The organism is Acidobacteriota bacterium, assembly GCA_040754075.1.
GTDB lineage: Bacteria > Acidobacteriota > Blastocatellia > UBA7656 > UBA7656 > JBFMDH01.
Genome location: JBFMDH010000005.1, coordinates 115,343 through 173,013 on the forward strand (window position 1 = coordinate 115,343; position 57,671 = coordinate 173,013).

The 57,671-nt window shown below is 50.7% G+C and carries 41 protein-coding genes and 1 tRNA gene (2 of these 42 running past the window's edge); 25 read left to right on the forward strand and 17 right to left on the reverse strand.

The genetic code is table 11. The features are described 5' to 3' along the window. Together xrtK and AB1757_07440 are read left to right on the forward strand one after the other, a co-directional pair. Positions 1 to 486: the 3' portion of an exosortase K gene (xrtK, locus tag AB1757_07435; GenBank protein MEW6126856.1), read on the forward strand. Its footprint begins 276 nt before the window's first position; the window shows 486 of its 762 coding nt (coding positions 277–762); its start codon lies beyond the left edge, outside the window; it ends in the stop codon at positions 484 to 486. A 105-nt stretch (positions 487 to 591) separates the two neighbouring features. Beyond that, complete coding sequence (locus tag AB1757_07440; protein ID MEW6126857.1) at positions 592 to 1,617, forward strand: cytochrome c peroxidase; 1,026 nt, start codon at positions 592 to 594, stop codon at positions 1,615 to 1,617. A gap of 193 nt (positions 1,618 to 1,810) precedes the next feature. Here AB1757_07440 and AB1757_07445 read toward each other — a convergent pair whose 3' ends face one another. Together AB1757_07445 and AB1757_07450 are read right to left on the reverse strand one after the other, a co-directional pair. Further along, positions 1,811 to 4,174 (reverse strand): MtrB/PioB family decaheme-associated outer membrane protein, encoded by a 2,364-nt coding sequence (locus AB1757_07445; GenBank protein MEW6126858.1) that lies wholly within the window; start codon positions 4,172 to 4,174, stop codon positions 1,811 to 1,813. A gap of 27 nt (positions 4,175 to 4,201) precedes the next feature. Further along, on the reverse strand, positions 4,202 to 5,239 hold the full coding sequence (locus AB1757_07450) for a DmsE family decaheme c-type cytochrome (protein ID MEW6126859.1): 1,038 nt from the start codon (positions 5,237 to 5,239) through the stop codon (positions 4,202 to 4,204). A gap of 614 nt (positions 5,240 to 5,853) precedes the next feature. Between AB1757_07450 and AB1757_07455 the strand changes: the two genes are divergently transcribed. Next, a complete protein-coding gene (locus AB1757_07455) occupies positions 5,854 to 7,152 on the forward strand; it encodes a Gfo/Idh/MocA family oxidoreductase (protein ID MEW6126860.1) in 1,299 nt (432 codons plus the stop codon). A gap of 31 nt (positions 7,153 to 7,183) precedes the next feature. Here AB1757_07455 and AB1757_07460 read toward each other — a convergent pair whose 3' ends face one another. Further along, positions 7,184 to 8,968, reverse strand: coding sequence for an alpha/beta hydrolase-fold protein (locus AB1757_07460; GenBank protein MEW6126861.1), 1,785 nt, complete (start codon positions 8,966 to 8,968; stop codon positions 7,184 to 7,186). Between the two features lie 575 nt (positions 8,969 to 9,543). Next, the gene (locus AB1757_07465; GenBank protein MEW6126862.1) at positions 9,544 to 10,494 is read right to left on the reverse strand and encodes a DUF4350 domain-containing protein; all 951 of its coding nucleotides are present in this window, start codon (positions 10,492 to 10,494) and stop codon (positions 9,544 to 9,546) included. Between the two features lie 346 nt (positions 10,495 to 10,840). On the opposite strand from AB1757_07465, the gene AB1757_07470 reads away from it, so the two are divergent. Beyond that, positions 10,841 to 11,794: an MBL fold metallo-hydrolase gene (locus AB1757_07470; GenBank protein ID MEW6126863.1), complete on the forward strand. Its 954-nt coding sequence runs from the start codon at positions 10,841 to 10,843 to the stop codon at positions 11,792 to 11,794. A 536-nt stretch (positions 11,795 to 12,330) separates the two neighbouring features. Further along, positions 12,331 to 12,765, forward strand: coding sequence for a hypothetical protein (locus AB1757_07475; GenBank protein MEW6126864.1), 435 nt, complete (start codon positions 12,331 to 12,333; stop codon positions 12,763 to 12,765). 167 nt (positions 12,766 to 12,932) lie between these two features. On the opposite strand, the gene AB1757_07480 is transcribed toward AB1757_07475, so the two are convergent. Then, positions 12,933 to 19,742, reverse strand: coding sequence for a translocation/assembly module TamB domain-containing protein (locus AB1757_07480; GenBank protein MEW6126865.1), 6,810 nt, complete (start codon positions 19,740 to 19,742; stop codon positions 12,933 to 12,935). Positions 19,743 to 20,038: 296 nt separating this feature from the next. Continuing rightward, complete coding sequence (locus AB1757_07485; GenBank protein MEW6126866.1) at positions 20,039 to 21,547, reverse strand: Gfo/Idh/MocA family oxidoreductase; 1,509 nt, start codon at positions 21,545 to 21,547, stop codon at positions 20,039 to 20,041. Between the two features lie 228 nt (positions 21,548 to 21,775). Here AB1757_07485 and AB1757_07490 point away from each other — a divergent pair, with 228 nt between their 5' ends. The 8 genes from AB1757_07490 (at position 21,776) to AB1757_07525 (ending at position 29,688) form a co-directional block, all read left to right on the forward strand. Next, the gene (locus AB1757_07490; protein ID MEW6126867.1) at positions 21,776 to 23,230 is read left to right on the forward strand and encodes an AlkA N-terminal domain-containing protein; all 1,455 of its coding nucleotides are present in this window, start codon (positions 21,776 to 21,778) and stop codon (positions 23,228 to 23,230) included. A 12-nt stretch (positions 23,231 to 23,242) separates the two neighbouring features. Then, complete coding sequence (locus AB1757_07495; protein MEW6126868.1) at positions 23,243 to 23,764, forward strand: methylated-DNA--[protein]-cysteine S-methyltransferase; 522 nt, start codon at positions 23,243 to 23,245, stop codon at positions 23,762 to 23,764. Between the two features lie 411 nt (positions 23,765 to 24,175). Then, entirely contained in the window at positions 24,176 to 25,114 is a 939-nt protein-coding gene (locus tag AB1757_07500; protein ID MEW6126869.1) for a DUF1080 domain-containing protein, read from the forward strand. Between the two features lie 160 nt (positions 25,115 to 25,274). Continuing rightward, positions 25,275 to 26,243: a quinone oxidoreductase gene (locus tag AB1757_07505; GenBank protein ID MEW6126870.1), complete on the forward strand. Its 969-nt coding sequence runs from the start codon at positions 25,275 to 25,277 to the stop codon at positions 26,241 to 26,243. Positions 26,244 to 26,296: 53 nt separating this feature from the next. Next, positions 26,297 to 26,866 carry a Uma2 family endonuclease gene (locus AB1757_07510; protein ID MEW6126871.1) on the forward strand — a complete coding sequence of 190 codons (570 nt, stop codon included), beginning with the start codon at positions 26,297 to 26,299 and terminating at the stop codon, positions 26,864 to 26,866. A gap of 2 nt (positions 26,867 to 26,868) precedes the next feature. Beyond that, positions 26,869 to 27,222: an MmcQ/YjbR family DNA-binding protein gene (locus tag AB1757_07515; GenBank protein MEW6126872.1), complete on the forward strand. Its 354-nt coding sequence runs from the start codon at positions 26,869 to 26,871 to the stop codon at positions 27,220 to 27,222. A gap of 55 nt (positions 27,223 to 27,277) precedes the next feature. Further along, entirely contained in the window at positions 27,278 to 28,456 is a 1,179-nt protein-coding gene (locus tag AB1757_07520) for an alcohol dehydrogenase catalytic domain-containing protein (protein ID MEW6126873.1), read from the forward strand. Positions 28,457 to 28,959: 503 nt separating this feature from the next. Beyond that, positions 28,960 to 29,688: a 3D domain-containing protein gene (locus AB1757_07525; protein ID MEW6126874.1), complete on the forward strand. Its 729-nt coding sequence runs from the start codon at positions 28,960 to 28,962 to the stop codon at positions 29,686 to 29,688. A 150-nt stretch (positions 29,689 to 29,838) separates the two neighbouring features. Here the strand turns inward: AB1757_07525 and AB1757_07530 are convergent, their stop codons facing one another. The 4 genes from AB1757_07530 to AB1757_07545 all read right to left on the reverse strand — a co-directional run bounded on the left by AB1757_07530 (position 29,839) and on the right by AB1757_07545 (position 34,801). Continuing rightward, entirely contained in the window at positions 29,839 to 30,207 is a 369-nt protein-coding gene (locus AB1757_07530) for an RNA-binding protein (GenBank protein ID MEW6126875.1), read from the reverse strand. A 241-nt stretch (positions 30,208 to 30,448) separates the two neighbouring features. After that, positions 30,449 to 32,683 carry an NHL repeat-containing protein gene (locus AB1757_07535; GenBank protein ID MEW6126876.1) on the reverse strand — a complete coding sequence of 745 codons (2,235 nt, stop codon included), beginning with the start codon at positions 32,681 to 32,683 and terminating at the stop codon, positions 30,449 to 30,451. Positions 32,684 to 32,965: 282 nt separating this feature from the next. Beyond that, positions 32,966 to 33,475 carry a hypothetical protein gene (locus AB1757_07540; protein MEW6126877.1) on the reverse strand — a complete coding sequence of 170 codons (510 nt, stop codon included), beginning with the start codon at positions 33,473 to 33,475 and terminating at the stop codon, positions 32,966 to 32,968. Positions 33,476 to 33,508: 33 nt separating this feature from the next. Continuing rightward, positions 33,509 to 34,801 carry a hypothetical protein gene (locus AB1757_07545; GenBank protein MEW6126878.1) on the reverse strand — a complete coding sequence of 431 codons (1,293 nt, stop codon included), beginning with the start codon at positions 34,799 to 34,801 and terminating at the stop codon, positions 33,509 to 33,511. Between the two features lie 365 nt (positions 34,802 to 35,166). On the opposite strand from AB1757_07545, the gene AB1757_07550 reads away from it, so the two are divergent. Continuing rightward, positions 35,167 to 36,225 carry an IS630 family transposase gene (locus tag AB1757_07550; GenBank protein ID MEW6126879.1) on the forward strand — a complete coding sequence of 353 codons (1,059 nt, stop codon included), beginning with the start codon at positions 35,167 to 35,169 and terminating at the stop codon, positions 36,223 to 36,225. Positions 36,226 to 36,265: 40 nt separating this feature from the next. Here AB1757_07550 and AB1757_07555 read toward each other — a convergent pair whose 3' ends face one another. From AB1757_07555 to AB1757_07570, 4 genes are all read right to left on the reverse strand, one after another. Next, positions 36,266 to 36,478, reverse strand: a complete 213-nt coding sequence (locus tag AB1757_07555) for a twin-arginine translocation signal domain-containing protein (GenBank protein ID MEW6126880.1) — start codon at positions 36,476 to 36,478, stop codon at positions 36,266 to 36,268. A 469-nt stretch (positions 36,479 to 36,947) separates the two neighbouring features. After that, positions 36,948 to 37,229, reverse strand: a complete 282-nt coding sequence (locus AB1757_07560; GenBank protein ID MEW6126881.1) for a hypothetical protein — start codon at positions 37,227 to 37,229, stop codon at positions 36,948 to 36,950. A gap of 97 nt (positions 37,230 to 37,326) precedes the next feature. After that, on the reverse strand, positions 37,327 to 38,478 hold the full coding sequence (sat, locus tag AB1757_07565) for a sulfate adenylyltransferase (protein ID MEW6126882.1): 1,152 nt from the start codon (positions 38,476 to 38,478) through the stop codon (positions 37,327 to 37,329). Between the two features lie 157 nt (positions 38,479 to 38,635). Then, positions 38,636 to 38,721: transfer RNA gene (locus tag AB1757_07570), tRNA-Ser, on the reverse strand. Between the two features lie 375 nt (positions 38,722 to 39,096). On the opposite strand from AB1757_07570, the gene AB1757_07575 reads away from it, so the two are divergent. Beyond that, positions 39,097 to 39,438 (forward strand): zinc-ribbon domain containing protein, encoded by a 342-nt coding sequence (locus AB1757_07575; protein MEW6126883.1) that lies wholly within the window; start codon positions 39,097 to 39,099, stop codon positions 39,436 to 39,438. A gap of 89 nt (positions 39,439 to 39,527) precedes the next feature. Here the strand turns inward: AB1757_07575 and AB1757_07580 are convergent, their stop codons facing one another. Further along, positions 39,528 to 40,496 (reverse strand): uracil-DNA glycosylase, encoded by a 969-nt coding sequence (locus AB1757_07580; protein ID MEW6126884.1) that lies wholly within the window; start codon positions 40,494 to 40,496, stop codon positions 39,528 to 39,530. Between the two features lie 136 nt (positions 40,497 to 40,632). Here AB1757_07580 and AB1757_07585 point away from each other — a divergent pair, with 136 nt between their 5' ends. The 8 genes from AB1757_07585 to AB1757_07620 all read left to right on the forward strand — a co-directional run bounded on the left by AB1757_07585 (position 40,633) and on the right by AB1757_07620 (position 50,803). Then, positions 40,633 to 41,910, forward strand: a complete 1,278-nt coding sequence (locus AB1757_07585; protein MEW6126885.1) for an MFS transporter — start codon at positions 40,633 to 40,635, stop codon at positions 41,908 to 41,910. A 151-nt stretch (positions 41,911 to 42,061) separates the two neighbouring features. Beyond that, a complete protein-coding gene (locus AB1757_07590) occupies positions 42,062 to 43,270 on the forward strand; it encodes a tetratricopeptide repeat protein (protein ID MEW6126886.1) in 1,209 nt (402 codons plus the stop codon). A 246-nt stretch (positions 43,271 to 43,516) separates the two neighbouring features. Continuing rightward, positions 43,517 to 45,382: a 2-oxoacid:acceptor oxidoreductase subunit alpha gene (locus AB1757_07595; GenBank protein ID MEW6126887.1), complete on the forward strand. Its 1,866-nt coding sequence runs from the start codon at positions 43,517 to 43,519 to the stop codon at positions 45,380 to 45,382. A gap of 81 nt (positions 45,383 to 45,463) precedes the next feature. Continuing rightward, positions 45,464 to 46,516, forward strand: a complete 1,053-nt coding sequence (locus AB1757_07600; protein ID MEW6126888.1) for a 2-oxoacid:ferredoxin oxidoreductase subunit beta — start codon at positions 45,464 to 45,466, stop codon at positions 46,514 to 46,516. Positions 46,517 to 46,664: 148 nt separating this feature from the next. Next, positions 46,665 to 48,965, forward strand: coding sequence for a hypothetical protein (locus AB1757_07605; protein ID MEW6126889.1), 2,301 nt, complete (start codon positions 46,665 to 46,667; stop codon positions 48,963 to 48,965). 127 nt (positions 48,966 to 49,092) lie between these two features. Beyond that, complete coding sequence (gene sucC / locus AB1757_07610; protein ID MEW6126890.1) at positions 49,093 to 50,250, forward strand: ADP-forming succinate--CoA ligase subunit beta; 1,158 nt, start codon at positions 49,093 to 49,095, stop codon at positions 50,248 to 50,250. Positions 50,251 to 50,342: 92 nt separating this feature from the next. Further along, positions 50,343 to 50,537 carry a type II toxin-antitoxin system HicA family toxin gene (locus AB1757_07615; protein MEW6126891.1) on the forward strand — a complete coding sequence of 65 codons (195 nt, stop codon included), beginning with the start codon at positions 50,343 to 50,345 and terminating at the stop codon, positions 50,535 to 50,537. Next, complete coding sequence (locus AB1757_07620; protein MEW6126892.1) at positions 50,534 to 50,803, forward strand: hypothetical protein; 270 nt, start codon at positions 50,534 to 50,536, stop codon at positions 50,801 to 50,803. Before AB1757_07615 ends, AB1757_07620 begins: the two co-directional genes overlap by 4 nt. A 124-nt stretch (positions 50,804 to 50,927) precedes the next feature. On the opposite strand, the gene AB1757_07625 is transcribed toward AB1757_07620, so the two are convergent. Next, positions 50,928 to 52,523 carry an FG-GAP repeat protein gene (locus AB1757_07625; GenBank protein MEW6126893.1) on the reverse strand — a complete coding sequence of 532 codons (1,596 nt, stop codon included), beginning with the start codon at positions 52,521 to 52,523 and terminating at the stop codon, positions 50,928 to 50,930. Positions 52,524 to 52,658: 135 nt separating this feature from the next. Then, positions 52,659 to 54,293, reverse strand: a complete 1,635-nt coding sequence (locus tag AB1757_07630) for a hypothetical protein (GenBank protein ID MEW6126894.1) — start codon at positions 54,291 to 54,293, stop codon at positions 52,659 to 52,661. 105 nt (positions 54,294 to 54,398) lie between these two features. On the opposite strand from AB1757_07630, the gene AB1757_07635 reads away from it, so the two are divergent. Both AB1757_07635 and AB1757_07640 read left to right on the forward strand, forming a co-directional pair. Beyond that, on the forward strand, positions 54,399 to 55,016 hold the full coding sequence (locus tag AB1757_07635) for a sigma-70 family RNA polymerase sigma factor (GenBank protein ID MEW6126895.1): 618 nt from the start codon (positions 54,399 to 54,401) through the stop codon (positions 55,014 to 55,016). A 255-nt stretch (positions 55,017 to 55,271) separates the two neighbouring features. After that, positions 55,272 to 57,671: the 5' portion of a protein kinase gene (locus tag AB1757_07640; GenBank protein ID MEW6126896.1), read on the forward strand. The gene runs 465 nt beyond the window's last position; only the first 2,400 of its 2,865 coding nucleotides appear in the window; it begins with the start codon at positions 55,272 to 55,274; the stop codon falls past the right edge of the window.

The window sequence follows — 57,671 nt, forward strand, 5'->3', positions numbered from 1 at the left end:
TTATTAAAAGCGCGCCAGCCCGCCGCATTGCAAGCGCGCCAGCCCGCCGCTGCCTGGAAATTCCTTCCGGCAGCGGCGCTCATCGCTTATCTGGTCACGCTCATTGCCAATACGGCGCGCATTGCGATTGCTTTGCATCTGGAGCAACTGTCGGATGTGAGCGGTCTGAGCGCCAATCAACTGCACCGCATCGAAGGCATCACCGTCTACTTTGTTTTTTTATTTTTACTCTTTATCGTGAACGAAAAAATCAGTGCGGGAAAATTTTCAGGTGGCTGGCGTCGCTTCTGCTATCCGATTCTGGCGTACTATACAATCGTGTTCCTGATTCCGCTCATCAATGGCGGATACAACAGGGGCGCGGCTTTCTGGGAATATTCACTTCTGGTTTTAGTGATTCCCTTACTGGTGATTTTGCCGCTGATAATTTTCTATGGGCTTGGGAAGCGCGTCGAGGTCGATGCAAATTCTAATGTCCAGGTGTAACAGCTACTCGGTTTTCGTTCGGTTCAGAAATAGCCTGGGAATAGCGTTATTTGATAAAGTTTGAACGACGCTTTGAACGAACTACGATTACCTCAAATTGAGAAAATGAAAAATCAAAACCGTCAACTGATTTTGACTGCCGTCATCGGCGCAATCCTTTGGGCAATCGTCAACGGTCTGCCGGTCGCCGCGCTTCATCAACAAGAGAGCGCAACCTCAACGGCATTGCCGCCAAAGGCTCCCGCGCCTGCCGATAATCCGACCACTAAAGAACGGATTGAACTGGGCAAACAGCTTTTCTTTGACGCGAGACTCTCCGGCGATAACACCATGAGTTGCGCCAGTTGTCATCTTCCCGAAAAAGCCTTTACCGATGGCTTGACGAAAGCCAAAGGCGCAGGCGGCAAATCGCTCACACGTAACACGCCCGGACTTACGAATGTCGGATTTTATACGCGCTACCTGTGGGACGGGCGGGCTGGGAGTCTCGAAGAGCAAGCCTTGATGCCGATTCAATCCGCCGATGAAATGAACCAGAAGCTTGCCGAGTTGGAAAAAGAATTGAATGCCATTCCTCAATACGTCGCGCAATTTCGCGCGGCTTTTGGAACCGCTGCAACCAGTGATTCGATTGCCAAAGCCCTCGCCGCTTTTCAACGCGCCTTAATCAGTCGCAACGCCCCCTTTGACCGTTTTATTGCGGGCGACCAAAACGCGATTTCCGATGAAGCGAAATTGGGATGGGAACTGTTTCGTGGCGATGCCGGTTGCATTCGCTGTCACAGCGGACCAATGTTTACCGATAATAATTTCTATCGACTCGGCACGACGTTTATAGATAAAGGGCGCGGCGCAATTACCGGCGAGAAGGCGAAATTTTATGCCTTTCGCGCGCCGGGTTTGCGCGATGTGGCAAGAACCGCGCCTTACCTCCACGATGGTTCGCTGGAAACGCTGTCGCAGGTTGTCGAGTTTTATTATCGCGGCGTTCCCAGAGGTTCAACGGACGGACTGCCGCTTGATGTTGCCCCGCTGCTCGGACAGAGCTATTCGGAGATTTCCGCAATCGTCGCCTTTTTAGAATCGCTCAATGGCGAACTGCCGAATATCTCACGCCCGGTTTTACCGTGAGATAAAAGCAGGCGATGAATTGCATCTGGAGCGGCTTGCAAAACAACTTTCTCAAATTGAAAAAGCGGTCACTGATTGCGAGACCATGAACGTCGCAGTCAAACACCTTCCTCAACTACCTCATCACCAAATTGAAAAGGAGCCTGAAATTCAGGCTCCTTACTTCTCCCCGGTAAACAGGTGGCATCACGAATTACCAGGAGAACCGCACATAGGCTCCCCACACATGAGCGTCATAGCCGGTGTAGCGGGAATCGAGTAACAGGAACCGTCTGCCATCCTGAGTCGCAGGTAACTGACCGAACTGATAAGGCTGCTGATTATCCCAGGCATAATCTTCAAGATGATAGGGTTCATAAATGTAACGCGTGCCGATAGCGAAATTCGGCGTCAGTTGGTAACTAATGTCCGAATTGAACTCATTGAGGCGCGTCTTGACATCAGGGAACGGATAAGCCGCCGCATTCAGCACATTGATGGCTGATGGGGTGTTGGGATTGACTGTCGTCAATCGCGTTCTGCCAAATGAATAGCCATAATGCACATCGAGAAACAGTTTCTCTTTTGCCAGATACGTAGTGACGCCGAGTCCCAGAGTATCGAGCAGGTCGCGTTCATCCCGATTCCAACGATTCGCAAGATCAAACGGCACTGCGGTCTTGGCAATCTGATTCAATGAATAGCTGTAACGGTCACGACCATAGTTGAAATAAAAGGTCGTTGCGTCGTTCACATTGCAGAGCAAATCGATGCTTCCGAAAGCTTGAATATATTTCGTCAAGCCGAAGAAGTTTTGATCATAGTCATCGCTCAAATACCCGAAGGTTCCCGATAAACCGAGTTGCGGATTGATGTGATATTGCCACTGCAAACTGGCATTGTGGCGCAGGCGTTTCGACTGATCGAACATTCGTAAACGATTAAACTCCAAAATGCCGGGATTGTATTTGAGCGGGCTTCTATCGGAATAGGCGTAACTCAATCTTCCGGTAAAGCGGTTGGTCGGTTTGTAAGAAAACAAGGTGCTGATGGTGTGTTCATTGCTTCTTTCAACCTGGCGATTTTCCCTGTCCCAGACATCAAGCTTGTATTCAAATTTCCAATCCAACGGATCGGCAATGCGCCAGACCGATTCGGCGCTCGCCATTTGATGCGTGAACGAGACCGGTTCATTTTCAATTGGCTTGGTGTTGATATTGGTACGCCAGAAAGATTCCCCGAAAGCCACATAACCGGGAAATTTAATGTGATGCGTGACATTGTCATAGTCATACATTCGATAATGAAGATTGAACATCCAACTCTTCGTCACCCTGGTGGTAAACAAATGGTCTTGAGAGAAGGTATCAACTTCACCTTCGAGACTGCGACGCGGTAATGCCGCCACATCCGTCACACTCGTGCCCGCAGGCAAACCCGAAGCAACGATTGCCGAGTTCAAGGTATAGGGGAGAAAATCTTCATTCTGTTCCCACTGGCTCCAACCGAGCGCGCTTGCCCAACGCGAATCGTGCGGCAATTCGATGAAGCCTGAAATCATGAAAGTTTTCGCTTCATTGCTTGGCGCGAGAGCAAAGATGCCGCGCGCAAATGCCATGCGGTCAAATACCCCGCCGCTGCCGGTGGCTTGCTTATCGGTAATGCGGAAGGGATTGTCGAAGGTCAATGAAGGAATGCGATTCTCAAATTTCGAGAAGGTGTAATCGGCATTGATTGCCCATTTGGCTCTCGTATAGCTGGTTCCGAAAGTGAACTGGTTGGTCAGATAATCAACCGGCGCAGGCAATTCTATAGAGAGTGCCCGGAAGGTATCGCCGGTCGGGGTTCCGACACGTTCATAACTGCCGGTGCCGAGTGGACTGGTGCCGGTTTTTTTCTGATTCCACCAGTTGAATCGCAATTTCCAGTTTTCGGTAACATTTACCGTCTGGCGAAAATCAGTGGTGTGGCGCTGCACCCTGAGCGTAGAAAGTGGCAGGCTGCTGACATAATTCCGGACAAGCGCAGGCAGTTGGTCATTCGTAGCATTTTGAAAAGCCGTCTGCACATTGTCCGGTATCGTAAGCACGCCGCCCTCGCTTGAACTGAAGGGTGAACGCGCGCCGCGAGCATACAGATGCGGAATGCCTGTGTAATCAAAAGTGGTTCTGAAGGTTCCGTATCTGCCGAGGTCGAGGCGGTAACGCTGGTCGCGTTCGCTCGGTTCGCGACCCGTAAAGCGGAAAAACAGCGGTGAGGCGTCGGGATTTGCTGAAAGCGAAAACTTCCGCACATAAGCGCCCTCTCGCACTTTGCGATATTCTTCAAATTTCGATGGGCGGCTGCCATCAACGCTGGTGATCTGTCCGCCGAATTCAAAAATCAGTTTGAATGGACGCGGCGTGTCCGCTTGCGGAAGCGCCGTGGTTTTAGTTGCGGTCTTGTCATTTGCAATGAGTTTCTTGTTGGCTGATGCATCAGCATTTTGTTGTCCAAAGGTCATCAACGGACAAACCAGAAGGAACCAAAGCAAAGAACAAAGAACAGACTTGGGTTGGAAAACGATTCTTGTATTCATAACTTTCTTCTCCTTTCTGTTGTCCTTTTAGCGTTGCAGGTTAATGCCTGATGGATGATTCGAGCCATGCACTTGCGGATGGCACTGAACGCATCCTCTCCCGGAGGTAAATACCGAGTTGGACACCCCGGCAACCGTTTGATGCCGCCCTTGAATGTGGCATTGCTGACATAGCATTGGCGTTTTTGCAGCCAGCAAGGCAGCGTTATTCGACCCGTGGGCTTTGTGGCAACTGCCACAATTTTCCCGCACCGGCGAATGCTCGAATAGAAACGGGCCACGTTTTTCGGTATGACATTGATAACAGGTTTCGTTAGCGGTCGCGGTTCGCATCATCTTTTCGCCAATCGACCCGTGCGGCTCATGACAGGTGGAACAGGTGATTTTGTGTTCCAGATTTTCATTGCGGAAAAGATGTGTCGAACGTTGAAATTGCGCTTTGCGAAGTTCCGTGTGGCATTGAAAACAGGTCTCGGCTTGGGAATTTTTCTTGAGCAATTTGGTTTCGGCTTCCGCTGAAGCAAAGAGTTTGGATTCGCTGAATTTCGCAACCGGCGAATGGTGCGCGCTATGGCAGCTCAAACAGGAAAGCCCGGCGGCTTCGTGTTTGCTGCCGCGCCAGACCGCGTGTTCGTTGTTTTGTGAGTGACACTGCGAACAATTTTTACTGGCTTCGGCGGCATTCAGCTTTGCCGGATTTTTAATCTTCGTCGCATCTCCACCATTGGCTATGTGTTCGGTGCCGTCCCCGTGACAGGACTGGCAACTGACGGCAGCTTCTGATGAAGCGTTACCGGTTTTCACCAGGGCGGCATGTTTTTTAGCCTTGCCGTGAACCGTTTTAACAAAGCCTTGAGCAATCTGTTCATGACAACTTGCACAGGCGCTGTCTTCGGGTGAAACCGTGGGTGTATTGACCTCTGTATCAGTTGATGAGTTGATAGAACTAACTTCTGCAGAGGCGTTGTTGGCGGGTGTGAAAATGAAGAAAAGTACGGTCACTAAGGCTAAGAGGGTAATCACACGTTTTAAAATCTTAGCGGTTTTAGGTTCGGCATTTTCCATAGCAACGCTCTCCTTTGGCAGATTGTTTGCCTTGGGCAATGAGCACTGACTAATCCGGGACGTTATCCACTGATTAATTTGCCCCAAACAAAATGCGTGGTTTTTCGCAGGAAACGGAATTTTTCTGCGAGGTTAAAAGAACAAGTGGTTTTGGCGACCGACCGCGCCCAACTCCCTGATCATTGCTGGCAATACCCTATTAAAGTCTTTTTTTTGCACAGTAAACATCCTTGGCTCTCGACCAGATTTATTGAAGTAGTTGACCAGCATTTACCCCGTATCAGGGATTTGAACATGGTTAAAAATCCCCTTGGGAGCTTACGATGGCTCTCCTGGAGCAACTACTGTTCCGCTATCTATGGGAGGAATTTTCCGCTCTCAGCGAATCAAGACAAGCCCTATGGAGCTTTAGCTGATTTTTAAACGCTTGCTTATTCGACGAAAAGATTGCAGTCACTATAAAAATTCTTACCCAACTTCACAGATAGCGAGTTGCAAGACCTGTGCAAAAAAAATATAGTGTGTGCCCGACAAATCAGTTCAATGAACAGGCGAAATTTAAACTCCAAAAATCCAAAGAGTTTTCATTTATAAAAAACCTGAGAGGTAAAGCCATGATAGAACGACGCAATATTCTTAAAGGCGTAGGAGCGGCGCTCACCACATCGCTTTTCACGGGGCGTGTGCGCGGCGCGAATGACCGCATCAGTGTAGGCTTTATCGGGCTTGGCGCGATGGGTTCGAGCAACCTGGGTTATGCCTTGAAACTGCCGGATGTTGAACCGGTAGCGGTTTGTGATGTGTATCAACCGACACTCGAAAAAGCGGTCGCCGCCGCAGACAAAGGCGGCAAAAAGGTCAAAGCGATAAAAGATTTTCGCGAACTCATCGCCGATAAATCCATCGATGCCGTCTGCATCTCAACGCCCGACCACTGGCACGCTTATATGGCTGTTGAAGCCTGCAAAGCGGGCAAGGATGTTTTCGTTGAAAAACCTGCTTCGGTCTATGTTGAAGAAGGACTGAAGATGGTGCAGGCAGCGCGCAAATATAAACGCGTGGTGCAGGCTGGCACTATGCAACGTTCAGGCGGCTATTTCAAAAAAGCCGCTGAAATCATCCAAAGCGGCATGATTGGTGAAGTGACGTTTTGTCACACCTGGCAAACCGCAAAGCCAAACAAAAAAGGCTTCGGCAGACCCGCAGATGGCACGGTTCCCACAGGTCTCGATTGGGATATGTGGTTGGGTCCGGCTCCGAAAGTTCCTTTCAATCTCAACCGTTGGGGCGTCGGTGTGCAAACCTTTCCGACCTTTCGTTATTTCTGGGATTATGCGGGCGGCGCGATGACCGATTGGGGCGTGCATCTCATCGACCCTGTGCATCAGTGTTTCGGTGAAGTGATGCCGACCGCCATCTCAGCGATGGGCGGCAAGCTGTATGTTGATGATAATCGCGACACGCCCGATACTATGATGGCGACCTTTCACTATCCGAAATTTTTGCTCACTTACGAAAGCCGCACGGCTAATCCGTTGCCGATGTTTGGTCACGGCGCGGCAACGTCGATTCACGGAAGCGAAGGGACACTGATTGTCAGGCGCGGCGGTTGTTATGTGATTGCCAACGATGACGCGAAAATCACTTCGGTTACTTATGAAAAAGATGCGGCGATGAATGAGATGAATATGCCGCACTGGAAAAATTTCATCGAATGCATCAAGACGCGGGCGCGACCTGTAAGCGACATTGAAACCTGTGTGCGCTCTTCGACGGTCTGCCTTCTTGCCAATCTTTCGATGCGTCACAAGACGTGGCTGGATTGGGATGAAGCAAACTGGACGGTCAAGCAAAATCACATCAGAGCGTTTTTGAAGGCGAAATATCGCGCCCCGTGGAAGCTTGAGGTTTAGCCCTCAAGCTTCAAAACTCTCGCGCACAATCTCAATTGCCTTTTGCCGCCGACTTGGTTTCACTTGCCATCGCGCCGGGTAGCGTTTTATTGATTCGCGCCGCCATCATTCGCACCAGTTCAGCATTGGTGAATGGTTGCCAGCCGTGCGCCTTCATCGGTCGCCCGTATTCAAAGACCGCTTCGGCTTTCGGATTGTCTGCGACTTTCAAAAAATCTTCGAGCAGGTAGACCGCAAGATTCAGATAATAGTTATCCATATCGCCGCAATAGACATGAATTTTGCCAACCAGATCGTTGCCATTCTTTGACCAGTTCTTTTCCAGGTTGTAACGCAAATCATAGCCGTTGTCGCGCATGTATAACGCCACCTGGCGATCAATCTTGCCGGTCAACCGATCCCAGATGGGGCGCGGATAACCGTCCTTGCCGACAGTCCCGTATGCCGCATCCCACGCGGCAATCTGTTGCCCCGAACGCACGTTGCTGCCAAGCACGGCTTCAAGCCGGCTCATCTCGCGCATCGTCAGCGTCACCTGCCCTTCGGCATTTCGTGAAAGCGGGCGGATGAGTTTGCTCCAGTCGCCGTTTGGCACTTCAAAAGCATTGTCGTCTTCGTAAACATTCGACATTTGATAACGACGAAAATCAACAGGGTCTGGATACAGCGCCCAGGTGCCGTTGAAAAATTTCGGATGAAAAATTTGTAAAGCCAACGCTTCCCAACCACCGGTTGAACCGCCCGTGAGCACACGCGCTTGCGGCTTGGCGATGATTCTGAATTTTTCTTCGAGATAGGGAATCAACTCTGTCAGTAACGCATCACCGTAAGGGCCGTTGTTCGCCGAATTCACCGCATAAGAATCATCATAGTAAGGCGTCGGATGTTGAAAGGTGATGGCAATCATGCGCGGGAAATTTTCCGACATCCAGCTTTGCGCAAACTCATAACCGGTTTCACGGGCGCTGCGACTCAGTCGCGCCTTGCGTTGCTCTGCGCTTTCAGGTCTTGCGGGCGGTTCAGTGGTAAAGCCAAAGGGCGCGCCGAGTCCGAAATGACCTTGAATGTAGATTGCCGGATACCGTTGATTCGGATTTTCGGTGTAGCCTTTCGGCAACAACAAAGTCGCGCCGAGATACATCGGATGTCCCCAGAACTCTGTCAGCAACTTGCTTTGAATCTTTATGCGTTTGACCCAGACGGTATCGGGCGGCACTTCGACCGGCGGCAGTTTTTTCGTCAGGCTGAGTTTGATATTGAATCCTGCGGCGGGGTCAAGGTGGATGCGCTGCACTTCGCTTACGAGATTTCCCGGCGAACGATTCCACTGCTGGCCCTCCCATTGATCCATATGCACCCAGATAACGTGACCATCTTTGCGATGCGCCTGAGTGTAAACATTCAAGAGCGCCTGCACATAGTATTCGCCTGCCGGAAGCTGATTGAGATTTTCGACCGGATAGCCAAGTACCGCTGCATCAATCACTGCGTTCTCGTCAGGCTTGAGCGCCTGCACATCCAATCCGTAAAACGGCACCGAACTGTTATAGGAACCCGCCTGCAAGCGGGGTTCGACGCGATTATTTTTTGCAATCATCACAAACACACGCCCGGTGATTGGTCCCTTATCGATTGCTGTCGGATAGGAAATTTCAAATCGCGCATCGGCTGCCATCGCGCAAACCGAAGCGACTGCGATTATCAAGAGACAAAGCATGGCTTTCGTGACTGCCTGCCCGGTCCATTGCAATTGAGCTTTCATTGGAACATTGCGCGCCACTGAATTGAAACTCTCCGGTCGAATTCGCTGATTCATGTTTCCTCCACAATCGTCAAATTGATTCACTGACAACTCCTGCCAAAATTTTGGCACCCGAAACTCATTGTTTGATTGAACAATTTCCGTTGAGCCTGAAAAAGCCAGGTGACGGCGGAATCATACAACCGATTGAATAGAAAATTGAATGACGATTCTGGAAAATTTCTTATTTGATGCTTAGGGTACATCATTTGCCTGAGTGAATGCCGGGGTGATTTGTAAAAAATTTAACGCGCAGTTTTGTAGGGAAATTATGCACTCGCCGATTATGAAATTACAGCCGTTGGGCGAGCCTGGTTTGAGAAGGAGATGGATTATGGCGCTCAAGAAAAAAGGAGAGCCGAAAGGGCGTTCAGGCAATCAAGGTTATCAGGAAGGCAATGAAGGACGTGAACACGAAAAGCCTGCCACACCGCTTTGATGCTCGCCAATCAAGGCGGTCACGAAGACACGGCTTTTTCGCTCAGGCAAGCCGGAGCAGTTGAATAGCATCCATTGAAAAATTGATGCCCGCGAGACACTTAACTTGAGCGATGAAGCCGTGCAATTAACCGCAATCAGAAATGCCTAAATCATTTTGGGTTTTTCATATCTTCCAACTTACCCGAAAGCCAGTGCATGATGTTTAAAAGAAATTGCGGATTCTTTGCGGCAATTGGCGCATTCATTCCCACCGGCGTGCGATTGGCTCCCGCGAGTTGCGCCGAAAACATCGCGGCTTCTCCGAAAATCGCAATACGCCCTTTGCCGAATTTCATCGTCGCCCCCTGCAACCAACCCTTTACCGGAAGGCGCGGCGTGTCGTCATTTACCTGACCGGCTACCGTGGTCAGCACAGACACCACCGATGAACCGAGAATGAGCAGCGGTTGGGCTTCGCCTTCGATTTGAAACGCTGAGCCGGTGAAGGTCGCAACCGAATCCACCTTTTCATTCTCATTTCGCCCACGGGTAATCGCGTGTTCTTTCAGTAAGCCATCCGCCAGTTTAAAAACTATTGGACCCTGCGCTTTTTCATCTACCGCATAACCGTTGCTGAAACGAATGCCGAAAGCTTTTGCCAGGTTTTCCGCAGCCCCCGGAAATGGCATATGGTCAACGATGAGCAGTAGCGCGCCGCCATCTTTCACCCAATCGCGCACGCTGGCAATCTCCTCATCGGTAAAGGCTGTGGGCGTCGGCAACTTCCAACTCGATTGATTCTGCTCAGCCAGAGCGTTGGCAATTATCAGTATCTGTCCCTTTTGCAGAGCGGCTTTGCTGAATTTTTCGCGCGACCCCTGTACCACATAACCGTCGCGTCGTATGAATTCGGCAAATGGCTGGTAGCGTCCATCCACCGTATGAAAATTGAAGTGGGCTTCATCAAGTAAGATGACCGGACCCCGACCCGTAGCGTACAGCGGATTCGCTATGGGCGGTTTAAACGCGGGGTCGGCAATTTGTTGCCCATAGCTATTGACGCTTAAAAGCATCGAAATCAATATCGTAAACTGCAGCATCATGCGTAGTTTTATTATCATGGAGATTCCTTTGTTCGACGTGTCTGGCTGGATACGTCGCGAGATTTTAGCTTACTTAAACAACCGGAATCAAAATTAAAACCGGCGCGGCGAAATGCGCCAGGGCAGGCAAAAATCGTCAATCATACTTTGGCAAAGGTAGAGTTTATTACAGTGGAACCTAAGTAAGTTGATATTTTTCAGCGTTCAGAGTCACGTCTTCAGGCGTGAGAAAAAAGCGATTCACGCATAAATGCGTAACTCTGAACCTCAAGAAATTTAGTTTCCAATGTACTTATCCTCGGATAAAACGGATAAGGCAAATTCACTATGCCGCATATTGCCCAACCTGTGGCATCATAAAAAGGTGAATATTAAGAATCTCAAAATTTATACGAAGTATGCCCGCCAGCACGGGCGTCGTTATTTTAATCAGCAGGCGCAAGACCGGCGCTTGCCGATTGCGCCCGCGCCTCATACTCCGCAACTTGAAAACTGGCGCGATGATGAACTGACGGTCGCCTGGATTGGACACGCGACCGTGCTCATTAATTTTTTCGGCACCTGGATTTTGACAGACCCGGTGATGCGTTCGCATGTCGGCGTCAATCTCGCAGGCTTAACTATCGGGCCGCGTCGTCTGGTGCATCCGGCGCTCTCAGCAAATGAACTCCCGCCGCTTGATGCGGTGTTGATTTCGCACGCGCATATGGATCATTGCGATCTCGGCACACTGAAAAAATTGCCGCGCAAAACTCACGTCATCGTTCAACAAGGCAATCGCGATTTAGTGAGCAGGTTCGCCAAAGTAAGCGAAATCGGTTGGGGCGAACAGGTGACATTTAAAGATACCGGTGTGGAAGCCATCGAAGTCAATCACTGGGGGGCGCGGCGACTCACCGACCGGCATCGCGGCTACGGCGGCTTTTTAATTACCAAAGGCGAGCGCGCTATTGTCTTTGGCGGTGACACCGCTTATACGCGGGCGTTTTCGCGTCTGCGTTACCGAGGGATAAAAATTGAACTTGCCATCTTGCCGATTGGCGCATACAACCCCTATATCTACGCGCATGCGAATCCTGAACAAGCCTGGCAGATGCGCCATGAAATGAATGCGAACTATATTTTACCGATGCACCATTCGACCTTTCGCCTGGGACGTGAACCGGTCGGCGAACCGATTCACCGTCTGCTTAAAGCGGCGGGCGATGAAGGCTGGCGCGTCTGTTTGACCAAACCCGGCGAGACCTGGAAATTACCGGCTCGCGAGATTCACCTTCCGCTTCGCGCAAAGACAACCGCTGAACTGGTTGCCGATTGAGCGGAATAAATTTTCCGCAATATAAAAACTCGGATGCTGTATGGATAGCAAACTGAGTGTCTGCAAATTTTTACACTTTAAAATACAGGATGGTTTATAGATTGAAGCAGTGAATGATTTTCGCCGCCAGGTTCTGCTTGCCTGCCATACAACTCAACGTCTGAAAAAAACCTCATTGAGGATGTAACACGCTTCCCGGTTTTTTCCGGAGAATTTTAATTCTTTATAGACCTTCACTTACTTCAACTCTGCGAGTTCGAGTTCGGCTTTGCCGGTTCACAAAAAGTTCAACGGCATATCGGTTGCTAAATACCAATCGCGTAGGACAAAGGTTATTGCAGAAAAACTTGCAATAACTCGACCGGTTTTTTAATCGGTCACCACTATAAGGGCTGTTTGAAGATTACTGGTTTTAACGTGTTTCATAAAACTGCTGATGTTGAAGAACGGGATTTCTTCACCATATTAAGCGTTTTGGATTATGCGTTAAGTTCAAAAAAGAATCTTCAAACAGCTTGAAAAATAAGGAGAGACCTATGAAAAAGGCACTGTTATCTATAGCCGTTCTATTTTTATTAGCAGGCGTTCCATCAACCACTTCAGCTCAAATCGCTTATACCATTGAAGCGACCATTCCCTTCGATTTTACCGTCAAGGATATGAGATTTTCTGCGGGCGAATATTCGCTCCGACGAGTCAATACTTATAACCCGCACATCTTAGCTTTGCGTGATGAAAGAGGACACAATTTGATGTTATTCCACACCATCAATGCTCAGCTCCCGGAATATTCCGAAGACACCAAATTGGTTTTCCAACGTGTGGGGAATCGTTACTTCTTATCGCAGATTTTTGAAGAAGGTGAACGCTTGGGATTAGAGTTAATCAAATCGGATATGCAGAAGAGATTGGAGAGAGAAATTTCTTATGCTTATTCCCGACCGGTCGTCGTAAATGGTTATATTCGATAAATACCGGTTTAATAAATTCGACAAATTTACTTTCCTTGTGAAAGCAACTCTGAAATTAAATCCAGGGAATCAAGTTTAAAACTTCGATTCCCTTTTTTGTTTATTGAAACCTGTAGCGCTTCGCTTTTTTTCCGTGCTCAACGAAAAACCACAAATCCTCTGTGAATTTAGAAGGTCTGTCCGAAGCGAATATGAATCACGCCTTGCGGTTGACGAATCACCATGCCTCCGGCGCTTAGGAAGGTCGAGGGATTCAACAAATAGCCATAATCGATTCCCACGGGACCAATCGGGGTATTCAACCTTAACCCCAAGCCAATCGTATGTGACATGCCGTTCCATTCAATGTCACTGACGCGGCGGAAAACATTGCCTAAATCGTAAAACGGCACCAGCCTGAGTTGCGTGGTGAGCGGATAACGCAATTCAAAATTCATCACCACCAAAGCGTTTCCGCCAAGCGGCACCAGCGTCGGCAATTCCTCTTCATTGCGCGGTTCGAGTATCGCTTGCGGTCCCGCCTGCTCAAATTGAAAGCCGCGCAAAGTGGTTGCGCCGCCGGAAAAGAAGCGCGCGCTGATGGGCAGTTGTCTGTCGGCATCGGTAATCGCGCCGTTTGCCCCGGTGCCGCGAATGCTGTACGGCGCAGCCAATCCCACGCGCGCCGCAAAAGCCAGCACCGAATCTTTGAGCAGCGGCGTGCTCACAGGCAGTTGTCTGTAGCGTTGATAGTTGGTGAAAAATTTATTGAACGCTTCGTTGCCGCCCAGGGGTCTTGCCGCCAGCGAATGCTCGAAACTGATGAGTTGCCCCGAGGTCGGATTAAGCGCCGAGTTGCGCGTGTCGCGCGTTAAGCCTGCCGATAGCTGTCCGAGGCGAACCGCTTGCGCATTGCGGGCAATTTCATCGACCGGAATATTTTGCACGTTGAATAATTTGGTGCTTTCAAAACTGTAGCGGAAGCGCATTGATGTGAGGTCAGAAAGTTTGCGCTCAGCCTGAGCGAAAGTCACAAAGCGATTGATGCCAAAACCGGGTCCATTATTGGTGGTCGTGCCGCCGGTCACCAGACGCCTTTGCAAGAAGGTTTGCAAATTGCTATTGCGATTAAAAAACGCCGAAACCGTGCCGCCCCATTTGCTGCCTAAAACGCGGGGGTCGATATATTGCACCTGCGCCAGTTGTTCGCGGAAACTGGCGCGCAATCGAATCGACGCCGAATTGATGCGCCCGAACAAATTCGTATTGGTAAATTGCAACAAGCCGCGCGGTCCCTCATCTGTCGAATATCCCAAACCATAAACCATCAACAAGGGTTTGGCTTCCGTTACCCGCACATTCACGATTCGCGCGTCGGGGTTTTTGCCGGACATCCCGAGCGGACGAATACTCACTTCGCTGAATGCGCCGGTGGCAAATAAATCGCGTTGTGTGCGGCGAATCTTGTCGGGCGTCAACACCTCACCGGGTTTGAAATCAAAGAACCGCCGAATCGAATTTTCATGAGTTTTGCTATGCCCGGTGACTTCGATTTCGGCAATCACCGACCGTGTGCCTTCCACGATATTGTATTGGAGCATCACGCGGTCGGCTTCGACATCCAGAATGGCGTATTGCACGGTGGTTTCCAGAAAGCCTTTCTCGGCATACATCGCCTTGATGCGTTGATTGCTTTGCCGCGCCTCGGTTGGCGAAAAGGCATCTTCGGCTTTGATGGGCAGATTCTCGCGCAACTCTTCCGCCGTTATCATGGTGTTGCCTTGAAAAGTGATATCCGCCACCGTTGAACGCGCGCCCTCTTCAACGATGAACACCAGCACCATATCATCGCTGTTCGGTTTGGTATCAATGCGCGAAGTCACACGCGCCGAACGAAATCCTAAATCCGCCAGGCGCGCGCGAATGGTTTCGCGGTCGCGACGGATGCGGTCATCACTGGTAATGCCGCGCGCCAAGCCGCCAATCAACGGCATATTTTTCAGCAGCGGCACGCCGCCAAAAAATGCCGCGCTCTTGGATTGCAACGCGCTGCTGACATCGCCGAAACTGATTTCATCCGTGCCTTCGATTTGAATGTCATCCAGGTCATAACGCGCGCCGGGTTGCACATCATAAATCAGTTTCAAACCCGTCCCGCTGCAATCCGCAGGCTCGCAACGCGAACGCACCGTCGCAAAAAAGTAACCGCGCTCTTGCAGATAATTTGCCAGGTTTCGTTCACCAAGTCTGGCGAGCGGGCGACTGAAACCAGCGGTTTTAACGGGCAATAATTCGCGCTGCCGTCTGTCGCTGAGCTTAATCCCTTCGGGAAAATTAATCACCACTTGGGCTTCAGGCTTGGGCGCGCGTTCGATGCGCGGCGGTTCATTCGCAGTGGTTTTGCCCGCGCCATTGCCTTCGCGATTGAAGCCCAGTGAAAACCGCCGACGACCGCGCACTTCCAATGTGAAATCGCTATTGGTGCGCGCGCCGTTGGTCACGCTGCCGCCCTGTGTGTAAGACGCCAGCGCCGAAAATTTATTGGTCAGGGTGTATTCAACAATTGCGCTTTGATCCTGTTCGGAACCGACGTTGGTCGAATAGGTGAACGCCAGATCGCGGGTCAGTTGTTTGCCAAGCGTCAATCGCGCCGCCGGGTTGGTATTCGGTTGCAAAACCGGGTCTATCTGAAACCGGCTCAGCCCCAACAGGGATTGCGCGGGCGCTGAAATGAATTCTTCTGAAAGCAAGGATGCCGCCGTGCCCAAACCGGATGCTAGAATCTCTTCGCTTCCCAGTGTGCTCGAATCGGTTTTGCCGGTCGCTACCAGTGAAAGAATTTCCGAACGCGGCAAATCCGGGTCAGCGCGCAACGTCACTTCCATCGCATCAATCGGGCCCTCAAGTCCAAGATAGACGTGATAACCGCTCACGTCGCCTTCGGTTAAAATGTTGACGATAGGCGACGCGCCGCCAATCGGAAAATCGAGCGTGCCGGTGGTGATTTCATAACGCTGTGAGCGCAACTTGATGGTGCCGCCTTCGATGCTGACGCGCCCGGTCACACTCGGGTCGTCGAGCGTGCCGCCGATTGTTAAGGCTGCTGATGCTACGGTGTTGATTTGTTGATTGCGTACCAGCAAGGAACTGGGCGCGTCGACGCGCACATCGAGATTGATGGAAGGGAAAAAAGTATTTGCATTGCCTGCTGTGGTGCTGCCGCTTCCGAAACTCAAACTGCCGCTGCCGCCGCTTTCGGTTAAACCCGTGAGGTCAAGATTGGTGGTGTATTCGCCTTCGGGAATGGTGACGGTGCCGCTTAACACCTGGCGGTCAGGATTACCGGTCAAATTAAAATCGCCATTCACGATTGCCTGCGCGCCTTGATACAACACATCCACGTTACTGGCACGCGCCACAAAGTTCCATTCTTTGGGTTTGAGTTGCGCCAGCGTCATCGACCCATTGGCGCTTAGGGTTCCTTCATTAGCGGTTGCGGTGAAGTTTTCAAGGGTGACGCGATCACCGGCAAGCGCGATGCGCCCGTTACCGTTTTCAATCGACACCGGCAAATCAATGCCGGTAAACGATAGATTGCTGGCAATGATTTCTCCCGCGAGGTTCGGCTCACTTGCCGTGCCGGTCAATCGCGCATCAATCTTCAGAGTGCCGCCCACGAATGTATCAGGGTCGAATTGACCGAGAGCGTCGAGATTGGCTGTGCCACTCAGTGCAAAGTTGAGCGCGGCGTTTTCTTTCAAACCAATCGTGCCGCCGAGTCTGAGATCAATGCCCTGCCCGCTGATGCGGGTCTGCGACAGCGCCACCTGCGCGTCACTGAGCGTCACCGCGAGCGGCGTTTGAATGTTGATGGCTCGCTCTTTGACTTGCAGAGCAATGTTATTGAGCGTGAGGTCGCCGCGAAGTCCATCAACCGTTATCTCATCTTTTTCATTCACCAGAGGTCCGGCGATGTGCAATCGACCATTGACCGTACCGGCAATCGAAGCCGCAAGGTCGGGAGCGAAAGCCGCGACCGCCGGTTCAAAATTAAAATCCGCGAGATTGGCATCAATCGTAATCGGGCGACCCGGACGACGCAGTTCAATGCTTGCCGTGAAGGGTTGTGGTTTTCCGGTGATGCCAGTGGTGAGATTGATGTCAACGCGCCCGCCGGGATTGGTTTGCGCCGTGAGACTCAATTGCCCAGCATCACGTCCATTGATGGTGACGTTTTGCCCTTCGGCTCTCAACTGAACATTGAGTTCACCAATGTCATCGGTATTGCCATTGGCTTGAAACGTCGCGTTGGCAATCCCGGTCACTGTGGTGTTGGTGAGTTCGAGCGAATTGGCAAGCTCACCTAAATCGATATTGCCGGCATTGCCCTGCAATTGATAATCGTTGCTCTTTAAATCAAGCGTGCCGGTTGCGGTGAGTTGCCCTTGCGCGAGCCGGATTTCGCTGCGTTCAAGTCGCGCGCTGCGTCCATCGAATACGAGATTAGCGGTCGCAAGCTGCGCGGTCTGTCCTGCAAGCGTGCCATCCAACAGATTGACGGTTGCGGTGCCGGTTGGCGCATCGGGCAGCCCGGTTAAATGGGCTTCGCCGGTAAGCGCCCCGGAAATAAATTTCTGGTCGGCTGCAAGCCCTGCGGCAGTGGCAAGCGGCGCGACATTTACGCGGTTAAGCGTTGCGTCCAATCGTCCCGCTGTGGCTTTCTCTGCGCGTGGCGCGGCATAAGTGAATTTCGCGGTGCCGCCATCGGCGACGGCAAGCGTGCCATTTTCAAAAGCAATATCGGTTGGTGAAACGCGCACATGCCCTGTGAGGCTGCCAAGCGTTTGTTCGCGCAAACCAACCTCCGCAGCATCGACATCACCTTCAATCACCGGGTCTGCGAGTTTGCCGGTCACTCGACCTGAAAAGGTGAATGCGCCTGCAAGACGCGGTTTATAATCGGCTATGGATTTCTGTACATCTTCAATCGAATAGGCGATGGTTTGCAGTTCTTCGGCATTCGTGGAAGTGAGCGAAAAATTTAAATCCGAATTGCCTTTCGATGAGAGTTGTCCGGTTGCCGTCAGTTGCGAAGCGGGCGTCGCCAGCGTCAGTTGTTCGACATTGAACGTCCCGCTTTGCGCGTTAATTGAAACATCGCCATTCACCGGAATGGCGTTTGTGGTCTGTGTGGTTTCGCCGGTCAGATGCGCGGTAATTTGTCCGCTCAACAAATCGAACTGGGTTCCCGGAAAGGTGATGTCGACCTGCGCATTGACATTGCCGGTCAAAGAATCGTCTTTGACTTCAGCGAGACTGAAAAGCTCACCGGTTTTAACATCAGTGAGCGTAGCGGTCACGCGCGACTCGCCGTTTCCGGCAATCTGCAAACTGGCATCACCGGTCGCTGTGCCGCCCAAAATGGCGCTGGTGAATTGGCTCAAGGCAAGGGTGCGGTTAGTTGCAGTGAGTTGTCCCCGCGTCTCTCCAACGGTTGCGCCTGAGACCTTGCCGCCATCGAGAGTGAGTCCGGCAGTGACCTCGAAACCTTCGCCCCGCAAATCGGCGACGACATCGCGCAAGGCAAGCCCTGCGAGTTGTCCTTGTTCAAGGTCAAGGCGCGTGGCGTTCACCTGTTGCACGCGCGCTTCCGTGCGACCACCCGCAATGGTTGCGCTGATATTTTGCAGAGTGGTTCCCGCAAATTGCGCCTCGGCAAGAGTGGCTTGCGAAATCGTTGCCTGCTGCGCGTTAGCCTGTGTGCGACCGTTTTCAACGGTGACGCGGATATTGTTTAAGGCAAGCTCTGAGAGTTGCCCTTGCGATAATTTCACCCCGGAAGCCGTCGCGCGTTGAATGCTGGCTTGCGTTCGCCCGTCAACATATTCGCCGCTGAGCGCCCCGGCTCGCACCTGCGAGAGTTGATTGGCTTCTACATTGATGGCATCTGCTATGAGTTGATTGCCGGAAAAATTGATGCGTGTGCCATCGCTTTCAACATTGAGGCTCTGAATATTTGCGCCGCGTAGCCGTGTGGTTTCGGCAATCAGTTCGCCGGATGAAAGCGCGCCGTTAATTTTGAACCGCTTGCCTTCACCATTGACGTTGCCCTTGAACTGGGCATCGCCTTGCAGATTCATCTCCGGCGCAACGACGCGCTCGACTTCATCGAGATTGACTTGCGCCTCTGTATCAAAGTTGTAACGCAAAGCATTCCAATCATCGAGGCGACCATTGGCAGCGATTGCGCCGACGGGCGAATGCAAAGTCAGGCGCTCGACCTCTGCGCTGGTTTCGCTGAGTCGACCGATGAGTTCAAGCGCATCAAGGGTGGTTTCACGTCCTTCAATATTTATGCGACCTTCACTGGCATTCAACTGCAAAGTGACGAACGATTCACCGGCAACCGGCTGGGCGTTAGCTTGCAATTTGCCGAGTTCACCGCTCAATTGATGGGCTTTGTCACTGAGATGAACCGTGCCGCTTTTAATCGAACCGATGAGACTGGAAAAATCAAAAGTGATGCGGCTCGGCGCGCTCGGCGGCGGCGAATGAATGCCGCTGAAATTGGTGTTTCCCTGTTCATCGAGGTCAACATAAGCTTGCAGATTATCAAGGTCGAGGCGTTTAAAAATAATTTCGCGGCGCAACCGCAAAGCGTAAGGATTGGGAATATCGACAACCAGTTCCGCCTGTTCGATTGTGGCAATCAACTGGTCGGTTTGCGCGTTATAGATTTTCACATCACGGACTTTTGCGGTGCGGATTCCCCAGACCAGATCGAGTTCACCGACTTCGGCGCGCAGTCCGTATTCGGCAAGCGCCGTTTGCACTTGAGTGACGATATAGCGATTGAGCCGTCCTGAACGGACATAATAAATTGCCGTAACGGCGATGATGATGATCAGCGCGAGCGCAATGATGCCGCCGATAAGCCAACCTTTATGTCGCGTTGACCACGGCAGTGGAGATGGGGACGATTCCGGTGTCTGACTCATGCGATGTTCACAATCAATGAAATGTTTAGGAAGGAGCTGGCAACAAACTTATCATGTGCCATTACTGATGGTAAATCCGATTCATCGTTTTGTGGCTGTAACTGCCTGCTCCTCTGTTACTGGTTTAACTAACTTGTGATTCGCTTCGTTTAGGGTTGCCGCTTAATCATTGTTCATTTCACCGCAAATTTCAAATTCGATTCATCACCTTGGCAGGGCTTGAAAAAAGTAACGGGCACCATGCAAGTGATGCCCGTGAGGATATTCGCTGATTGAGTTTTATCAAACAGTCTGGCTTAGAGGCTCCAGCCTTTGCGATATTCGCGCTGCAAATACTGATTGGCATCGGCAATGTTGGTGACCTTTCCGGCTTCTCCATCATAGTAAATGCGTTTGCCTTGCCCTGTGCGAAGCGCGACGATGCCAAGCAACATGGTTTCCGTAAGCGGTCCCGCATAATCGAATGGCGTGGTGGCTTTGCCCTGACCTTTTGCGGCTTTCGACCAGTTCAGTTTGTGCAGCGCGTCTTTGCGTTCGTTGGTCTCAATGCGCTCATACCGCTTGGGCACTTTGAGCGCGACTTCCATCAACGATTCGGGATAGAGTTTGGGATTCTTGCCGTAGGTTTCGTGCATCAGGATGCCTTTTTCGCCGATGAAAATCACTCCGCCGCCGCGTTGCAACGGCACATTATCGGGCAAGACGTCGGGACGACCGGGCATCAGTCCGCCATCGCTCCAAGTTAGTGTGACGCCGGGTTGCGCGCCGCGCGCCGGGAATTTATAAACCACCTGAGTGGCTTGCGGGTAACTCGCAGGCTTGCCGTCCCAACCGGGTCCAAATGGCGTCGAGGTTGCTTCAATGGATGTCGGGTATTTGAGTCCTAAAGCCCAGTACGGATGATCGAGCAGATGCGCCGCCATATCACCGAGCGCGCCGGTGCCCCATTCGACCCACCCGCGCCAATTGAACGGATGATAAATCGGATGGTATTGCACATCGGGACCTGGGCCTAAATACAAATCCCAGTTCAACCCTTCGGGCACCGGATAATTTCCGGCAAAGGCAGCGGCTGAAGTTTGCCAGACGCCGCGCTGATCCCAGCTCACATTTTCAGGCGCGCCGCTTCCCCCTTTACCGGGACGCGGAATGCCTTGCGGCCAGATCGGACGATTCGTCCACACCTGCACTTCGCGCACCTGACCAATGACGCCCGCCTGAATCCATTCGTTGATGAGTCGCGCTTCTTCGCTTGAATGACCATGATTGCCCATCTGAGTGACCACTTTTTTGCGGGCAGCGGTTTCGCGAAGCACACGCGCTTCATACACTGACCAGGTTAAAGGTTTTTCAACATAGACGTGTTTGCCGAGTTCCATTGCAGCTTTGGCAATCACCGCGTGCAAGTGGTCTGGCGTTGCCACCAGCACCGCGTCAATATCTTTTTGCTCATCGAGCATCTTGCGATAATCGGTGTGACGTTTGGCTTTTGTGTAAGCTTCCTGCAATTTAATGAAATCGGGATTGGGTTTGCCATCTCGGCTTTTCGTGCGATTGGCAATTGATTTATCGACATAATTGAAATCGACATCGCAAATGGCGACGATGTTTTCACCACCGGCGACCAGTTCGGTTGCGTCAGAAGCGCCTTGCCCGCCGGTGCCGACGACAGCGATGTTGAGCCGGTCGCTCGGCGCAAGAAAACCGGTGCCGCCGAGAACGTGGCGTGGCACGACCATCAAGGAGAACGCCGCACCCGCAGTGCCTGCAACGAAATTGCGGCGCGTGATTTTGTCTTTTTTCATGTTCAATTCCTTTGTGCTGGATTAAGAGTGTCGGATTGCAAAATTTTAGTTTTTATCAGCTTTTTGCAGTTGGTAATAGTATGTCCAACGCTTGCGCTATGCAACTGATTCAGCGCATTCATCGAACGACTTTTCGCATTGACCAACGGTTTCAACCAATATTTCTCCTCAATATCCATGTCCGAATCCAGCCAGTTCTATTTTTTTTGATATGCTAATCTACGGCTTATGAAATTAGACCGTGACATCTGTTACAAAGCCGCGCTCAGTCGTGACCAGCGTTTCGACGGGCGCTTTTTCATCGGCGTCACCAGCACCGGAATCTATTGTCGTCCGATTTGTCCGGCGCGCACCCCGAAACCAACGAATATGAAATTTTTCGCCTGTGCCGCCGCCGCCGAAGAAGCCGGCTTTCGCGCCTGTCGCCGTTGTCGCCCGGAATCCGCGCCCGGTACACCCGCCTGGCTTGGCACATCGGTTACCGTAGCGCGCGCCCTCAAATTGATTTCCGAAGGCGCGCTCGATGAAACCAATCTTGAATTTTTAGCCGCCCGGCTCGGCATGGGAGAACGCCATCTGAGAAGATTATTCACCGAAGAACTCGGCGTTTCGCCATCGGTGGTGGCGCAAACCCGACGTGTGCATTTTGCCGCAAAACTTCTCGAAGAAACCCAACTGCCCATCGGCGAAGTCGCCTTCGGCGCGGGCTTTCGCAGCATCCGCCGCTTCAACGATGTGATGAAAAAATCGTTCGGCAAATCACCTTCGATGTTTCGCCGGGCGATTGATAAAACCGATTCACGAAATGAATCGGGCAAACTCAATTTGAAAATTCCTTTTCGTCATCCCTACAACTGGCAACAGGTGGTGGGTTTCCTGCAACCGCGAGCCATCACCGGTGTCGAAGTCATCACGCCCTACAGTTATCGCCGCACCTTTGCCATTCAAAATGCCTGTGGCATTTTAGAAGTGCGCCCTTCGATGAAAGAGCATTGTTTATGGCTGTCGCTTCCGGCAATCGATACGCGACTCTTGCGCGTCATCGTTGAACGAGTGCGGCGATTGTTTGATTGCAACGCCGACCCGCTGCGCATTTCAGAACATTTGAAACAGGACGCCTTGCTTGCGCCAATTATTCGCAGACATCAAGGGTTGAGAGTTCCCGGCGCGTTCGATAATTTTGAAATCGCCGTGCGCGCCATTCTCGGTCAACAAATCACCGTTGCCGGCGCAACCACCTTATCGGGGCGTCTGGTGCAAACCTTAGGCAAAAAAATTTATGACGACCGCAACGATGGACTCACCTGCCTTTTTCCAACACCCGAAGTGTTAGCCGCAAGTGACCTCACGGAAATCGGACTTCCGCAAGCGCGCGCCAAAACCATTTCCGCTTTAGCCGAAGCGGTACTCGAACGTCCGACCTTGCTTGATGGCATAGATGGGTTGGACGAAACGCTCATCGCCCTGACTGCAATCAAAGGCATCGGCGAATGGACGGCTCAATACATCGCCATGCGGGTGATGGGCGAACCCGACGCTTTTCCGGCAAGCGACCTTGCACTGAGACGCGCCGCCTCAAATAGCACGGAACCCATTTCGGCAAAGGCGCTCGCCGAACAAGCCGAAGCGTGGCGACCGTGGCGTTCATATGCGGCAATGTTTTTGTGGTCGAGTTTGAAATAGGATGGAGAACAGATGAACAACGAAAGCAAACGCTATACATTGATTGATAGTCCGGTCGGCAAAATTTTAATCGCCGGAACCTCGGAAACCTTAACCCAAGTCTGGTTTCTCGAAGGCAAACATCCGGTGAAGATTCCAACTGAATGGCAAGCGGATGATCATTTATTCAAAGAAGCCATCGCACAACTCGACGCCTATTTTGAACGCAAACTGTTTACTTTTGATTTGCCGCTCAGACTCGAAGGCACGCCGTTTCAAATCGAAGTGTGGAATGCGTTGAAAGAGATTCCTTACGGAAAAACGATTTCTTATGGCGAACTGGCGCGACGTATTGATAGACCGAAGGCGGTTCGCGCGGTCGGCGCGGCGAATGGGCAAAATCCGATTTCGATTATCGTTCCCTGCCACCGGGTCATCGGCAGCAACGGCTCGCTTACCGGTTACGGCGGCGGACTGAAAAATAAAGAAGCCTTGTTAGCTTTAGAACAAGGCAGAGTTTCGCGGCTCACATCACAAGCCTCGCTATTCGAGTAGTGGAATAATCAGCATAGAGATATTGCATACTGTGAACTTTGCGATGATCACCGAGTAACCGGTTTAAAGATTATCACGGGAAACGACTGCTGATAGTTTTCAAGTTGAATTTCCCAGCGGATGCCGCGGATTAATGCGGGTTAATGCGGATTCTATTCACACCCTTGAAATTAAATTGCTGCCTGAAGAGCGGCTGCGCGCGAAAAATCCGTCCCTATCCACTCAATCCGCCGCATCCGCTGGGAAACCGGAATTGAAACTGCCGCCCGCTGACTTTTCATTGTTCAATTCATTCCCTCCTCAATCTCTCTCAACATCGAAAAGCGCCGGTGATTGCCAGACATTCAAGCGGTTCGTTATACTGCGCTTTCAAGTAAGCGAAATTTCTTCAAACCACTTTCAGGAGGCGCAATGTTCAACAAATTTTTTTCACTTTGCATTCTATTACTGCTGAGCACAACCGCTATGGCGCAAAAAAATCCTTACGTTGGTAAATGGGACATCACCGCAACCCCGGCAAAAGGCGATAAACAGGTTTTCTGGCTCGAAATCAAGCCCGATAACACCGGCACATTTTTATATCGCTGGGGAAGCGTTTATAAACTCATATCGGTTGCCGTCGACAATGGCGAACTCACTTTCGATTCATCGCAACCCGGCATGAAACAAATTCACAAAGCGAAAATCGAAGGCGGCAAACTGGTCGGCACTTTAACGATTAGCAATACCAAAACCAATCAAACTGAAACCGTCAACTGGGTCGGCGTTCGCGCGCCGAAATGGGGCAACGCGAATGCCAATGCCAAACACAAATTCGGAAAACCCATTGAACTTTTCGATGGCAAAAGCATCGAAACGACCTGGGGCGTTGAACATCAAGGTCAGGAGTCGGGTTGGTCTGTGGTTGATGGCGTGATGACCAACAAAGCCGGAGCCAACAATCTGGTTTCAAAACAAACCTTCAAAGATTTCAAAATCGCCTGCGAATACAAACTCGAAGCAAAGAGCAACAGTGGCATTTACCTGCGCGGGCGTTATGAATTGCAGGTGCTCGATGATTACGGCAAAGAAGCGGAAAGCCACGGACATATGGGCATCTACAGTCGCATCGCGCCGATGACCAATGCCAGCAAACCCGCAGGTGAATGGCAGACTATGGAAGCCACGATTATCGGCAATCGCGTCACGGTTTTCTTAAATGGTAAAAAAGTTCATGACAATCAAGTGATTGATGGACTCACGGGCGGCGCGCTCAACGCCAATGAAGACCAACCGGGACCGATTATGTTGCAAGGCGACCACGGCAAAGTCTGGTTCAAAAAAGTCACAGTTACACCGATTATCAAGTAGGATTCAGGATTCAGGGAAAGGAAAGTATGAAGTAGGAACGATGAACGAGGAACCGAAAGCGGTTTGCAGTTGTTCATCCTTCAGCCTTCTTCAGCCTTCCGCTTTCATCGTTTCTTCTCCCCTGAATCCTGAATCCTGCATCCTGCATCCTTGAGGAATTATGAAAGCAATCGTTGTTGAACAATATGGCGGCGCGGAGGCGTTGCAGGTCAAAGAAGTTGATAAACCGACGCCGAATCAGGGCGAAGCATTGGTGAAACTCGCGGCGACGGGATTGAATTTTATTGACGTTTATCATCGCACAGGACTTTATCCGTTGCCGCTTCCCTTCACGCCGGGCAATGAAGGCGCGGGCACGGTTGAAGCCGTAGGCAGCGGCGTGACTGAAGTTGCAGTCGGCGACCGCGTGGCTTATGTTGGCGCGATGGGCGCTTATGCAGAATATACCCTCGTGCCTGCCGGTCGTTTGATTAAACTCCCCAATGCGATTGATGAACGAAGCGCCGCCGCCGCGATGTTGCAAGGTATGACCGCGCACTATCTGGTCTATTCGACGTATCAATTAAAAAGCGGCGATACGGCATTGATTCATGCGGCAGCAGGTGGCGTCGGTCTGTTGTTGATTCAAATGGCAAAACGTATCGGCGCGCGGGTGATTGGCACCTGTTCAACCCAAGCCAAAGCGCAACTCGCGCGTGAGGCAGGCGCAGACGAAATCATTCTCTATACTGAAAAAGATTTTGAAGAAGAGGTCAAACGCCTGACGAATAATCGAGGGGTGCAGGTGGTTTATGATTCGGTTGGCAAGACGACCTTTTTGAAAAGTTTGAAATGTTTAGCGCCGCGCGGCATGCTCGCATTGTTTGGACAATCGAGCGGCACGGTCGAAGCCTTCAATCCGGCATTGCTTGCGCAACAAGGTTCAATCTTTTTAACCCGACCGAGTCTGTTTCATTACGTTGCCACACGCGAAGAATTAGAGTGGCGCGCCGATGATGTGTTGAGTTGGGTGGCAGCGGGCGAATTGAAACTCAGAATCGAACAAACCTTTGCGCTCGCCGATGCCAGTGAGGCGCATCGCGCGTTGGAAGGTCGAAAGACGACCGGCAAAGTGCTGCTCATTCCGTAACAGTGAAGTTATGTTAAGATGGCAGTGCGCTCACACATAGGGAGATACGCCGTATGAGAAATATGAGAAAAGCAATCGAACCGCTCCTGACAATCGCTGACCTCGACGCCATGCCCGATGATGGCAACCGATATGAATTGATCGAAGGAGATATTTATATGTCGCGTTCCCCCACGATTTCACACCAACTTGCTTTGCAAAATTTGCAGGTGGAACTTGCTCTATTTTTGCGAAGTAATCCGCTGGGAATTTTGCTGCCCGGCATTGGCGTCATCTTCGATGATTTCAACGGGGTGATTCCCGATTTGATTTTTATCGCCAATGAAAATATTCAAGACCTCGCTTCCGGTGACCGGGTTTATGGTTCACCCGATATTGCCATCGAAATCATTTCGCCCGGCGCGGAAAATGAACGCCGCGACCGCAGCATGAAACGCAGGCTTTATAGTCTGCACAAAGTCAAAGAGTATTGGATTGTTGACCCCTACAAATACACTATCGAAGTTTACAAATTGAAAAAGCGCGGGCTTGACCTCGCCGCGACTTTCGGAATTAAAGACCAATTGACCTCTGCGGTTTTGAAAGGTTTGCGCTTGCCGGTAAAAACCATTCTCACTCGTTAAGTATGATCATCGAAACCTTGCGCCACTATTGTCTGTCATTGCCACACGCCACCGAAGGCGTACAAGGGGACAGCGATTTACTGTTTCGCCTCGGCGGAAAAATGTTTGCGGTGACCAATCTCGATGGCACGCCAACTAAAGTGTCATTCAAATGCACGCCCGAAAAATTCGATGAGTTGATTGAAAGCGCCGGCATCATTCCTGCGCCCTATCTGGCGCGCAATAAATGGGTGATGGTTGAACGCTTGAATGCGCTCAATGATAAAGAACTCAAAGCCTTAATTAAACATTCATACGATATGCTTTTTGCGAAATTGCCTAAGAAAATTAAAACCACTTTGATTACGCGATCATAGAGAAACTTTAAAGCGCAAGTTTTCAAGCTTGCGCTTTTTTTATGGAGAAAAATTTATGCAAGCACTTAAAAAGATGAGTCTCACTGAAAACGGTCTGGTTTATGTTGACAGCCAACCGGAACCGGCTATCGGACACGCTGATGTGAAGATTCGTATGCAAGCCGCTTCGATTTGCGGCACCGATCAGAGCATTTATCAAATCACTGCGCGACAAGGCATGCGCGACGAGATGTTGATTTACAATGGCGGCGATGTGAATCTCTATCAACCCATCGTTGTCGGTCATGAATTTTGCGGCGAAGTGGTTGAAGTCGGCGTTGATGTTCCTGCGGGTTTGGTACAGGTCGGCGATTATGTCACCAGTGAAATGCACATCAGTTGCGGACATTGTCAACAATGTCGCACAGGCAAACGCCATATCTGTCGCAACACCCGCGTCAAGGGCGTGCATCTTGATGGCGCGTTTGCCGAATACATCGTCGTGCCTTCGGAAAACGTCATCAACCTTGAACGCTTCGGCGGTCGCGGGGTGATTTCCCCGCGCATCGGCGCATTTCTTGATGCGCTTGGAAACGCCGTGCATACCGTGAGTGAAGGCGAAGTCGCGGGTAAAACGGTTGCCGTGCTGGGCTGTGGCGCGCAAGGACTGATGGCAACCGCAGTGGCGCGCACGCTTGGCGCTTCGCGAATTTATGTCACGGATTTTTCCAACCCCACGGGCAGTTTTGATTTGCCGACCATGGCAAAGCGCTTTGCACTGGCGAAAGAGATGGGCGCGGATTTTTGCTTCGATATGAACGAAGATGCGTCGCCCGGTCAAAAACCGGAACTCTTTGAACGCGCGCGCAGCGAACACGGCGGCGGCATCGATGTGATTTTAGAAATGAGCGGCGCGGAATCGGCATATAACGATGCCGGTGTGATTGTTAAAAACGGCGGCTTGATTGTTTTGCTGGGCATTCCTGCGCGCCCGCTTTCAAATTATGACATCGGCAAATATATCGTCTGGCGCGGCGTGACTATCAAAGGCATTTTCGGGCGACGAATGTTTGAAACCTGGTATTCGATGCTCGATTTACTGGAAACTGAAAGTTCGGGACTGAAAGCCAAAGTTGAAAAAATTATCGCCCCCGAAACTGTCGCGCTGACTAATTTTGAGCGAGGGTTTGAACTCGTGCGCACCCACAAATCGGTCAAACAACTGCTCGTTCTGGATGATAAAACGGTCATTTAACCATTGAAGGAGCAAGTCAAATGGCTTGCTCCTTTTCTTCGTAACAATCAGCGCTTTTTACCTGTTGAACTCAGCTTTTTTCTCGCCTCTAGCACACCTCAATGACATCAATAATATTGATGCCAAAGCCGCAAAGCATCACCGATTCCGTCGATTTACCCGTTTTGTTTCTGATAGTTACAGTTGATTTTCAACACTTACGGGAAGTCGGGTTTTGTAAGAAATTCGCAAGAAGTCCTGATAAGCTTTGCAATTTTAAAAGTAAGGTCAGGCAAAGCGACCCGAGAAGCGGTTTTGCGCCGGTGGGGAGGGTAGACAAGGATTTTTCGGGTGATATACTGTGGCTTCGTTTGACCCCACAGATGTATTAGGACAACAAAAACGAAAGATTAGTCAACGGAAGCGCACGGCTCGGATGTCTGGCAGGTGTAAAAGTCCGGTGCGATTCCGGTCTTGGTTGATTCCAGGTCGTGCAAGGCATTAACCAAATTTCAGGAAAGTGCATGAATCAAATAACCAACACTGGTTTTAACAAAACCCTCTCTACTTTTTCAATTCTAGCCCTCTTATCAGGAGGTTCATTAATCACCACAGGTCTTTCGACCGCCCATGCAGAAGGTAAAAAAAATTCGGCACAGGTTGCCAAAGTGGCTGTACCGGCTCAGGTAGAAATCGAAGATGAAGAGACCATGGAACTACCGGGCATTTTTAAAACCCTGCCCGCCGAAGGCGCTGAATCCACCCAAAAGCAGACTTCACATCATCTTGCTAAACGTCAATCCGACGCGCAGTTTTCAGCCGACTTAAATAAAGTGGCATGGCTTGCGCCAAAACGTCTGGAAAAGAAAGAAGAGAGTAACTCACTTCCAAGACGCGCCGATAAACGCGAAAATGATTTAATTATCGCCAACAAGCCCGAAGCCAAAACCATCATTATCCCTAAAACGATTACCAGCAAAGAAGCAGGCGAATTTCATGCGACCGCTTATTGTTTGAAAGGTCGCACCGCCACAGGCGAATATGTTCGCAGAGGCATTGTCGCCGCCGACCCCAAAATTTTACCGCTTGGCACCCTGGTACACATCGAAGCCGGTAAATATTCCGGCGTGTATAAAGTCGCTGATACAGGTGGGGCAATCCGTGGTCGCCGCATCGATATTTATGTTCCGTCTTATTCGGAAGCCGTGTCATTCGGCAGAAAGAAAATCAAAATCAAAGTTCTCGGTCGTTAAGCTGCGCCAGCTGGCGAAAAAATATCCCGCCATCGAAGGGCTTCGATGGCGGGATATTTTTTTGTTGCCTGGTGGTCTGGAACCCCTGAACCGGTAAATAAAAAAGGCTGGATGCAAATCCAGCCCTTTTTACATCGAGTTCTTTCGCAACTACCAACGTGGTTCGCGATTAAATCCACCGCGACCGCCGCCGCCGCCGTTACCACGTCCGCCACGACCACCGCCGAATCCACCGCCACGATTACCGCCGAATCCGCGACCGCCGCCACCGCTACGTTCCTGACGGGGACGCGCTTCGTTGACATTGATGTTGCGCCCATTGAATTCATACCCGTTGAACTGCTCAATCGCTTTGTTGCCTGCATCATCACTCATTTCAACAAACGCGAAACCCCTTGAACGACCGGTTTCTCTGTCGGTCACAATTGATGCCGATTCAACCTGCCCGACCTGAGAAAATAGATTCAACAGTTCATCTTCTGTCGTCTGATACGACAGATTGCCTACAAATATTTTCATACTGACTCTCTCCTGAATGTCTATACAGACTAGCTAGGGGAACTCGGTTTAGCTATCCGGCGGGAAAAATGAGTCGTGGACTCCGATACACTTCCGAACAGGGAAAACGTGCTCCAAACACCAAACACTCACAGCAGCCTGAACGCGCTGCCAACACGAACCCATTTAGGCTAGCAGTACAACTTAATTTTGTCGAGGCTTATGTTTCGCGAGAAGGCGAAATGTCCGACAGGCAAAACTCTCACTTTATCGTCAGCAAAATTTCCGACGCCCCATCAGCCACGCGATTGCCGGTAAAATCTTCGGCAATGATTTTTAAAATATAATTACCCGGCGCAATCAATGATGTGCGAAGCCATCCCGGCTGCGCCTGCCCATCACGAACCCGATTGGTCACCAGGTATTTGAATTTTGTTGGCGTTCCATAGGCGCTCACCCCGCTGCCTTCAGCATAAGCAAGCTTTACGGCATCCATTGCCGCAGGCAGACGATTGAATTCGATATTAATCAGCGGCTGTTCAAAACCTTTCACTGGCGCGCGCGTGTCGGTCAACAACTGATAACCCACGCGATAGAGTCCCAGTTTGCGGCTCGCGCCATTGCCATCGATGCGATCATAAGCGGTCACCTGAATCGCCACATCGCCGGTGATAACCAAACGCCCCTGCGATTTTTCTTTAAACGGTTTGCCATCAGGCGAAGTGATTTCAATGCCATTTGGTTCAATAACGGGCGCAACCGTGTCTTTGAAATTTGCAAAGGGAAAAGCGATGGCGTTGGCTTCACCATTGCGCGGGCCGACATTCATGTGAACATGATTCAAGCGATTCAAGGTGCCGATAAAATCGCCAACGCGAAATCGCGTGCCGCGCCTGACGCGCACACCGATTAACTTACTACCTGAATCAAGCGATAGATTTTTACTCGTATCGAATCGCGGTTTGAATTTAGCATCTAAAATTTCGTCTTTTGCAGTTCGCCCAATGCGAATGTGTATGTAGCTGATCAAACCGACGCGCAAGCCTTCACCGGTATCATTAAAGCCCCAGTTGGCAATCGGCGCAGTCACTTTTTCATCCATCACCGACAAACAGTTGTCGCCCATTTTACCGACCACGTCGAGTCCGCTATGAAAATGATCGCGCGCTTCACCGTTGAACCAGCCGCGCACTTCCCCGACCACACCGGCAAACTCATGCCACTCGCTTTGCGGACTGAGCGGATAAGGAAACGGCGAAGCGATGTTCAATACTTCTTTATCAATTCTCGGAATCGCCGTTTCAATCTGTTGCGAGTTGCCATTCGCTTCGTTGTTTATTGCCGGTTGAATAAACGGCGCATCTGCGCGATCTGAATTTTGCGCAATTGAATTATTAGTTCCCGGCGCGACTTTGCGAATTAAAAAATTATTGCTGTCGGCGACGAACAGATTTCCTTCGCGATCAAGCGCAATCCCCGAAATGCCGTTGAACTTTGCCTGTTCGCCGATGCCTTCATTAAAGCCCGAGGTGAATCCCGCATAAATCGTTAATGAGCTTTCGGGAGACAAGCGATAAACGCGACCGTTGCCGCTGCTTGCGATAAATAGAAATCCGTCGTGAGTTAAAGCGAGTCCGACAGGTTGGCGAATCGGCTTATCGGCATTCGCTTCATCATTATTTTGCAAGCCGCCCGCAATCGTCGTTACTTCACCCTGTTTACTGATTTTCCTGATGGCGTCGTTGCCGGTGTCGGCGACAAAAATATTGCCGAGTTTATCGACGGCAATGCCGCCTGGCGTATCAAACATCGCGCTTTGCGCTTCGCCGTCCTGATAACCGGCAGCGCCCGTTCCGGCAAGTGTCGTCACTTCCCCGTCTTTAGAAATTTTTCTAATCCGGTCGTTATAGGTGTCCGCGACATACACAACGCCCTCTTCATCAACCGCTACGCCGATGGGCGAATCAAACTCGGCTTCGCTTGCGCTGCCATCTTTGAAGCCGGTGTTTCCGGTTCCTGCAAGCGTCGTAACCTGACCTTTTTTATCGAGTTTGCGAAGTCGATTGTTCGAGGTATCGGCAATGATGAGATTGCCATTGTTATCAAAGGCAATCGCCGAGGGCGTGTTGAATTTCGCTTGACCAGCCGAACCGTCATTAAATCCTTCATCAAAACCGGCAACGGTTTCGACATTGCCTTGCGCGTTGATGCGACGAATACAGTTGCACTGACCGGCGTCTGCAACGTAGATATTGCCATCATCGTCAACCGCGATGCCGAACGGGTCACTAAACGCCGCCTGTCGCGCCTGTCCATTTTCAACGCCCGTGTAACCGGCTCCCGCAAGTGTCAACACCTGTCCGATTGCCTGGGGGTTTGTCGGAACTTGCTTTTTAAAAACCAACCGATAGACGGCAAAAGCAGCAGCGAGAATGAAAATAAAAACCAGAAGAAAAACTATTTTTCGCGCAGGTGATGAAGATTTCCAGATTGGCATAGATTGAATTTATCGGGACAAAAAATCTCTATTAAGAAACGCGAAAAAGTTTTTCATATTTTATCCGCCAAGCCAACTGTAAAAGCTGAAAAAAAGTGAGCCGCAAATTTTTCAACTTGCGACTCGTTTGAGGGTGGTTGAATTGAGCACAGCTCGTTCTTCGAGATTAATCGAGAGTTTGCCAATAAGCGATTTACCAGAGAGAACCTGTCTCTGCCAATCTCATAAGGTTCAATTTAGCAGTTCTTTGTCGGGCTGTTGATGCTTAGCCTCGCAGAAACCTCAGTCGACGATCACCGCCAATAGCTTCTCGTCATAATAGATGCGCGCCGGCAGGCGCACTTTACCGTTCAGCGCATAAAACTCTTTGAGGTGCGCAGAGGGCGCGATATTTCTTTCAACAGCCGGCCAATACTTATCGCCGGATTGAATAGCCAGCACGTCAACTTGCGTGTTGTCGCTTCCGACAAACGAGAGTTTTTGCGGAGAAAAGGTCGTAAATCCCGTCCCTGTATTTTCCACTTGCGCCTCCACAGAGCCATTGCCGAGTTTCATGAAACTACCTCTAAACTCCGCAAAGGTGAACTTCAACGATCCAACAACAAGTGGCATACGCTCTAGCTCTGAGGTGCGAATGCGAATGGGCTGCTGAGCGGCAGATGATGTAACCAACGCTACAAACAGGACGAGAATGCCCGCAGTCAGTGATTGTCTACGCAGGTTTCGCCGTCTCTGCTTGAGGCAGTCATCAGCGCGCCGGTTTATGGGCATTGTCGAGTTATGCAATTTCATGCAACGACCTCCTTGCCGCAGAACTTACTGCGGTTATTCATCAAACAATCCATCTATCACAAACAGTCCTTCATGCGCTGCGCTGCCTTCGCCAACCGTGCCGCGCAGCAGCAGCGAGCCGGTGTCGCTGAGCTTGAGCGGCGAAAAATCGCGCACGACCTGTCCATCGGTTGTGGCGTCACCTTCAACCAACACCAGTTCGGTCTCAAAAACATCCGGTTTCCCAATGGTGACTTTACGAGTCCAGAGCCATAACGCTGAGCGGCTTCCACTGAGCTTGACGATAGATACAATCCCGGACGGGTAGCGCTGTGTACTGTCAGCAAAGGGGAAAACCGCATTAGACACAGGAGGGCTAAAGCTTTGCATCGTTTCGCCGGGCAGACCGGGAGCCGCATCACCCGCGGCAGCAATGACAGATGCACCGCCAAGCACATTGCGCACGGCAATCGCACTTATCCCTCCTTTGAGGACAACCGATGCGATTGAGACCTGAAAAGTTATCGCCGGTGGAGTTAAGATTTGCTTTATTCTAGGAAATCCTTCGATCTTTCCTTTTGTCCTGAAGTTACTGCCGGAAATAATGTTGCCAGCAATCAGAATCACATCCTTGTAGTTCTTGCCATTGGTGAGATCGTGCATATCGGCTACTGCACACACAGCCTCACCGCCCGACTGAGAAATTACGAAGTCTTTCACTTCAGCATTGCCCAATACATCGCCAGTAGTTACTTCTATCGGTGACACCGCATCGGAAGTTACGACGATTGATTTGCTGCCTTCTTCCATCAGCGCAAGGAAGGTTAGAAAGTAACCACCTCCTCGATCTCCTCTCTCAGCAATGAGGGTCGGTTGGGCAAAGGACTTGTAGGTAAATCCTCGCGGAGACTTGCCGCCTGCAAGCGCAATCACCTGTATTCCATCAGGCTTCAACAGGAATAATCCTTCTGATGCAGATTGACCCTCTAACTCGGCTCGAAACAGTAGAAGAGCGAAATCTGCGTTGTGGAAGCCATAGAATGATCTATCAATCTCATCGAACTTCTTGTATGTGCTTCCATCCGGCGCTTGGTCTCCTGATCGCAAAAGCACCTGAACCGTGTCACCTGATTTGAGCAGAATCGCGCTGCTTGCCGATGAATCTGACAGCATTGCGCTGAAAGCCACGTCGCCGGAATTATCCACGGCGGCAGAGATGATCTTCGAGTAGGTTCCGCCGACCTCGGCAGGCGCGGGGTCAGACTCTAACGCGATTAAATGCGCGTTGTTGGCGGCAGTTGTTGCAGAAGCGTTCCTGGTTGCTGGCGCAATGATGGCTGTAGTCATGGCAATTACTCCTAATGTCAAAAAGATGTTCCTCGATTTGCCGCAAGCCCCGGCAAATACTCGACGCCATCTTCGCGTCATCATATCGCCTGCGGCTCGTCGGGTTTCTGTTTCTCTATTGCTTGAGATCATCGGACGCACACCTCCTTTCGTCCTTGTCGGTAGCCGAATCGAAGGGGCATTTAGTGTACCGTCTTCAAGCGGCTTGTGAGTTGAGGAAGAACTGCTTGATTAAAGTCGGCGCTCTCTAATCAAGGTTCTATAGACCTCATGAAAAAGAATTTCTGAGAATCACTTGAAAGTAAGGATGCAATCGGGGTATCTCCATAGTTTCACTTTATCCAAAAACCAAAGGAGATTCCCCGATGTTACCCTTTCGTCTTACCATATCTACGCCGCTTTGCAAAGAGATGGAGCAGGCTTTGCAGTCCGCTCAACGCCGTGGCGACCTTCGCCTCGTCAAACGCCTACTCGCCATCTTCGCTCTACGCGATTCCCATTCTCCCGAACACCTCGCCGACTTACTCAAAGTTTCCGTCGCTGCCGTCCTTGATTGGGCCAAGAACTTTCTCTGCTACAACCTCAAGGGCTTGCAAGAGAAAAAAGCTCCCGGGCGACCTGCAAAACTGACGAAATCCCAAAAGCGTCAACTCGCCGCCTTGATTGATTCAGGACCAAGCGCCTGCGGCTTCTCGGCGGCTTGTTGGCGTTCACCGATGATTCAACATCTGATTCACCAAACCTTTGGCGTCTTTTACTCGGTCTTCTACATCGCGCAGTTGCTCAAAAGTCTCGGCTTCTCCTATCAAAAAGCCAAATTTGTCGCCCACCACCTCGACCAGGACAAGCGCCAACTCTGGCAACAAAAGACCTTACAGGAGGCTATCGAACTGGCGCGCCAACAAAATGCTTATCTGTTGTTTGGCGATGAAGCGAGCTTTCCACAATGGGGGACGCTCTCCTACACTTGGTCACGACGCGGGCAACAACCCGAAGTCAAAACCTCTGGCAAAAGAAAAGCCTACAAAGTCTTCGGCTTGATTGACTATTTCACCGGCAAGTTGTTTTCTCAAGCGACCCAAGAGCGTCTGACCTCGGCAAGTTATGAAGCCTTTCTGACGCAGGTACTGGCACAAAGCAACCGCCCAATCGTCTTGATTCAAGATGGGGCGCGCTATCACACCTCAAAGGCGATGCAAGCATTCTTTGGCAAACACGCCGACCGCTTAACGGTCTTTCAACTACCGAGTTACTCGCCAGACTTCAACCCCATTGAAAAGCTGTGGAAAAAAATCAAAGAGCAAGAAACCCACCTACATTACTTTGCGACCTTTGAGTCGTTAAAAGAAAAGGTCGAACAAGCATTGGTAAAATTTGCCAATGCCCCCAAAGAGATTTTGGCCTTATTCGGCTTTGCCGCCTAAGGCTTTAGCTTTACAATCCTATTTCTCAAAAAACATTTTCTTAAAAGCTATAGTTCAAGGAGCCGTGGCGGTGATGGCGGCTTTCGCCAGTGCCGCCTTTCAGCGCAAGCGCAGCCCCGGCGGCAGCCGTTCCAATTGCGGCATGGCGAACAAACTTCCGCCGAGAGAGTCTTGGCTTTCTCTTGCTGTTGTGTGATTCCATCATTTCGTCATCGTCCTTGATGACTATTTGCTCATCATGATAAGTTGACATTGAGACAAATCTCCTTTCTTCTGCCTCTCCCGAGGTGGGACAGGGGAAGTTCAAGGGCAGGTGTTCGAGCATCTGCCCTCTACTGTTTCATAATTACCCGGAAAGTCCGAGTTGTGGATATTGTTGATGGTGTGGAGTTCTGGTCCCCTTCTATAACTCCTTGCTCGTCCTGGCTGCTATTCGCTAGATTCCCATCTCTGTACGCTAGCAACAGTATTGGAAATAAATAGCATGACCACGCCACGGGTGATTACTCCAGGTTTTTTGAGTGCTTTTTTAGTTGTATTGATTCTCAAACCCCAAAGTAACTTATGTTGTAGACCATATATTAGGGGGGGGGGGGAATGTCAAGAGAGCGGGTTAATATTTTTTTACCTTTTCAAGAGCATACTGAGAAATCAGAGGAAAGGCAGTGGAAATGGGTAAATTGTCATTACTATAACCAAATAATCTTATTCCTCTAACCTCTTCAATGAGCAGTGGAATCTACTCGAATCGAGGTTATCACCTCCGTCTCTGCGCAGTCGCAAACAAACCAAGTGCCCGAAGAACCGTGCGAAGTTAATTTCTCAACCCGCTGTAAAACTTTTTTAACACGCGGCAACTCCGCATCGCGTTTGAATTTGTGCAACCTGAGTCCCGCATTCAATCCCGTTTGAATGATGTCAGCAAACGAAAACTGCGGCATCGCTCCAAGTTTTCCTTGAACGAATGCCGCAGCCAATTTCGTGTAGTAGCGGTCTTCCTGCATGGTAATTTCAACAAAGAGCTAGACCAATCATTTTGCTTTCGCAAAATTCGGGCAGGTACAAAACCTGCCCTTACAATTTCACGCTAATCATCACGCTTCACTTCTTCATTGATTCAATCAAGATGGCGGCGACTTCGGGACGCGAAAATTCTTTCGGCGGCATTTCGCCTTGTGAGAGCGTCTCGCGCACTTTCGTACCCGAAAGCGCGACGTGCTGGCTTGAATCATGCGGGCAGGTCTTGTTCGATGCCATGCCTTCACACACCCGGCAGAAAAAGGTGTGGTCAAAAAACATCGGTGTGATACCTAAAGCTTCGGCGTCGAATTCATTAAAAATATAGTGCGCGTCATAAGTGCCGTAATAATTGCCCACACCCGCGTGGTCGCGCCCGACGATGAAATGCGTGCAGCCATAATTTTTTCTGATAATCGCGTGAAACACCGCTTCGCGTGGTCCCGCATAACGCATCGCCGCAGGATTGACAGATAACATCGTGCGGGTTTTCGGAAAATAATTCTGCAACATCGCTTCGTAACAATTCATGCGCACGTCCGCAGGAATGTCATCGGATTTGGTTTCGCCGACAATCGGATGCAACAGGAGTCCATCGACCACTTCGAGCGCGCATTTAATGATGTATTCGTGGGCGCGATGAATCGGGTTGCGGGTTTGAAAAGCGACGACGCGATGCCAGCCTTTTTTGGTAAACGCTTCGCGGGTCTCGGCAGGATCGAGGCGATAGGCGGGGAAACTCACATTGCGCGGGCGGTTCAGCAAACTGATTTTTCCGCCAAGCAGCCAGTCGCCCTGCGCGTAAAGCGCCGCCACGCCGGGATGCGCGGTTTCAGTTGTGAGATAGACGCGCTCGGCTTCGCGCTGTTTGTCGTAGCGGTATTTTTGTTCGAGGTGCAATACGCCAAGCAGATGGTCATCACTGTAGAGCGCCAGGTCTTCGCCTTCTTTTATTTTATTTGCGAAATCATCATCGGTTGAAAGCGTCACGGGAAGGGTCCACGGCAATCCCGATGCCAGATGTTTATTGCCGCGAACCGCGCTGTAATCGTCTTCGCACATAAACCCTTCGAGCGGCGAAAACGCGCCATTGGCAATCATTTCGAGGTCAGAAACTTCGCGGGGTTTTAAATTGATTTTCGGCATCGCGGGGGTGCGCTCCAGAAGGGTTTCGCGGGCAATGCCTGTGAGTTCGCGATTGATTAAACGTCCGCCGTGCGCCGGTATGGTTTCCATGTCTTTTATGACTCCTTGTAAAAAATTTTAATAAAACAAATGTTGAGCCTTGTGTTAAAAAGCCTCAACACTGAGGATTGGTGAGCAGTTTACATTTTGTTCGATTGTGCAGGTGATTGAGTGATTGCCGGTTAATAAACATGGGTTGAATGCAATGTGGCGGAGGGGACAGGACTCGAACCTGCAAGGGCTTGCGGCCCGGTGGTTTTCAAGACCACTTCCTTACCATTAGGATACCCCTCCGCAAAAAATCGACTTATCAAACAAAAGTGCAGTATAGGTAATGGGCAGGGCTTTTTCAAGGGTTGCGGAAATTATGCCTGTCGAGGCATTGCCAGTGCTGCGAAATGAATAGGCTTGACGCCGCCGGGGGTTGCCGCCTATTTTGTAAACATCCTCCCAATCGCCTTGACTCCACATTTATTCGAGACATAATTCATGCGAGTAAAATAATTGGCACACAGGATTATCTGCCCCTATCAGATAATCTGTTCATGTTGAAAATTCGACGGATAATTTTTATTTAAAGATTTTCTGTTTAAACAACGTCGTTGAACAATCTCATCCCCGTATATTACTGAGCGTCTCCTTTGAGGCAGCGGGAAAAGGAGTAAAACAGTGTACGAATACAACGACAAAAGACTGACCTGTCAGGATTGCGGTCAGGAGTTTACCTTTACCGCAGGCGAGCAACAGTTTTTTGCAGACAAAGGATTAAAGAACGAACCGAAACGGTGCAAGGATTGCAAAGTCAAAAAGAACGAACGAATTTTGGCGGTGGCTCAAGCCTATGCTCATGCGCTTCCCAAAGAACGTGTCGAAGTCGCCGTCCGTTGCGCCTTGTGCGCGACGCCAACAACCGTTCCCTTTAATCCAAATCAAGGAAGACCGGTATATTGCCGCGATTGTTTTCTAAAGATGAAAGCCTCATCTACACGATTTAATTCGGAATTGGTTTAATCGGTTGACCGGCGGCAACCCTCTCTTCTCAGCAAAGATTCATAGCGATGGCGTTTTCACGCGGTGCAACAGGGTTGGTGTGTGTGACGCTAGTTGCCAATCTCGGCTAAGTAATCGCGAACTTTTTTCATATCTTCCCAGGCTTCACGTTTTTTATCCGGCGACCGCAACAGGTAAGCAGGATGAAACGTCGGCATCACCTGATAGCCATTCCACTCTCTGAACTCGCCGCGCGCCCGACTGATGGCTTCTTTGGTTCTGAACAGACACTGAAATGCCGGTGAACCGAGCGCCACAATGACTTTCGGATTGATGAGTTTAATCTGTCGGAAAAGAAATCCTTCGCAGGCATCGGTTTCATCTTTTTCCGGCGCGCGGTTTTGCGGGGGACGACATTTGACCACGTTTGCGATGAATACGTCTTCGCGTTTTTTGCCGATGGCGGCGATGATTTTATCGAGCAATTGCCCGGCGCGTCCGACAAACGGGCGACCGGTGGCGTCTTCATCCGCGCCCGGCCCTTCACCGATAAACATCAACCGCGCCTGCGGATTGCCTTCACCGAAAACGATGTGTTTGCGATGCTCGTGCAATTTGCACCGTGTGCAATCGCCGATGTCGGCGCGAATGTCTTCAAGAAATTTATCCGCAGGGAGTGTTGAAAGAATCGGCAGCCCGCTTGATTTCGCCGGCTTGCCGGCATCCGAAACCAGGTCTGCGAATAATCCGACCGGTGGCAAAACTTCCGGCGGGGGGGCTGCGATTTTTTGAACCGCAGCAATGTCAATCTTCGATGGTTCACTTGCAAGACTTTCAGGTTTTGCAGGCGACCTGGCGATTTCAGGCGCAGCAACCATTTCGGTGGTTGGTTCGTCATGCGTTTCCACAGGCGTTGAGCTAACGATTTCGCGTGGCGCAATCTGTTTGAGCATCTGCAAAAATTGTTCATCACGCAACGCGCCGCCGATATCGGTGATGCCGAGTTCAGCGTAAAATTCCAGTTGCGCTTTCAGTTGCAAACTAATGTCTATCAAGGTCTGATTGCTCTCTTCCGCCATAAGTGTGCATTCTCTATTAGTGAATGAAGGCGGTCAAGCATTGACCGTTGATTTAAGTTTTGAGGATGCACACAAGCCGCTGTCTGTGTGCGCATGGCATTTTGCGTTCACTGACCTGAGCCGTTATAAATAAATTGTGAATGACCAACTGCCGCAATCGAGCCGGGTGAAATTAGCCATTCGCGCCCTTCGGCATCGCAACTATCAACTCTACTATTTCGGCATGCTGGTCTCTTTCGTGGGCACCTGGATGCAATCGGTGGCGCAAAGCTGGCTGGTATACCGCTTGACCGATTCCGAACTCTTACTCGGACTGGTGGGGTTTGCCGGACAAATTCCGATTTTTTTATTTACCCCGATTGGCGGCGTGATTGCCGACCGCTACTCGCGTCAACGCATTATTTCCATCACCCAGACGCTTGCGATGTTGCAAGCCTTCGCGCTTGCCATTCTCACCCTCACGCATCACATCAATGTTGAGTTGGTTATCGCCCTGGCGTTTCTGCTCGGTTGCATCAATGCTTTTGATTTACCCACCCGGCAATCGCTGTTATCGGAACTCGTCGAACGCGAAGATTTGATGAACGCGATTGCCCTGAATTCATCGATGGTCAACGGGTCGCGCATAGTCGGTCCGGCAGTTGCAGGCATCCTGGTCGCGTGGCTTGGTGAAGGCTGGTGTTTTTTAATCAATGCCCTGAGCTATATTGCCGCGATTGCCGCTTTTTTTGCCATGCGCATTACCCGCAAGCGTGAGCCGCATACATCTACCTCGGCAGTTTCGGCTCTTAAAGAAGGTTTCGATTTTGTGCGACGAACTGCACCGATTCGCGCTCTGTTGCTGCTTGTCGCTTTAGTGAGTATTTGCGGATTGTCTTACATCACCTTGATGCCGATTTTTGCCGACAAAATTTTAAACGGCGGCCCGAAAGCTTTGGGAATCATGTTGAGCGCCGCCGGCATCGGTTCGCTGGCAGCGGCGCTCACACTTGCCTCGCGAAAAGAAGCGCGCGGGCTTGGTCGCGTGGTTGCCGTTAGCGTCGTGTTGTTCGGTGTGCTGATGGTGATATTTGCCATGTCGCGCAATTTGCTCTTGTCCTGCGCGTTGCTTGTGCCGATGGGGTACACCGTGATGTTGCAGCTATCGGGGTCAAACACGCTGTTACAGACCATGGTTGACGACCGGCTGCGCGGCAGGGTGATGAGTTTCTTTTCGATGAGTCTGATGGGCATGTCGCCGTTTGGAAGTTTACTGGCAGGCGCAGTCGCCAATAAAATCGGGGCGGCATTTACGCTCGCCTTGGGCGGCGCAATCTGTGTTATCGGAGCAATCATTTTCGGTTTGCGCTTGCCGAGCCTCAAACGCGCCGCGGCATCATTGATGCCACCGCCGCAAACCACCGCAAGCCGATAAAAACTTGATACGCGCCAGGCAAACCCTAATGATTTTTCGGCAGTTGTTTTGTCTCCTTCGGTTTACCTCACCACGTTGTTGTGCTACTTTTGCGGCTAAGCAAAAGGCGTTTCGCTTTTGAAACCTGCACACGCGCTTTTCGGAGGTGCTTATGCGTTTGAAAAATTCCGCCCGTTACTTTCCGGCAATCGCTTTGCTGTTATCGCTATTTGCCGTACCCCTGCAAGCGCAAGCGCCGCCTTCGATTCAATTCTTTATGCCTGACGGTTCGCTGCCGCCGCGTGAAGTCCGCTTTACCATGACCAGTGATGACGGATTGGTGCAGACCTATTTCAGCGATTCAAAGGGGCGTTTTTTAATCACTCGCAAAGAAGGTCTCAAACCGGATTCGGCATATACCGTCACCGTCATCGGCGATGGACGGACATTTGGTAACACCACAACTTCATTCAAACATTATGGGGTTTATTATGTGACGATTTTTCTGAATCCCGTTGAAGAGACCAAGACCCGACCGGCTGGCGTGGTTGATGTCTCGGAACTCGATGAAAAGGCATCTACTGAGGCGCGCGCGGCTTATGATAGTGCCAATCAAGCATTATCTGAAGGTCGCTTGAACGATGCTGTCGAACGTTTTCATCATGCCATCACGCTTTATCCGAATTATTTTCGCGCTCTGAACGATCTGGGCGTCTTGCTCATTCGTTTGCGCCGTTATGATGAAGCAGTCACCATCTTTGAACACGCCATCGAGATTGCCCCACAGGTTTACTATCCGCGATTGAATTTAGCGGTCATCAAAACCCGCCAGGGAAACTATCAAGACGCTATCAATATGCTGGAAAAGTTACATAAAGAGTATCCGACTTTTACCCAGATTCGCATTGCGCTGGCTGATGCCTTGATTGCCGATAATCGTTTAAAAGATGCCGAAGGGCATTTGCGAACTGCGCTTGAAGATAAAAAATTAATCGCCGATAAACGCGGCAATGTGTTGTACCTGCTCGGACTGGTGCATAACAAACAGGGACGATACGCGGAAGCCGCAAAAACTCTTGAACAGGCAGTCAAGGTTTTGCCGACCGCGCCGCGCGCCCATTTGCAATTTGGCGCAGCCCTGTTGCTTTTGAATAAACTCGATGATGCCGAACGCGAGTTGAAAGCGGCTTATGAGTTGGGCGGGGTGAGCCTCGGCGGCGCGCAATTTCTGCTCGGTCAGCTCTATTTCACGCAAAAGAAATATGAATTGGCAAAGCAGGCTTTTGAACGCTATTTGACCGATGTGCCGGATGCGCCCAATAAAATCGAAGTCGCCAAAGTCATTGACCAGATCAAAGCCGCCAAGCCGCCCGATAAGTAAAAAGGCAAAAACAGCTATACGGTTTGCCAGTTTGCCGGAAATCGTTTAATGAAAATGTGGGCATTTGGTCGGCGTTTCCAAATCGCTCATTTCGTCGCTTGCGCCAAGCTTTACGCTGCCCCTGCTTTTCTGTAAAATCTTTCATTTGGAAATAGAGCATATTGGCGAGAATCTCATGACCTGTTCTCTAACCAGTGGCTTGCATTCCTTATTCTATAAATCCATTACATTCAGGATAGGCAATATATGAGTTCAACTACTATTCTCAACAACGTTGAAGAACGTCACATTGAAGAACTTGATGCCGTAACCATACGTTTTGCCGGCGACTCCGGCGATGGTATGCAGCTTACCGGCACGCAGTTCACGAATACTTCGGCGGTGCTTGGCAACGATGTTTCGACGCTGCCCGATTTTCCTGCTGAAATTCGCGCCCCGGCAGGCAGTTTGCCAGGCGTTTCCGGCTTTCAGTTAAATTTTTCCAATCACGATATTCGCACACCGGGCGATGAACCGCATGTGCTGGTGGCGATGAATCCTGCGGCTTTGAAGGTCAATCTTCCTGACCTCGAAAAAGGCGGCTTGCTTATCGTCAACACCGACGCTTTCAATGACAACAACTTGAAGAAAGCCGGTTATGCGACCAACCCGCTCGAAGACGATTCCTTGAGCGGTTATCGTTTGTTCAAAATTCCGATTACGACCGCTAACCGCGCTGCCTTGCGTGACGTTGTGCAAATTTCGTCCAAAGAGATGGATCGCTGCAAAAATTTCTGGGCGCTTGGACTCATGTACTGGCTCTATGACCGTCCGCTTGAACCGACCATGCGCTGGATTGAAGGCAAGTTCAAAAAGAATGCCGAAGTCGCCAAAGCCAACGTCACTGCCTTGAAAGCCGGTTTCGCTTACGCTGACGCTACGGAACTTTTCACCACCCATTATCGCGTTAAACGCGCCGCCATCGCGCCGGGTAAATATCGCAACATCACCGGCAACGAAGCCACCGCGCTCGGTTGCATTGCCGCAGCGGTGTTAGCCGAACGCCCGCTGTTTTACGCGAGCTACCCGATTACCCCTGCATCAGACATTTTGCATGCGCTCTCATCGTATAAAAATTTCGGCGTCAAGACCTTTCAAGCTGAAGATGAAATCGCCGCCATTTGTGCGGCAATCGGTGCCTCGTTTGCCGGACAATTGGGACTGACGGGAACCAGCGGTCCTGGACTCGCCTTGAAATCCGAAGCTCTGGGCTTAGCCGTAATGACCGAACTTCCACTGGTGGTCATCAATGTACAACGCGGCGGACCTTCAACAGGGCTTCCGACCAAGACCGAACAGGCAGACCTCTTGCAAGCCATGTTCGGGCGCAACGGCGAATGCCCGGTTGCGGTGGTTGCCGCAGCCAGTCCCGCAGACTGTTTCAACATGGCAATCGAAGCTTTCCGCATTGCCACGACTCACATGATTCCGGTGGTCTATTTGACCGACGGGTATCTGGGGAACGGCGCTGAACCCTGGCTGTTGCCCAAGATAGAAGAGTTGCCGCGCTTTGAAGTCAAATTCTATTCTGACCCGACGACCTTCAAAGCTTATTCGCGCAATCCTGAAACCCTGGCGCGTCCGTGGGCGGTTCCGGGAACCCCTGGGCTTGAACATCGCATCGGCGGCATCGAAAAACAGGACATCACCGGCAATGTTTCTTACGACCCGGAAAATCACATGCACATGGTGTTGACGCGCGCTAAAAAAGTTGACCTGATTGCCAATGACATTCCTGAACTGGAAATCTTCGGCGAACCGGAAGGGCGCGTGCTGGTGCTTGGCTGGGGTTCGACCTATGGCGCAATCACTTCGGCAGTCGAAGAGATGCAAAGCCAGGGCTATTCGGTTTCAAGCGCGCACCTGCGTTATCTCAATCCCTTCCCGAAAAACCTCGGCGAGGTGCTTGGGCGTTTTGACCGCGTGCTGGTGCCTGAACTCAATCTCGGACAACTTGCCCTGCTGCTCAGAGCGAAATACCTCATACCGGCGATTTCATTTGCGAAAGTCAAAGGCAAGCCGTTCAAGATCAGCGAACTCACGGCGAAGATTAAGGAAGTTTACGAAGATTAGTTAGGAAACGATGAAGTATGAATGATGAACAATCAGAAACTTTTCTTAGTTCATCATTCATACTTCAAAAGAGGAATCATTATGAGTGCAAATATAGAACAAGGTAACGGCGGCAACGTGGCTGCTACGATTAAACTCACGCGCAAAGATTATGTCTCCGACCAGGAAGTGCGCTGGTGTCCGGGATGCGGCGATTACGCCATCCTGGCGCAGATTCAAAAGGTCATGCCGGAACTTGGCATCAAACGCGAAAACACCGTGTTCGTTTCCGGCATCGGTTGTTCGAGCCGCTTTCCGTATTACATGAACACCTACGGGTTTCACACCATTCACGGGCGCGCCCCGGCGGTTGCCACCGGCATCAAAGCCGCCAACCCTGAACTCTCGGTCTGGGTCATCACCGGCGACGGCGACGCTTTATCCATTGGCGGCAATCACCTGATTCACGCCATTCGTCGCAACCTCGACATCAATATCATTTTATTCAACAATCGCATCTACGGACTCACCAAAGGGCAATACTCGCCGACTTCAGAATTCGGCAAGCGCACCAAATCGACGCCCTACGGGGTAATTGATTATCCTTTGAATCCGCTCTCCGTTGCGCTGGCGGCGGAATCCACTTTCGTTGCGCGTTCGGTTGATACCTTCACGGCGCATTTGCAAGACACCGTGACCCGCGCCATGAAACATAAAGGCGTATCATTTGTTGAAGTTTATCAAAACTGCAACATCTTCAATGACGGTGCCTATGATATGATTAAAGCGAACGACGCCAAGGATGAGCGAATGATTGAGTTGAAACACGGCGAACCGTTAGTGTTTGGCAAAGCACGCAACAAAGGGATTCGCATGCGCAGCGATATGCACTTGGAAGTCGTCGAACTCGGCGATGGCATCAGCACATCGGATTTAATTACGCACAATGAGAAAGCGACGGATTCCTATCTTGCCTATATGCTGAGCCGCATGGAATACCCCGATTATCCTGTGCCGATTGGCGTGTTCCGCAATGTTGAAAAGCCGACTTACGAAGACATGCTCGAAGACCAGATTAATTCGGTCATTGAAAAGATGGGACCGGGCAATCTCGAAAAACTCATGCACAGCGGCGACACCTGGGTTATTGAATAAAAGTCGAGAGTCAGAATAAAGTAGGAACGCTGAAGTATGAACGATGAACAACAGCAAAAGCTAGAGCGTTCATCGTTCATACTTCCGACTTCACACTTGCTTATTCGGACTTCAGACTCCAGACTCAAAACGGAGTAGTATCAATCCAATGAAATCTCGTTTTCTTGTTTTCCTCCTCACCATTTCTCTTTTGCCTCTTTCTGCCTTGCCGCTTAGAGCGGACAGCTACTCGCGAGAAATTACCGTCAACAACAACTCAAAAGACGAAACCCGCCGCTGGGAAATCACCGGCCCGTTTGGCGGCGATGTGCGGTCGCTGGTAGTTTCTCCCGATAATTCCGATTCATATTATGCGGGCACCAGCGACGGGCAACTGTTTCGTTCAACCGATGGCGCAAACAGTTGGCAACGCATCAAACCGGGCATCAACAAACGCGGGTTGTCGATTGACAATCTGGCAATTGACCCGCGCAATCCGCAAATCATGTACGCCGCAGCCTGGGCGGTCAATCCGAGCGTCAATAGCGAAATGGGAGTTTTTAAAAGCGAAGATGGCGGCGTGAATTGGAAACTGCTGAAAGACACCAAAGGCTTGCACATTCTCTCGCTCACCATCGCGCCTTCGGATTCCAATTATTTGCTTGCCGGTTCCAAAACCGGGCTTTACCGTTCGACCAATGCCGGTGACGATTGGCAATTGGTTGATACTTCTGCCTATCCTGAAATTAAAAATATCAACTCGGTTGCCTGCGACCCGCAAAACACCAATGTCATCTACTCCGGCACTCATCATCTGGCATGGAAAACCGTTGATGGCGGCGTGAATTGGAAGCTGATTCAAAAAGGTGTGCTCGATGATTCGGATATCATGGGCATCACGGTTGACCACGGCAATCCGAGTCTGGTGTACATCAATGCCTGTAGCGGCATCTATCGTTCGGAAAGCGCCGGTGAACGCTGGGCGAAAGTGCCGGGGATTCCCTTCAGTGCGCGTCGCACCTACGCGCTCACGCCGCATCCGACCAATCCGAAAATAGTTTTTGCGGGAACCAGTGAAGGTTTGTGGCGCACCAAAGATGGCGGCAGACGCTGGATGCTGCTCACCCCGAAAACCGTGGTGCTGAGAGCTGTCGTCATCCATCCCGATAAACCGTCGCGCGTCACCATCGCCACAGATGATTTCGGTGTACAAATTTCCGATGACCTCGGCGACAATTTCGTCGCTGCCAACACCGGTTTCATTCATCGTTATGTGATGGCGTTTATGTCCGACAGCAGCGAACGCGGTCGCCTGCTGGCAAGTGTTTATCATGATGTGAATGCCGGTAGCGTGTTTGTTTCGACCGACGGCGGCGAAACCTGGGAATCTTCTTCAAAGGGACTCGGTCCACGTGATGTTTTCGCTTTTCTTCAAGCCCAGGACAACCCTTCGCTGATTTATGCGGGCACCAATAACGGCGTCTATCGCTCAACCGATAAAGGTACAAGCTGGGCTTATGTCGGCAAAGAGGTCGTCAAAGAACCTACGAAAAAGACCACAAAAAAACCAACCCGCAAACGAGCAGCAAATTCGACTGCCGCAAATGAAACGATAAAAATTGCCGCGTTGCCAAATGCGCTCGGAGGTTATCAAACCGCTTCGATTCAAAAAAGTTCGAGTAAGAAACCGGCATCAAGCAAAGCCACAACCCGGAGCAAACCTGCGGCAAGCACGCAAAAGAAAAAACTTGCGAAAAAGCCCGTGACCCCCGAACCGGTCGAACCGCTGGGACCGGTGCTTGTGAACATTACCAATCAGGTTGATGACCTCGCTGAATTCTATGACGCCGACGGTCACAGGGTTTTGCTCGCTGCCACGATGGACGGACTCTATAAAACCGTTGATGAAACCAAAGGCTGGGAAAAGGTGGTGATTTCCGGTTATGACTTCAACGGGCGAGTGTTTTCCGTATTCGCTCCACAAAAAAGTCCCGGCAAAATTTTTGCTGGCACGCGACACGGGTTGTACATCTCGAAAGATTTCGGCACAACCTGGGAATTTGCCGAAAAGGGACCGACACCGGATGAATCGGTGAAAGCCATCGCGGCTGCCGCCAACGACCCGGACAGTATGCTGCTTGGCACCAATCAATTTGTTTATCGCTCGACCAACGGCGGGCGCACCTGGATACGCAAAGGCGGCGGATTAATCGCCGGCGATTATACCTCTGTGGCAATCAATCCGAATAACCCGGATGAAATGATGGTGACGGAATTTTCGCGCGGCGGCGTTTATCGCTCGCGTGACAAAGGCGTTTCGTGGGAACGCATCGATGCGGATTTGCCCAGTCGTCAGGTGTGGGCATTAATGTTCGATCCGTTTGAACGCAATCGCGTTTACGCCGGCAGTTTTTCAAGCGGCGTCTATATTTTAACAATTCAAAGAGGAGAAATAAGCACAGGACAGTAGGCAGTAGGCAGTAGGCGGTAGGCAGTTAGCGAAACATAAGGCTTTCATAATACCGATAGATTCAATTCGCTAATTTTTACTACTGTCAATTTACTGCCTACTGCCTACTGCCTACTGCCTACTGAATATGAAAATTCACGAATATCAAGGCAAACAACTTTTAGCGAAATATGGGGTGACGGTGCCGCGCGGCGTTGTGGTAACGAGCGTCGATGAAGTTCCTGCGGCTGTTGAACAACTCGGACTACCGGTTGTCGTCAAAGCGCAGATTCACGCGGGCGGGCGCGGCAAAGGCGGCGGCGTTAAACTTGCCAAAACCGCCGAAGAAGCCAAAGCACTCGCCGGACAAATTCTCGGCATGAATCTGGTCACCCATCAGACCGGCCCCGAAGGTCGTCTGGTTCGCACTCTGCTCATCGAAGAAGGACTGAAAATCAAACAGGAATTTTATTTAGGCATCGTGCTTGACCGCGCCATTTCGCAATTGGTGTTTATGGCATCAGCGGCGGGCGGCATGGATATTGAAGAGGTCGCCGCCCACGAACCGGAAAAGATTTTGAAAGAAGCGATTGACCCGGCGGTTGGACTTACGGCTTTTCAAGCCCGCAAACTCGCCTTCGGCATCGGCATTCCCAACGAATCCATCAACAAAGCTGTGAAATTTATGACCGCGTTGTATAAAGCCTTCGTCGAATCGGATGCTTCGCTTGCCGAAATCAATCCGTTTCTGCTTACGGAAGACGGCGAACTCTATGCGCTCGACGCCAAGTTGAATTTCGATGACAACGCTTTGTTTCGCCACAAAGACTATGAAGCCTTACGCGATTTGAACGAAGAGGAGCCGCTCGAAATCGAAGCCTCGAAGCATGATTTGAACTACATCAAGTTGGACGGCAACATCGGTTGTATGGTGAACGGCGCGGGGCTGGCGATGGCGACGATGGACATCATCAAACTGGCGGGCGGCGAACCGGCAAACTTCCTGGATGTCGGCGGCGGCGCTTCGCAGGAGCGCGTTGAAAATGCCTTTCGCATTCTGCTTTCCGATAAAAATGTGAAAGCCGTATTGATTAATATTTTCGGCGGCATTGTGCGCACAGACATGGTGGCAAGCGGCGTCGTGGCAGCGGCAAAAAATCTCGGCGTGAACATTCCGGTGGTCGTTCGTCTGGAAGGAACCAATGTCGAACTCGGTCGCAAAGTGATTGAAGAATCGGGTTTGAATTTCACCACCGCGTCAGGCATGAAAGACGCCGCTGAAAAAGTTGTGGCGCTTGCCGGGTAATCAAAAAAACTGCATTTAATCGCCGTTCATTAGCTTGACGTATTGCGCCAATGAACGGCGATGGCATTTCACCGCTTGCTATTTTCACCTTTATGCCGAGAAAAATCCGACAATTGATTGCCGAACTTGAAAACGCCGGATTTTTGAATCGCGGCGGTAAAGGCAGCCATCGAAATTTTTCCCATCCGAAAGGCGTGCGTATCACGATTTCTGGTAAACTTGGGGATGATGCAAAAGCCTATCAGGAACACGCTGTCAAAGAAGCGATTAGAGAGAGCAAAAAATGAAAGATTCGGCTCGTTATCTGAAAATTGTTGAATGGTCGGATGAAGATAGCTGTTACATCGGACGTTGCCCAAGTTTGATGCTTGGCGGCGTTCATGGCAATGATGAGTTGAAAGTCTATACGGAACTTTGTAAAGCGGTTGATGAGTGGATTGACATTTTAAAAGCGGAAGGTCAGCCTTTACCCGAACCGACATCAAGGTATGTCTATAAAAAACCGCTGCGACGACATTCAGGCAAGCAATCCAAAGTTGCGCCGCGCCATTGAAGGACGCCGCTGAAAAAGTTGTGGCGCTTGCCGGGTAAATAAAAAATCGGTTGGTCTGAATTTTTTAATCCAGACCAACCGCTCTCACCAATCAATTGCTTAACCTCACCTTTTCTCGCAAGGTTCATTCCAACGGGCGCGTGTACATAATTTCACTGGAAACTTTACCGCTTGCGGTATTCTTGACTTGAATCATCACGGTTTGACCGGGGGCAATCCATCTGCCGGATTTTGCGGCAATCACCAGGGTGGTCGGGTTGTCGATGTCGTTGGCGGTCTTCTTCTGGCGTTCGCCGTTGACGTAAATTTCGGTGGGCGATTCAAAGTTCACACCCGTAACCAGTAATTTTTTGCCTTTCACTTGTACGCTTTGAATTTGCGGCGTCTGACTGTCGGCAGGTGTTAATGCGAAAACATAAACCGCGCCGGGTTGCTGCGTATTCGCGCCGCTCGGGCTTTTTTGCGGAGTGCCAATCAGCATTTCGTCATTATTCAGAGCAACGCTTGAGCCGAAATAATCCAATGCCAAGCCATCATTAGCTGTGAGCCGGGCTTGCGGTTCCCACAGAGCGCCGTTGCGTTTGAATAAATAGGCTGTGCCTTGTTGCAGTTTGCCGTCTACGCGAGTGCTGTAAGCGCCAATAGCAAGGGCATCGTTTTTCAATGAAACAGCCCATCCGAAGTTATTGTTAGCGCCAATATCCGCAGCATCGGCGGTCAACTTTGCCTGTTGCGCCCAATCATCGTTTGAACGGGTAAAAATATAGGCTGCCCCTGCAAAAGAAGTACCTGCAACCATAGAACCCAAAGCCCCGACGACAGCCGTATCGCCACTCACCGATAGCGAAAAACCGAAATCATCTTGGTAAGTGCTGTCATCTGCCATCAGTTTGGCTTGCTCTGTCCAGACGGTTCCCGTACGGGTAAAAACGTAAGCAGCCCCTACCCGGATATCTCTGGAGCTTTCGGGAGCGCCAATCAAAATGGTATTGGCATCAATCGCTACGGAAGAGCCAAAAAAAGCGTAGTCCTGTGGAGTGCTTGCCGTGAGTTTTGCCTGCTGTGTCCAGGTAGCATTTTCGCGAATGAAAACATATGCCGCGCCTTTGTTGGTATCAGGTGTACCTGACGGGTCATGAAGGACTGCGCCGACAATGATGGTATTGCCATTGATGGCGACAGCTTCCCCGAAACGGTCGTGGTTCACTGTATCAGTGCCAAGGAGTTTTGCCTGCTGAATCCAAGCTGCGTTTGATCTCACAAAAACATATGCCGCGCCTTTATTGGATGGGGCAGTGGTTCTCGCTCCGATGACAATCGTGTCACCATCAATTGCAACGGTAAATCCGAATTGGGCGTTGGCGCTTCCCTCATCGGCAGTCAATTTGGTTTGCAGCGTCCAAACTCCGTTGGTTTTTGCATAAACATAGGCTGCGCCTTGATTGGTCTTGCCGTTGACATCGGCAAGCGGCGAACCAATGACCATCAGGTTGCCGCTTGCCGAAACTGACCACCCGAAAGCATCGCTTACCGCGCCATCATTCGCCAAAAGTTTCTGCTGCTGCGTCACGGTTCCAAGGCTGACAGCAGACCCGTCTGAAGGGGTCGCAGGCTCGACTTGCGCGAGTACCTTAAATTGCATAGCGCTTGCCGCGCATAACCAGGCAATCAATAAGAAAATAAATATTTTGTTGTGCAAAGTTTTTATTGTGGTTTTCATACAGGCTCCTTCTGATTTTCTTGAAGTTTTTATTTTTGATTGATGATCAAGGTTGCTTCCCTTGCGAAAAGTTGGAACCTGGCTAAACTCCGACTGCAAAAAGTCCATGTCGGAGCCTAGCCAAATCTTTGCGGTTTATTCGAGGGGGCGCGTGTACATAATTTCACTGGAAACTTTACCGCTTGCGGTATTCTTGACTTGAATCATCACGGTTTGACCGGGGGCAATCCATCTGCCGGATTTCGCGGCAATCACCAGGGTGGTCGGGTTGTCGATGTCGTTGGCGGTCTTCTTCTGGCGTTCGCCGTTGACGTAAATTTCGGTGGGCGATTCAAAGTTCACACCCGTAACCAGTAATTTTTTGCCTTTCACCTGCACGCTTTGAATCTGTGGTTCATTTTGACTAGTGTTTTCACCGAGCGCATAGGCAGCAAGCCCGAACCCGCTTTGAGCGCTTTTGACGCGCCCGGCGACGATGGCGCGACCATTGGATTGAAGGGCAATCGCACGAGCTTCATCCTCATTGCTGAAAAAGTCTGTGGTGATTTTGCCGCCGTTGCCAAAAGTAGTATCGAGGCTGCCATCCGCTTTGTAACAAACCAGCGCGAAATCACGATAGACACTATCATTGACATTCGCCATATTAGCCATTCCCGCTTGCAGAATGCGCCCGTCTGCAAGCACAGCGAGGCTGTAGCCAAAATCGGTTCCCCCAACGATGCCAAAGTCTGTAATCACTTTGCCGCCGTTGCCAAATGCCAGGTCAGGCGTACCATTGGCAAGCACCCGCATCAGAAGAAAATCGAAACCGTTTTGCCCGATACCGCCACCAATGAGAATTCCTCCATCACTGAGTAGTGCTATGCTATGAGCGGCGCTTGATGAATTAAGCGGTAAAATCGCTTTTCCACCAATGGCAAAAGAGCCATCAAGTGAACCATTCGTCAAATAGCGCGCATACGATAGTCGGATGTCTGAAACGCCGACGGCAACAATCCGCCCGTCCGGTTGAATCGCCAGGTCGTGAACCTCTTCAAAGTTTTCAGATTCTCCGGGGGCAGAGTAAATCTGAGTATTGATTTTGCCGCCGACGCCAAAGGTTGGATCAAGCGTACCGGTTGCCGTAAACCGCACCAACCCAAAATCGGTAGCCGTTTGACTGATAGTGGCACGTCCGCCAACTACAATACGTCCATCCGTCTGAATGGCAATCGCCGTAACCTGATCGTTCAAGCCAAAAAAATCGACCGTTGCCACCCCGCCGTTGCCAAAGGTGTTATCAGGTGTCCCATCTGCGTTGTAACGCGCCAAGCCAAAATCGGTGCTTGAACCTCCTCCCTGAAATCCTGCAATGAGAATTTTACCGTCAGATTGAATGGCAATATCCTGAATGGTAGAGATTAACCCTTCCACTTTGCCGTCGTTACTGAAAGTGGTATCCAGCGCGCCATCAGGTAAAAACCGCGCCAGGTCTACGGAACCAAATCCGCCAACTACAATTTTATTATCTTTTTGAATCGCCAGTTCCGTAGCCGCCATAAAAGTACCCGTAACCTTGCCACCAACTCCGAAGTTAGTATCCAACTCGCCGGGTTTGAATTGCGGCACAACCTCCTGCGCAGAAATGTGAAAGGTAGACACCACCATCAACACCAGACTTAAAACGGATGTGAAAATTTTATTTGACCTCCAAAGGGTATTTTTCTTTTTGCTAAACCCTCCGGTCATTCGATCTCGTTTATCGAGCAGTTTATTGATTTGAAATTTCATATCTTCTCCTTCTGTTTTCCCTTTGTTTTTCCTGTCATTCACTAATGCGGAATCCGGCGACCAAAACTGCCACATTAAAAATATTTTTTTTTGCGGATTACAGAAGTGGATTTCAATGTGATAAATTTCGCCCCGAACGATTGGCTTTTGCGGGTAATTATGGCATTCACCGGTTCTCAGGATTTAACCCAATTGCTGCAAGCCTGGAGCGACGGCGACGAAGCGGCGCTCGAAAAACTTGCGCCGCTGGTGCAGGCTGAACTCCATCGTCTGGCGAAAGCCTATATGCGGCGCGAACACCCCGGTCACACCTTGCAGCCGACGGCGCTGGTCAACGAAGCTTATATGCGATTAATCGATTGGAAGAATGCCCGCTGGCAAAACCGCGCCCATTTTTTCGGCGTATCGGCAAAACTGATGCGGCGCATATTAGTTGACTTTGCGCGCGCCCGTCCGAAAGCCGGTGAAAATACCATTCAACACCTGTCACTGGATGATGCGCTCGGCGTCGGCAATGAACAAACTGCCGAGGTGTTGGCGCTTGACGATGCGCTGCACGCGCTGGAAAAACTTGACCCCCGCAAGAGTCAGATTGTCGAACTCAGATTTTTCGGTGGACTCAGTGTTGAAGAGACTGCCGAAGTGCTGAAAATTTCCGAACGCACAGTCATGCGCGAATGGGAAAAAGCGCGCGTCTGGCTTTACCGGGAATTGAAAAGATAAGATACAGGATACAGGATTCAGGAAGAGGAAAGTATGAAGTATGAACGATGAAGGATGAACAAAAAGAATTTCACCTATATGCACGGCACACCAAGATTCGGGGAATGAAACGGAGCGAACCGTTTTACCGTTCGACTCGTCGCGGCGGTCAAACCGAATCTTGGTGTGCCGCCTCTACAGTTCATCGTTCAGCGTTCCGCCTTCATCGTTATCCTGAATCCTGTATCCTGTATCCTGTATCCTGACACCTCGCTTATGGACGCTGACCGCTTTAAAAAAGTAGATGAAATTTTTGATGCGGTTCTCGATCTGCAACCGGATGAACGCGCGGCATATTTAGGGCAGGTCTGTGGCGGGGATTCCGATTTGCGACGCGAAGTTGAATCCCTGCTTGAAGCGCGCAATCAAATTGGCAATTTTATTGAAACGCCTGCCGCCCAAGCTGCGGCTAAGTCTTTCGCGCAACAAACTGGTCGCTCACTCATCGGACGCGCCATCAAACACTACAACATTCTTGCGCTCATCGGCACCGGCGGTATGGGCGAAGTCTATTTGGCGGAAGACACGCGCCTCCACCGCAAAGTCGCTTTGAAAATTCTGCCGCCGCAATCAACGCGCGACCCCGACCGCGTGGCGCGTTTTCAACGCGAATCGCGCGCGGCGTCAGCATTGAATCATCCCAACATCATCACCATTCATGAAATCGGACAAGAGGGCGACCTCTATTTCATCGTCACTGAATTTATTGAAGGCGATACCCTGCGTAAAAAAATCGCGCGCGGCAAACTCGCTTTGAAAGAAGCGATTGATATTACTCTGCAAGCCGCCGCCGCGCTTGATGCCGCGCACCGGGCAGGTATCGTGCATCGCGACATCAAACCCGAAAACATCATGATTCGCCATGACGGTTATGTAAAAGTGCTGGATTTCGGACTCGCCAAGCTCACGGAAAAAAGCGAGAGTGACGCAAACCTTACAGGCGAAATTCAACTATCAACTGAAACCGGAGTGGTAATGGGAACCGTCAGTTATATGTCGCCCGAACAGGCTGCCGGGCACTCGCTCGACCATCGCACAGACCTATTCAGTCTGGGCGTAGTGTTTTATGAAGCGGTGAGTGGCAAGAATCCTTTCAAACGCGATTTATTGGCAACCACGTTGAACGCCATACTCGAAGAGCAACCGCCACCTATCAGCAATTCAAACGCGGCGGTCTCGTTAGAGCTTGAACGCATCATCACGCGCCTGCTCGAAAAAGATAAAGAACTGCGCTATCAAACGGCTGCCGATTTGCGAGCATCATTCAGGCGTCTGCAAAAAAATCTCGATTCACGCATCACCGCTTCGGCAGATAAAATTTCCGCCACCCGCCCGACTATATCGAGAAAGCCTGTAAGCGAGTGGTGGCGCAACCTGGCAATCGCGCTTGCGGGGTTGTCGATTTTTCTTCTCGCCGGTTGGCTGTTCTTTCCCCGAAGCGGCGTCAAAAGCAATATGCCAAACTGGCAAAATGCGCGGGTCACTAAACTCACAGACCAATCCGGCGTGGAATATTTTCCAAGCCTTTCACCTGATGGCAAATCCATCATTTATGCGAGTGATGCGCGCGGCAATTTCGATATCTATCTGCAACGCATTGGCAGTAAAAAGACGATTAACCTGACCGAAGATTCGCCAGGCGATGATACGCAAGCGACATTTTCACCCGACGGCACACGCATCGCTTTTCGTTCAGAAAGAAATGGCGGCGGTATTTTTTTAATGAATGAAACCGGCGAATCGGTCAAACAGTTGACGAACTTCGGATATAACCCGTCGTGGTCGCCCGACAGCAAAGCCATCGTCTGCGCCGAAGAAGCGATTACCATCCCTTCCGGCAGAGAAAAAATTCCCAGTCGCCTGTGGGTCGTCAGTGTCGCAACCGGCGAAAGCCGTATACTCAGCGAAGGTGATGCCGTGCAACCGAACTGGTCACCCAACGGCAAACGCATCGCCTATGGCGTCACCAGGCAAGGGATATGGACGATGCGCCCGGATGGCAGCGATGCCAAGCCGATACTCACAAATAATGCCGGAAATTCCAGCGATGTCTGGTCACCTGATGGTCGTTACATCTATTTCAACAATGCGCGGCGTGGCGTACCTTACATCTGGCGAGTAGCAATTGATGAAGCAAGCGGCGAAACTTCGGGCGAACCGGAATTGATTCCTACACCCGCTTCATATGTCTACCAACTGACATTTTCCAAAGACGGCAAACGCCTGGCGTTTTCTCAGGATCATACGATTCAAAATATTTACCGCCTGCCTTTTGACCCTGTAACAACACGCATCACCGGACAACCGGAGCCGGTTACAAACAACACCGACTCATCTTATATGCCGGTCATTTCGCCAAATGGTGAGTTGCTGATTTTCATGAAGCGATTTAAATTGCTGGCGCTGAAAACCAATTCCTCGACACCGCACCAACTCATTGAAGGAACGGCTAATGAAGCAACGCCACGATGGTCACCCGATGGCAAACGTATCGCCTTTCAAATGGCTGGTCAAATCTATGGAGTGAATGCCGATGGCAGTGGGTTACAACAAATCACCAAAGCCCCTGCGCCCGGCGTCGCCTACCCGGTCTGGTCGCCGGATGGCAAAAGACTG

Coding starts and splice junctions, on each gene's coding strand:
- AB1757_07510 (MEW6126871.1), top strand. CDS start 26,297: ATGAGAAATATGAGAAAAGCAATCGAACCGCTCCTGACAATCGCTGAC.
- AB1757_07595 (MEW6126887.1), top strand. CDS start 43,517: ATGAGTTCAACTACTATTCTCAACAACGTTGAAGAACGTCACATTGAA.
- AB1757_07515 (MEW6126872.1), top strand. CDS start 26,869: ATGATCATCGAAACCTTGCGCCACTATTGTCTGTCATTGCCACACGCC.
- AB1757_07445 (MEW6126858.1), bottom strand. CDS start 4,174: ATGAATACAAGAATCGTTTTCCAACCCAAGTCTGTTCTTTGTTCTTTG.
- AB1757_07580 (MEW6126884.1), bottom strand. CDS start 40,496: ATGGCGGAAGAGAGCAATCAGACCTTGATAGACATTAGTTTGCAACTG.
- AB1757_07505 (MEW6126870.1), top strand. CDS start 25,275: ATGAAAGCAATCGTTGTTGAACAATATGGCGGCGCGGAGGCGTTGCAG.
- AB1757_07625 (MEW6126893.1), bottom strand. CDS start 52,523: ATGAAAACCACAATAAAAACTTTGCACAACAAAATATTTATTTTCTTA.
- AB1757_07535 (MEW6126876.1), bottom strand. CDS start 32,683: ATGCCAATCTGGAAATCTTCATCACCTGCGCGAAAAATAGTTTTTCTT.
- AB1757_07560 (MEW6126881.1), bottom strand. CDS start 37,229: ATGCAGGAAGACCGCTACTACACGAAATTGGCTGCGGCATTCGTTCAA.
- AB1757_07480 (MEW6126865.1), bottom strand. CDS start 19,742: ATGAGTCAGACACCGGAATCGTCCCCATCTCCACTGCCGTGGTCAACG.
- AB1757_07500 (MEW6126869.1), top strand. CDS start 24,176: ATGTTCAACAAATTTTTTTCACTTTGCATTCTATTACTGCTGAGCACA.
- AB1757_07475 (MEW6126864.1), top strand. CDS start 12,331: ATGAAAAAGGCACTGTTATCTATAGCCGTTCTATTTTTATTAGCAGGC.
- AB1757_07455 (MEW6126860.1), top strand. CDS start 5,854: ATGATAGAACGACGCAATATTCTTAAAGGCGTAGGAGCGGCGCTCACC.
- AB1757_07450 (MEW6126859.1), bottom strand. CDS start 5,239: ATGGAAAATGCCGAACCTAAAACCGCTAAGATTTTAAAACGTGTGATT.
- AB1757_07540 (MEW6126877.1), bottom strand. CDS start 33,475: ATGAAATTGCATAACTCGACAATGCCCATAAACCGGCGCGCTGATGAC.
- AB1757_07600 (MEW6126888.1), top strand. CDS start 45,464: ATGAGTGCAAATATAGAACAAGGTAACGGCGGCAACGTGGCTGCTACG.
- AB1757_07490 (MEW6126867.1), top strand. CDS start 21,776: ATGAAATTAGACCGTGACATCTGTTACAAAGCCGCGCTCAGTCGTGAC.
- sat (MEW6126882.1), bottom strand. CDS start 38,478: ATGGAAACCATACCGGCGCACGGCGGACGTTTAATCAATCGCGAACTC.
- AB1757_07460 (MEW6126861.1), bottom strand. CDS start 8,968: ATGAATCAGCGAATTCGACCGGAGAGTTTCAATTCAGTGGCGCGCAAT.
- AB1757_07495 (MEW6126868.1), top strand. CDS start 23,243: ATGAACAACGAAAGCAAACGCTATACATTGATTGATAGTCCGGTCGGC.
- AB1757_07440 (MEW6126857.1), top strand. CDS start 592: ATGAAAAATCAAAACCGTCAACTGATTTTGACTGCCGTCATCGGCGCA.
- AB1757_07530 (MEW6126875.1), bottom strand. CDS start 30,207: ATGAAAATATTTGTAGGCAATCTGTCGTATCAGACGACAGAAGATGAA.
- AB1757_07525 (MEW6126874.1), top strand. CDS start 28,960: ATGAATCAAATAACCAACACTGGTTTTAACAAAACCCTCTCTACTTTT.
- AB1757_07520 (MEW6126873.1), top strand. CDS start 27,278: ATGCAAGCACTTAAAAAGATGAGTCTCACTGAAAACGGTCTGGTTTAT.
- AB1757_07605 (MEW6126889.1), top strand. CDS start 46,665: ATGAAATCTCGTTTTCTTGTTTTCCTCCTCACCATTTCTCTTTTGCCT.
- sucC (MEW6126890.1), top strand. CDS start 49,093: ATGAAAATTCACGAATATCAAGGCAAACAACTTTTAGCGAAATATGGG.
- AB1757_07550 (MEW6126879.1), top strand. CDS start 35,167: ATGTTACCCTTTCGTCTTACCATATCTACGCCGCTTTGCAAAGAGATG.
- AB1757_07545 (MEW6126878.1), bottom strand. CDS start 34,801: ATGACTACAGCCATCATTGCGCCAGCAACCAGGAACGCTTCTGCAACA.
- AB1757_07630 (MEW6126894.1), bottom strand. CDS start 54,293: ATGAAATTTCAAATCAATAAACTGCTCGATAAACGAGATCGAATGACC.
- AB1757_07590 (MEW6126886.1), top strand. CDS start 42,062: ATGCGTTTGAAAAATTCCGCCCGTTACTTTCCGGCAATCGCTTTGCTG.
- AB1757_07620 (MEW6126892.1), top strand. CDS start 50,534: ATGAAAGATTCGGCTCGTTATCTGAAAATTGTTGAATGGTCGGATGAA.
- AB1757_07555 (MEW6126880.1), bottom strand. CDS start 36,478: ATGTCAACTTATCATGATGAGCAAATAGTCATCAAGGACGATGACGAA.
- AB1757_07615 (MEW6126891.1), top strand. CDS start 50,343: ATGCCGAGAAAAATCCGACAATTGATTGCCGAACTTGAAAACGCCGGA.
- AB1757_07485 (MEW6126866.1), bottom strand. CDS start 21,547: ATGAAAAAAGACAAAATCACGCGCCGCAATTTCGTTGCAGGCACTGCG.
- AB1757_07465 (MEW6126862.1), bottom strand. CDS start 10,494: ATGATAATAAAACTACGCATGATGCTGCAGTTTACGATATTGATTTCG.